Annotated in this window: 44 protein-coding genes, 2 tRNA genes and 18 pseudogenes (2 of these 64 cut by a window edge); 26 read left to right on the forward strand and 38 right to left on the reverse strand. The window is 36.2% G+C overall.

Features of this window, described 5'->3' with window-relative positions; translation table 11 throughout:
• On the reverse strand, positions 1-487 hold the 5' end (the start) of the coding sequence (locus tag HX13_RS14760) for a TolC family protein (RefSeq protein ID WP_238555376.1). 695 nt of this gene lie to the left of the window's left edge; 487 of the gene's 1,182 nt are visible here — the first part of the coding sequence; the start codon lies at positions 485-487; its stop codon lies off the left edge, out of view.
• Between the two features lie 96 nt (positions 488-583).
• Here HX13_RS14760 and HX13_RS14765 point away from each other — a divergent pair.
• From HX13_RS14765 to HX13_RS14780, 4 genes and pseudogenes are all read left to right on the forward strand, one after another.
• Positions 584-1,829 (forward strand): annotated as a pseudogene (locus HX13_RS14765) (bifunctional folylpolyglutamate synthase/dihydrofolate synthase).
• 42 nt (positions 1,830-1,871) lie between these two features.
• A tRNA-Val gene (locus HX13_RS14770) sits at positions 1,872-1,946 on the forward strand.
• Positions 1,947-1,978: 32 nt separating this feature from the next.
• A tRNA-Val gene (locus HX13_RS14775) sits at positions 1,979-2,053 on the forward strand.
• Positions 2,054-2,146: 93 nt separating this feature from the next.
• Positions 2,147-3,268 carry a glycosyltransferase gene (locus HX13_RS14780; protein WP_050021739.1) on the forward strand — a complete coding sequence of 374 codons (1,122 nt, stop codon included), beginning with the start codon at positions 2,147-2,149 and terminating at the stop codon, positions 3,266-3,268.
• Here the strand turns inward: HX13_RS14780 and HX13_RS14785 are convergent.
• The 4 genes and pseudogenes from HX13_RS14785 to HX13_RS22145 form a co-directional block, all read right to left on the reverse strand.
• Positions 3,258-4,182 (reverse strand): annotated as a pseudogene (locus tag HX13_RS14785) (glycosyltransferase family 9 protein). The gene HX13_RS14780 and the pseudogene HX13_RS14785 sit on opposite strands and share 11 nt — an antisense overlap.
• Positions 4,183-4,232: 50 nt before the next feature.
• A complete protein-coding gene (locus HX13_RS14790) occupies positions 4,233-4,652 on the reverse strand; it encodes a SufE family protein (RefSeq protein ID WP_050021740.1) in 420 nt (139 codons plus the stop codon).
• An 86-nt stretch (positions 4,653-4,738) separates the two neighbouring features.
• On the reverse strand, positions 4,739-5,848 hold the full coding sequence (locus tag HX13_RS14795) for a glycosyltransferase (protein WP_128572436.1): 1,110 nt from the start codon (positions 5,846-5,848) through the stop codon (positions 4,739-4,741).
• Positions 5,848-6,072, reverse strand: a complete 225-nt coding sequence (locus HX13_RS22145; RefSeq protein ID WP_053327646.1) for a hypothetical protein — start codon at positions 6,070-6,072, stop codon at positions 5,848-5,850. The genes HX13_RS14795 and HX13_RS22145 overlap by 1 nt, the downstream gene beginning before the upstream one ends.
• 151 nt (positions 6,073-6,223) lie before the next feature.
• On the opposite strand from HX13_RS22145, the pseudogene HX13_RS14800 reads away from it, so the two are divergent.
• Positions 6,224-8,762 (forward strand): annotated as a pseudogene (locus HX13_RS14800) (ATP-dependent Clp protease ATP-binding subunit).
• A 287-nt stretch (positions 8,763-9,049) separates the two neighbouring features.
• On the opposite strand, the gene HX13_RS14805 reads toward HX13_RS14800, so the two are convergent.
• The gene (locus tag HX13_RS14805) at positions 9,050-9,556 is read right to left on the reverse strand and encodes a hypothetical protein (RefSeq protein ID WP_238555377.1); all 507 of its coding nucleotides are present in this window, start codon (positions 9,554-9,556) and stop codon (positions 9,050-9,052) included.
• Positions 9,557-9,794: 238 nt separating this feature from the next.
• Here HX13_RS14805 and mnmA point away from each other — a divergent pair, with 238 nt between their 5' ends.
• Positions 9,795-10,982 carry a tRNA 2-thiouridine(34) synthase MnmA gene (mnmA, locus tag HX13_RS14810; protein WP_050021742.1) on the forward strand — a complete coding sequence of 396 codons (1,188 nt, stop codon included), beginning with the start codon at positions 9,795-9,797 and terminating at the stop codon, positions 10,980-10,982.
• Between the two features lie 85 nt (positions 10,983-11,067).
• Here mnmA and HX13_RS14815 read toward each other — a convergent pair whose 3' ends face one another.
• Together HX13_RS14815 and HX13_RS14820 are read right to left on the reverse strand one after the other, a co-directional pair.
• Positions 11,068-11,535 carry a hypothetical protein gene (locus HX13_RS14815; RefSeq protein ID WP_238555419.1) on the reverse strand — a complete coding sequence of 156 codons (468 nt, stop codon included), beginning with the start codon at positions 11,533-11,535 and terminating at the stop codon, positions 11,068-11,070.
• Complete coding sequence (locus HX13_RS14820) at positions 11,438-12,148, reverse strand: glycine-rich domain-containing protein (RefSeq protein WP_050021743.1); 711 nt, start codon at positions 12,146-12,148, stop codon at positions 11,438-11,440. The genes HX13_RS14815 and HX13_RS14820 overlap by 98 nt, the downstream gene beginning before the upstream one ends.
• Before the next feature lie 504 nt (positions 12,149-12,652).
• Between HX13_RS14820 and HX13_RS24495 the strand changes: the two genes are divergently transcribed.
• Positions 12,653-13,099 (forward strand): hypothetical protein, encoded by a 447-nt coding sequence (locus tag HX13_RS24495; RefSeq protein ID WP_238555378.1) that lies wholly within the window; start codon positions 12,653-12,655, stop codon positions 13,097-13,099.
• A gap of 222 nt (positions 13,100-13,321) precedes the next feature.
• Here HX13_RS24495 and HX13_RS14830 read toward each other — a convergent pair.
• The 14 genes and pseudogenes from HX13_RS14830 to HX13_RS14885 form a co-directional block, all read right to left on the reverse strand.
• Positions 13,322-14,066, reverse strand: a pseudogene (locus HX13_RS14830) (LytR/AlgR family response regulator transcription factor).
• Positions 14,067-14,125: 59 nt separating this feature from the next.
• Complete coding sequence (locus HX13_RS14835) at positions 14,126-14,398, reverse strand: 2TM domain-containing protein (protein ID WP_050021744.1); 273 nt, start codon at positions 14,396-14,398, stop codon at positions 14,126-14,128.
• A gap of 19 nt (positions 14,399-14,417) precedes the next feature.
• On the reverse strand, positions 14,418-14,705 hold the full coding sequence (locus HX13_RS14840; protein WP_238555379.1) for a 2TM domain-containing protein: 288 nt from the start codon (positions 14,703-14,705) through the stop codon (positions 14,418-14,420).
• 187 nt (positions 14,706-14,892) lie between these two features.
• Positions 14,893-15,513: pseudogene (locus HX13_RS24500) on the reverse strand (methyltransferase family protein).
• Positions 15,514-15,574: 61 nt separating this feature from the next.
• Positions 15,575-15,844 (reverse strand): methyltransferase family protein, encoded by a 270-nt coding sequence (locus HX13_RS24505; protein ID WP_238555380.1) that lies wholly within the window; start codon positions 15,842-15,844, stop codon positions 15,575-15,577.
• Positions 15,795-16,145, reverse strand: coding sequence for a hypothetical protein (locus HX13_RS24510; RefSeq protein WP_238555381.1), 351 nt, complete (start codon positions 16,143-16,145; stop codon positions 15,795-15,797). The genes HX13_RS24505 and HX13_RS24510 overlap by 50 nt, the downstream gene beginning before the upstream one ends.
• Before the next feature lie 85 nt (positions 16,146-16,230).
• Positions 16,231-16,506 (reverse strand): 2TM domain-containing protein, encoded by a 276-nt coding sequence (locus tag HX13_RS14860; protein WP_128572437.1) that lies wholly within the window; start codon positions 16,504-16,506, stop codon positions 16,231-16,233.
• A gap of 4 nt (positions 16,507-16,510) precedes the next feature.
• The gene (locus tag HX13_RS24515; RefSeq protein WP_238555382.1) at positions 16,511-16,912 is read right to left on the reverse strand and encodes a 2TM domain-containing protein; all 402 of its coding nucleotides are present in this window, start codon (positions 16,910-16,912) and stop codon (positions 16,511-16,513) included.
• Positions 16,851-17,246 (reverse strand): sensor histidine kinase, encoded by a 396-nt coding sequence (locus tag HX13_RS24520; RefSeq protein ID WP_316931328.1) that lies wholly within the window; start codon positions 17,244-17,246, stop codon positions 16,851-16,853. The genes HX13_RS24515 and HX13_RS24520 overlap by 62 nt, the downstream gene beginning before the upstream one ends.
• Entirely contained in the window at positions 17,186-17,830 is a 645-nt protein-coding gene (locus HX13_RS24525) for a histidine kinase (RefSeq protein WP_238555383.1), read from the reverse strand. Before HX13_RS24525 ends, HX13_RS24520 begins: the two co-directional genes overlap by 61 nt.
• Positions 17,831-17,955: 125 nt before the next feature.
• Positions 17,956-18,615 (reverse strand): hypothetical protein, encoded by a 660-nt coding sequence (locus HX13_RS14870; RefSeq protein WP_050021748.1) that lies wholly within the window; start codon positions 18,613-18,615, stop codon positions 17,956-17,958.
• A gap of 48 nt (positions 18,616-18,663) precedes the next feature.
• A complete protein-coding gene (locus HX13_RS14875; RefSeq protein WP_050021749.1) occupies positions 18,664-20,910 on the reverse strand; it encodes a TonB-dependent receptor in 2,247 nt (748 codons plus the stop codon).
• Between the two features lie 20 nt (positions 20,911-20,930).
• Positions 20,931-21,170 carry a hypothetical protein gene (locus tag HX13_RS14880; protein ID WP_050021750.1) on the reverse strand — a complete coding sequence of 80 codons (240 nt, stop codon included), beginning with the start codon at positions 21,168-21,170 and terminating at the stop codon, positions 20,931-20,933.
• A complete protein-coding gene (locus tag HX13_RS14885; protein WP_050021751.1) occupies positions 21,170-21,727 on the reverse strand; it encodes a 4'-phosphopantetheinyl transferase family protein in 558 nt (185 codons plus the stop codon). Before HX13_RS14885 ends, HX13_RS14880 begins: the two co-directional genes overlap by 1 nt.
• Before the next feature lie 223 nt (positions 21,728-21,950).
• On the opposite strand from HX13_RS14885, the gene HX13_RS14890 reads away from it, so the two are divergent.
• Positions 21,951-22,454 (forward strand): superoxide dismutase family protein, encoded by a 504-nt coding sequence (locus tag HX13_RS14890; protein WP_050021893.1) that lies wholly within the window; start codon positions 21,951-21,953, stop codon positions 22,452-22,454.
• A 52-nt stretch (positions 22,455-22,506) separates the two neighbouring features.
• On the opposite strand, the pseudogene HX13_RS14895 reads toward HX13_RS14890, so the two are convergent.
• A pseudogene (locus HX13_RS14895) lies at positions 22,507-24,637 on the reverse strand (carboxy terminal-processing peptidase).
• A gap of 333 nt (positions 24,638-24,970) precedes the next feature.
• Between HX13_RS14895 and HX13_RS14900 the strand changes: the two are divergent.
• Both HX13_RS14900 and surE read left to right on the forward strand, forming a co-directional pair.
• Positions 24,971-25,141, forward strand: coding sequence for a lmo0937 family membrane protein (locus HX13_RS14900; RefSeq protein WP_050021894.1), 171 nt, complete (start codon positions 24,971-24,973; stop codon positions 25,139-25,141).
• A gap of 315 nt (positions 25,142-25,456) precedes the next feature.
• Positions 25,457-26,246: pseudogene (surE, locus tag HX13_RS14905) on the forward strand (5'/3'-nucleotidase SurE).
• Positions 26,247-26,460: 214 nt separating this feature from the next.
• Here surE and HX13_RS14910 read toward each other — a convergent pair.
• From HX13_RS14910 to HX13_RS14920, 3 genes and pseudogenes are all read right to left on the reverse strand, one after another.
• Positions 26,461-27,865: pseudogene (locus HX13_RS14910) on the reverse strand (radical SAM protein).
• Between the two features lie 9 nt (positions 27,866-27,874).
• The gene (locus HX13_RS14915) at positions 27,875-28,111 is read right to left on the reverse strand and encodes a hypothetical protein (RefSeq protein WP_050021752.1); all 237 of its coding nucleotides are present in this window, start codon (positions 28,109-28,111) and stop codon (positions 27,875-27,877) included.
• Positions 28,108-28,863, reverse strand: coding sequence for a prolipoprotein diacylglyceryl transferase (locus HX13_RS14920; protein WP_050021753.1), 756 nt, complete (start codon positions 28,861-28,863; stop codon positions 28,108-28,110). Before HX13_RS14920 ends, HX13_RS14915 begins: the two co-directional genes overlap by 4 nt.
• 61 nt (positions 28,864-28,924) lie before the next feature.
• Between HX13_RS14920 and HX13_RS14925 the strand changes: the two genes are divergently transcribed.
• Entirely contained in the window at positions 28,925-29,962 is a 1,038-nt protein-coding gene (locus tag HX13_RS14925; protein WP_050021754.1) for a GMP reductase, read from the forward strand.
• Positions 29,963-30,044: 82 nt separating this feature from the next.
• Here HX13_RS14925 and fabG read toward each other — a convergent pair.
• From fabG to HX13_RS22820, 7 genes and pseudogenes are all read right to left on the reverse strand, one after another.
• A pseudogene (gene fabG / locus HX13_RS14930) lies at positions 30,045-30,789 on the reverse strand (3-oxoacyl-[acyl-carrier-protein] reductase).
• Between the two features lie 168 nt (positions 30,790-30,957).
• Positions 30,958-31,194, reverse strand: a complete 237-nt coding sequence (locus tag HX13_RS14935) for a hypothetical protein (protein ID WP_050021755.1) — start codon at positions 31,192-31,194, stop codon at positions 30,958-30,960.
• Positions 31,195-31,318: 124 nt separating this feature from the next.
• A complete protein-coding gene (locus tag HX13_RS14940) occupies positions 31,319-32,452 on the reverse strand; it encodes a WG repeat-containing protein (protein ID WP_157837455.1) in 1,134 nt (377 codons plus the stop codon).
• A 27-nt stretch (positions 32,453-32,479) separates the two neighbouring features.
• Positions 32,480-33,155 (reverse strand): annotated as a pseudogene (rsmI, locus tag HX13_RS14945) (16S rRNA (cytidine(1402)-2'-O)-methyltransferase).
• A 2-nt stretch (positions 33,156-33,157) separates the two neighbouring features.
• A complete protein-coding gene (locus HX13_RS14950; RefSeq protein ID WP_128572438.1) occupies positions 33,158-34,186 on the reverse strand; it encodes a hypothetical protein in 1,029 nt (342 codons plus the stop codon).
• Positions 34,119-34,406: a hypothetical protein gene (locus HX13_RS22815; RefSeq protein WP_185113610.1), complete on the reverse strand. Its 288-nt coding sequence runs from the start codon at positions 34,404-34,406 to the stop codon at positions 34,119-34,121. Before HX13_RS22815 ends, HX13_RS14950 begins: the two co-directional genes overlap by 68 nt.
• Positions 34,407-34,422: 16 nt before the next feature.
• Positions 34,423-34,605 carry a hypothetical protein gene (locus tag HX13_RS22820; protein WP_185113611.1) on the reverse strand — a complete coding sequence of 61 codons (183 nt, stop codon included), beginning with the start codon at positions 34,603-34,605 and terminating at the stop codon, positions 34,423-34,425.
• Positions 34,606-34,666: 61 nt separating this feature from the next.
• Between HX13_RS22820 and HX13_RS14955 the strand changes: the two are divergent.
• From HX13_RS14955 to HX13_RS14980, 8 genes and pseudogenes are all read left to right on the forward strand, one after another.
• Positions 34,667-35,255, forward strand: a pseudogene (locus HX13_RS14955) (thymidine kinase).
• Positions 35,256-35,430: 175 nt separating this feature from the next.
• A pseudogene (locus HX13_RS14960) lies at positions 35,431-37,882 on the forward strand (bifunctional UDP-N-acetylmuramoyl-tripeptide:D-alanyl-D-alanine ligase/alanine racemase).
• Between the two features lie 2 nt (positions 37,883-37,884).
• Entirely contained in the window at positions 37,885-38,424 is a 540-nt protein-coding gene (locus HX13_RS26400) for a patatin-like phospholipase family protein (RefSeq protein WP_410493138.1), read from the forward strand.
• Complete coding sequence (locus HX13_RS26405) at positions 38,411-38,812, forward strand: patatin-like phospholipase family protein (RefSeq protein ID WP_410493139.1); 402 nt, start codon at positions 38,411-38,413, stop codon at positions 38,810-38,812. The genes HX13_RS26400 and HX13_RS26405 overlap by 14 nt, the downstream gene beginning before the upstream one ends.
• Positions 38,813-38,990: 178 nt before the next feature.
• Positions 38,991-40,046 (forward strand): annotated as a pseudogene (locus tag HX13_RS26410) (hypothetical protein).
• Positions 40,047-40,050: 4 nt separating this feature from the next.
• A pseudogene (gene ybeY / locus HX13_RS14970) lies at positions 40,051-40,471 on the forward strand (rRNA maturation RNase YbeY).
• A 145-nt stretch (positions 40,472-40,616) separates the two neighbouring features.
• The gene (gene mnmG / locus HX13_RS14975) at positions 40,617-42,479 is read left to right on the forward strand and encodes a tRNA uridine-5-carboxymethylaminomethyl(34) synthesis enzyme MnmG (protein ID WP_050021757.1); all 1,863 of its coding nucleotides are present in this window, start codon (positions 40,617-40,619) and stop codon (positions 42,477-42,479) included.
• A 115-nt stretch (positions 42,480-42,594) separates the two neighbouring features.
• Positions 42,595-43,417: pseudogene (locus tag HX13_RS14980) on the forward strand (class I SAM-dependent methyltransferase).
• 1,200 nt (positions 43,418-44,617) lie between these two features.
• Here the strand turns inward: HX13_RS14980 and HX13_RS14985 are convergent.
• Entirely contained in the window at positions 44,618-45,808 is a 1,191-nt protein-coding gene (locus tag HX13_RS14985; RefSeq protein WP_050021758.1) for a phosphoglycerate kinase, read from the reverse strand.
• A 637-nt stretch (positions 45,809-46,445) separates the two neighbouring features.
• Between HX13_RS14985 and rpiB the strand changes: the two genes are divergently transcribed.
• From rpiB to tsaB, 7 genes and pseudogenes are all read left to right on the forward strand, one after another.
• Positions 46,446-46,880: a ribose 5-phosphate isomerase B gene (rpiB, locus tag HX13_RS14990; RefSeq protein ID WP_050021759.1), complete on the forward strand. Its 435-nt coding sequence runs from the start codon at positions 46,446-46,448 to the stop codon at positions 46,878-46,880.
• Between the two features lie 310 nt (positions 46,881-47,190).
• Positions 47,191-49,344, forward strand: coding sequence for a ribonuclease R (gene rnr / locus HX13_RS14995; protein WP_050021895.1), 2,154 nt, complete (start codon positions 47,191-47,193; stop codon positions 49,342-49,344).
• 261 nt (positions 49,345-49,605) lie between these two features.
• On the forward strand, positions 49,606-50,292 hold the full coding sequence (locus HX13_RS15000; RefSeq protein ID WP_050021760.1) for a LysE family translocator: 687 nt from the start codon (positions 49,606-49,608) through the stop codon (positions 50,290-50,292).
• Positions 50,289-51,219, forward strand: a pseudogene (locus tag HX13_RS15005) (LD-carboxypeptidase). Before HX13_RS15000 ends, HX13_RS15005 begins: the two are co-directional and overlap by 4 nt.
• A 22-nt stretch (positions 51,220-51,241) precedes the next feature.
• On the forward strand, positions 51,242-51,613 hold the full coding sequence (locus HX13_RS15010; protein ID WP_050021761.1) for a YraN family protein: 372 nt from the start codon (positions 51,242-51,244) through the stop codon (positions 51,611-51,613).
• A 70-nt stretch (positions 51,614-51,683) separates the two neighbouring features.
• Positions 51,684-52,434: pseudogene (locus HX13_RS15015) on the forward strand (SDR family NAD(P)-dependent oxidoreductase).
• Positions 52,435-52,519: 85 nt separating this feature from the next.
• Positions 52,520-53,191, forward strand: coding sequence for a tRNA (adenosine(37)-N6)-threonylcarbamoyltransferase complex dimerization subunit type 1 TsaB (tsaB, locus tag HX13_RS15020; protein ID WP_050021762.1), 672 nt, complete (start codon positions 52,520-52,522; stop codon positions 53,189-53,191).
• Between the two features lie 50 nt (positions 53,192-53,241).
• On the opposite strand, the gene HX13_RS15025 is transcribed toward tsaB, so the two are convergent.
• From HX13_RS15025 to HX13_RS15040, 4 genes and pseudogenes are all read right to left on the reverse strand, one after another.
• A complete protein-coding gene (locus tag HX13_RS15025) occupies positions 53,242-55,839 on the reverse strand; it encodes a tetratricopeptide repeat protein (RefSeq protein ID WP_050021763.1) in 2,598 nt (865 codons plus the stop codon).
• Positions 55,840-55,926: 87 nt separating this feature from the next.
• Positions 55,927-56,481: a Maf family protein gene (locus tag HX13_RS15030; protein ID WP_050021764.1), complete on the reverse strand. Its 555-nt coding sequence runs from the start codon at positions 56,479-56,481 to the stop codon at positions 55,927-55,929.
• Between the two features lie 9 nt (positions 56,482-56,490).
• Positions 56,491-57,009, reverse strand: coding sequence for a KdsC family phosphatase (locus HX13_RS15035; protein WP_050021765.1), 519 nt, complete (start codon positions 57,007-57,009; stop codon positions 56,491-56,493).
• Positions 56,999-57,671, reverse strand: a pseudogene (locus HX13_RS15040) (Rossmann-like and DUF2520 domain-containing protein) (it continues 78 nt past the right edge of the window). The gene HX13_RS15035 and the pseudogene HX13_RS15040 overlap by 11 nt, the downstream one beginning before the upstream one ends.

Here is a 57,671-nt window from a genome sequence, read left to right on the forward strand (position 1 = left end):
ATTGTTTTTGTGCGTTTTCTACAGCACTTTGAGAAATCTTAACAATTTCTTTATTTAAAAGAGCCGTAAGGTATTGCTGGGCAATCTGAAGGGAAATATCATTTTTAATGGTTTCAATATCATACTGACTTGCTTCAACATCAAACTGAACTTTTCTGATATTCTTGTCCAGTCTCCCATTGTTATAAATGACAATATCAGCCCCTAAATTGGTGCTGTTACTAAATCTGTCATTCCTTAAACTTCCGGTACCAAATGAAGTCTGTCCAAAACTTACTGTGTTTGTCATACTCGCTGATACTGAAGGCAGATATTCATTTCTGGCCATTTTAAGATTGAGATCCTGAGATTTTTTGGTATACTGATTTTGGATAACCTGAAGATTATGCTCCACTGCATAGCTTACACATTCTTTTAAGGACCATTTCTTTTGGGCGTTCAGTCCCAAACAACCTAATCCAAAAACGATAATCCAAACTTTTTTCATATTAAGATTTTTCCATATTAGACGAATTAAATATAAAAAAGTTACAGATTCAAAAATTATATTTTATTTTAAAAAAACTTTTGGGAATTTTGCATCATGACAAACGAACAATATCAGGAATCCATAGACTGGCTCTTTGTACAAATGCCCAATTATCAGATAGACGGGCAAAAAGCATACAAACCGGGACTTGATAATATTATCCGGCTTTGTGAGTTCTTTGGAAATCCCCAGGAAAAGATCAAATGCATCCACATCGGCGGGACTAATGGAAAAGGCTCTTCAAGCAATATGCTGGCGTCTGTACTTCAGGAAGCGGGCTATAAAGTAGGGCTATACAATTCTCCTCACCTTATTGACTTTACAGAACGGATCAAAGTCAATGGAAAAAACTGTAATAAAGAATTTGTTTTTGATTTTATTCAAAAGCTTAAAAAGCTGCCCGAAGATATCCGTCCGTCTTTTTTTGAATTTACCACTATCATGGCTTTTGAATACTTTATGCAACAGCAGGTAGACTTTGCCATTATTGAAGTAGGATTAGGAGGAAGACTGGATTCTACCAATATCATTAAACCTCTTATTTCGGCGATTACCAATGTTCAGCTGGATCATCAGAATATCCTGGGAAACACTATTGAAGAAATTGCATGGGAAAAAGCAGGAATTATTAAAAAGAACACCCCTGTTATCTCAGGCGATGAAAATAAACCGGTAAAAGACATTATCATAAAAAAAAGCTATAGAGGAAAATGCTCCGTTTATTGATGCAACCCTTATCCAGACAGATCTTACTTCCGATCTGAAGGGGAATTACCAGCAGAAAAATATTCGTGTTGTTCTGGCTATGGTAGAAGAACTCAGAAAGTTGAATGTTACTATTTCAGAACAGGACGTAGCTAATGGATTATTAAATGTTCATCACAATACAGGATTCATTGGCCGCTGGTTTGAGTTCTCAAAAAATCCGCTTACTATTTGTGATACGGGGCATAATCAGGCCGGATTGGAGCAGGTTTTTTCACAATTAAATTTTATAGATAAGCACAAACATATTATTTTAGGCTTCGTCAACGATAAGAAAATAGATGAAGTCATGGCTTTACTTCCTGGCAATTCCGAGTTTTATTTTGCTAAACCATCTATCAACAGGGGAAGGCATCCTGAAGATTATGAAAACCTTCTCCGTGAAGCTAAAATTTTTTATAAAATTTTTGATTCCGTACAGGAAGCGTATCTGGCTGCAAAAGAACGATGTACAGATAACGAAATGATTTTTATTGGCGGAAGTAACTTTGTAGTGGGAGAATTTTTAGAAAAAAATTTGGAGATTAATGAATAAGTCGTATATTTGCACCACTCTAAACAAGAGAACAAGTCTAGAGGGTTCTTAGCTCAGTTGGTTCAGAGCATCTGGTTTACACCCAGAGGGTCGGGGGTTCGAATCCCTCAGGACCCACAGAAAAGGAACGAAACCTTTCAAAAAAATTCGGGTTCTTAGCTCAGTTGGTTCAGAGCATCTGGTTTACACCCAGAGGGTCGGGGGTTCGAATCCCTCAGGACCCACAAAGATCTCTCAGATTTCTGGGAGATTTTTTTGTTTTTATTCCTCTCAATATTCATTACCTTTACAGCTCTTAACATCCATATTACCAGCTTTTGAAGGAGCTTCACATTATATCGTTCAATTATCCTTATCCGCCGTCTTATGGTGGCATTATTGATGTATATTATAAGATTAAGGCATTATCAGATCTGGGAGTAAAAATACATCTTCATTGTTTTGTGGATCATATCCCTGAAAAAATTGATCCGGAAGTTCGGGATAGTACAGAAAATATTTTCTTTTATAAAAAAAAGAGAAACCCTTTTCTTTATTTTTCACCCGTGCCCTTCGCTGCGGCGATAAGAAATTCAGAGACATTGCTCAAAAATCTTGAAAAATTCAAAGCACCTATCCTTTTTGAAGGACTGCAGACGACGAAAATTATCGACCAATTAAAGCAGAAAGAACATCAATTGTTCCTCCGGCTTCACAATAACGAAACTGAATATTATAAAGGCCTGTCTTCTTCCGAAAAAAACCTTTTAAAAAAGATCGTTTACAGAATTGAAGCTTTAAAATACAAAGGATACCAAAAGAAGCGTTTGAAAGAATTTAAAACGATATTCTGTCTTTCGGAAAAAGAATGCCGGGAGACTCTCGCTTATTCAAATAACGCAAGCCTTATCCATATTTTCCATGGTAACCGTATAGTAAAATTCCTGGATAAAAAGGGAGCGTATTTCCTTTTTCATGGGGATCTGAGTATATCAGACAACAAAAAGGCATTAAATGAAACGATCAGCCTGTTTGAAAGCCTACCTGAATACAACCTCATCGTGGCGTCCGACCGGGCTCCTGATGAAATTAAAAAGAAAATAAACCGTATTAAAAACATCGATCTGGTTCCTATAGAAACCGATGAATTCCTTCACCGGCTTTTTGAAAATGCACACGCCAATATTTTACTCTCATACCAGCAGTCCGGAACAAAAGTCAAGCTTTTCAATGCCCTTTATAACAGCAGATTTGTCATTATCAATCAGAATATTACTGACGACAGCTCTCTGATCCGGCTATGCCTTATGGGAACAACAACAGAGGAAATAAGGCAACATATTATAACTACCGCAACAAGCGATTACAATGAAAATGAAACCAGAAAGATGGTTTTAGAAAAGAATCATTCTGATCATGCTAAAGCAGAAGCAATGGTCAACAGTATTTTTAAAGATTAACAACTTTTATTATTTTACGGATATCAAGCTCTTCCAGACAGGCCCAATCTCCGCGATAACATTCTTTATCCCCAAAAACAGAACAGGGTCTGCAGGTAAGATCATTGACCTGAACCACATCATTTTCGCTCTGACCAAAGCCCAGAAACCCCGCATAAGGATGTGTAGCTCCCCATACAGATATACATCTTGTCCCCATCAGACTGGCAAGATGCATATTAGCAGAATCCATTGAAATCATCAGCTCCAGTTCTGAAATTTTATTCAGTTCTTCCGAAAGGCTCAGTTTCCCTGAGAGGCTTTTGGTGTTGGGAATCTGTTCTTCCCACTTTTCAAGAGTTTCGGTTTCCTTTTTTCCACCTCCGAAAAAATAAACAGTGTGTTTTTGTGCCAAAAGCCTGGCCAGCTCGTATGATTTTTCCAGAGGAAGCATTTTCCCTTTATGCTGGGCAAACGGAGCAAAGCCAATTCCGGATTTCGCTGTGGAAGCCGGCCTTAGCTGATGAGACAATTCTACTTTAAAGCCCATTTTCCGAAAAACATCAGCGTACCGCTCAACGGTTTTTTTTTAATTGAACCTTATTTAAGTTCCATACATCGGTAAGATGTTCCTTTTCTTCCTTTCCTTTATCAATTTTGAAGACCTTCAGTCCTTTCCTTTTATAAATCCTGTCCAATACCTTGGTACGGATTACATCATGAAGATTAGCGATAAAATCCGGGTTGAATTCTCGGATCAGTTCGTTACTCAACCTGTTTAATCCAAAAAGTCCTTTATAGTCATCTAAATTGATTCCTTTAAATATAAGATTCGGAATACCAGCAAATAAGGCTTCAAAATTTTTTCTGGAAACCATTACAATTTCTACATCTGGGTTTTGTTCCAGGAATTCTCTGAAAACCGGAGCTGTCATGGCAACGTCTCCAAAAGCAGAAAAACGATATGCTAAAATTCTGGTCACAATTACGATTTCAGCTGATAAGCGACTGCGTAAAATTTAATCTGCTTGGTCATGGCCATTAATCCGTTTGCCCTGGAAGGAGAAAGAAACTCCTGAAGACCTATTTCTGAAATAAACTCAAAATCTGAATCTAAAATTTCCTGTGTGGAATGCCCGCTGTAAATGCTCACCAAAAGAGAAACGATTCCCTTTGGAAGAATTCCGTCAGAATCTGCATTAAAGAAAAGCTTCCCATCTTTAAATTCAGCATCAATCCATACTTTGCTCTGGCAGCCTTTAATCAGGTTTTCTTCTGTCTTCTTATCATCCGAAAGTCCTTTTAATTCCTTGCCAAGATCTATGATATACTCATATTTCTGCTCCCAATCTTCAAGAAATGCGAATTCTTCGATTATTTCCTGCTGTTTTTCCTTAATGGTCATTTTAAATCAAATTTCTTTGTGCAAAGATAAGAAATTATGCTTTAGGCGATAAGATTCAGGCAGTAAGCTATTTCAGATCTTACCTGTTACCTGAAGCCTGTAGCCAAACCTGCTTTTTGAAAAACTTTTAATAATTGTATTTCTTCATTTTCCCAACACAGCACTTTGGATGCTTTTTCAAGCTCCAGCTGATAATTTTTTCTTCCTTTCTCCAAAACCTTTTTTATTGCTTCCGCAATATTTTCAGGATGATGATTTTTAATGATTTCTCCTATGTCAAACTGGTTTTTAATATTTCGCAATTCGGGAAGATCAGACAAAATTAAAGGAACCCTTGACTGGATACAGTCCAATACTTTATTGGGCAATGAATAAAGATAGCTATCTCCCCCATTCTCTTCTATGCTCATTCCGACATCTGCTGTCACGGTTATTTTTCTTAAGTCCTCGGGTTTTAGTTTTCCCAGAAACTGAACTTTATGCTGAAGCTTTTCCCTGTTGACCAGTTCTTCATATTCTTTTTTTCTTGGGCCGTCTCCGGCAATTTTAAAAATGACTCCTTCCAGATAATGCATCGCCATAATGGCTTTATCAATCCCCCGGAAAGGATTAAGAGCTCCCTGGTATAAAAATATTCTGGGTGAATTTTGAGGAATTTTTATTGTAAAATCCAGTTTTCTTGGAGCATTCTGAACCACCACAGCGTCTATTCCGTATTTTTTTCGGAACCATTTTGCATAACTTTCACTGGCTGTCACCATCCACTGTAGCTGGGGAATAATCTTTTCTTCTACATACCGCCACACCTTTTGTGACATTTTGCCCTGAATGGCAGGCATTTCTGAAAAAATCTCATGGCTGTCAAAAACCAGCGGGATATTCAGCTTTCTGGCGATAAGATAGTTTGATAACAAGGCATCCACATCATTAGCATGAAGAATGGTATTCCGGTCTGCTTTTCTTTTGAGTACATGGTAAAGCTTCCAATTAAACTCAAAATAGGCTGTCTTTAAGCTTTTTGAAGCCAGATGTATTCGTGAAAAAGGATAAGGCCGTTCCATTTCTTCGGCTCCTTTCCAATCATTTCCTATCAACTCCACCTCATAACCATTTTCATGAAGGGTCCTGCAAACCTTTTCAATGCGCTGATCCGTATACAGATTACTGAAAGCTGATGTAATGATTTTTTTCTTCATCAGGATTTTTTTCCGGTCAGTAAATGATACATCTGAATAAAGCAAATCAACCCGTTGGGTATGATAACCGGCCATAACGGACCACTAAAAAAACCATAAATGACAAAACAGATACAACCAATCATATTGACCACTCTGATTTTTCTTACATCTTTCAGGATGAAACTCAGTACGATAAAAACAGAAGCAGAGTATCCAATATAAGTAGTAATTTCAGGATTCATGGGGAAATTTTAAGGATAACAAACTTAATCATTTTCAATAAGATAATAAAATTTTTTCTGCCATAAAGTCATTAATTGATTTTTGGTAAAATATTTGTAATTTAGATAATGAATAAAAAGCAACGTTGCTTTTATTCTAATGAGATATATTATGGACTATAAGTTTTCACAAGGTTTGAGCCAGGTGTTCAAACAAAGCAAAAGCGAAGCTAAAAGGCTGAAAAGTGAATTTCTCAATACAGAACATCTACTTTTAGGTATTATAAAAACGGAAAACTCTGCAAAAGAAATCCTTCAAAACCTTAATGCGGATTTAACACAAATCAGAAGAAAAATTGAAACTCTAAATACAGCAAGTCTTAATCCTATTTCTGAGGAGGTTACTAATATTTCTTTCACCAAGATGGCAGATCATGCCATTAAACGTGCAGAGTTAGAATGCCGGCAATATAAAAGCAATGAAATTAATACCGTTCATTTGCTTTTGGGTATTCTTTATAAATATGAGGACCCTACTTCAAATATTTTAGGAGCTTATGACATCGACTATGAAGGTGTTTCAAGAGAGTATCAGACTATGCTCAAAAATTCAGGACAAGCACCTCAGATGAGTGCATACGATGATGATGATGAGAGAGAAGAATTTGAGCAAATGAGAAAGCCTACAGGAAATTTAGGTTCTGCAAAAAGTAAAAACGCCTACATTGGATAACTTTGGTAGAGACCTGACTTCTCTGGCAAGAGACGGAAAGCTGGACCCTGTAATCGGACGTGAAAAAGAAATTGAGAGGGTTTCCCAGATCCTATCACGAAGAAAGAAAAATAACCCTCTTCTCATTGGGGAACCGGGAGTTGGTAAATCTGCGATTGCAGAAGGACTGGCATTAAGGATTCAACAGAAAAAAGTCTCCAGGGTTCTTTACGGAAAACGTGTGATCACTTTAGATCTGGCCAGTTTAGTAGCCGGAACCAAATATCGTGGTCAGTTTGAAGAAAGAATGAAGGCCATTATGACTGAGCTGGAAAAGAACAGGGATGTCATCTTATTTATTGACGAGCTCCATACCATTGTAGGCGCCGGAAGTTCCACAGGAAGTTTGGATGCCTCCAACATGTTTAAGCCTGCCTTAGCAAGAGGGGAAATCCAATGCATCGGGGCTACGACGCTTGATGAATACCGTCAGTATATTGAAAAAGATGGAGCATTAGAAAGAAGATTCCAGAAAGTAATGGTGGAGCCTACTTCTATTGAGGAAACCATTCAGATTTTGAATCAGATCAAAGACAAGTATGAAGAACATCACAATGTAATTTATACGCCTGAAGCGATAGCCGCTTGTGTCAATTTGACATCAAGATATATAACAGACCGTTTTTTACCGGATAAAGCTATTGATGCGATGGATGAAGCAGGATCACGTGTTTACATTAAAAACATGAAAGTCCCTACGGAAATCATTGACTTCGAGAAAAAAATCGAAGACATCAAAGAATTAAAACAAAAAGCGGTAAAAGCCCAGGATTATCTGGAAGCCAGAAAGCTTAAAGATGAGGAAGAACGTCTTCAGATGGAACTTAACTCGGCTCAGGAAAAATGGGATAAAGACGTGAAGGAGAAAAAAGAAACCGTAACGGAAGAAAATGTAGCAGAAGTGGTTTCTATGATGAGCGGGGTGCCTGTAACAAAAGTAGGTAAAAACGAACTCGACAAACTTGCCCAAATGGACGGCAAACTGAACGGAAAAGTGATTGGTCAGGAAGATGCTGTAAAAAAAGTGGTAAAAGCCATTCAGAGAAACAGGGCCGGACTTAAAGATCCGAACCGTCCTATCGGTACCTTTATCTTCCTGGGGACAACCGGGGTAGGTAAAACCGAGCTGGCGAAAGTAATGGCAAGGGAATTATTTGATTCTGACGAAGCATTGATCAGAATTGATATGAGTGAATACATGGAAAAATTCGCTGTTTCAAGATTAGTAGGTGCGCCTCCGGGATATGTAGGATATGAAGAAGGTGGCCAGCTGACCGAAGCGGTAAGAAGAAAACCTTATGCTGTGGTTCTGTTGGATGAGATTGAAAAAGCTCACCCTGATGTATTCAATATTCTGTTGCAGATCCTGGATGAAGGACACGTTACAGATAGTTTAGGAAGAAAAATCGACTTTAGAAATACAATTATTATCCTTACTTCCAATATCGGAACAAGAGATCTCAAAGATTTCGGAGATGGTGTAGGATTCGGAACTTCAGCTAAGAAATCAAGTTCCGACAACAGAGCAAGAAGCACAATTGAAAATGCCCTTAAGAAAGCATTTGCTCCTGAATTCCTGAACAGAATTGATGATATTATTATCTTCAACTCTCTTGTACAGGATGATATCAAGAAAATTATTGATATTGAGCTTAATAAGCTGTACGGAAGACTTGAAAAATTAGGATATAAAGTAGAATTGACTGAAGAAGCCAAAGACTTTATTTCTGAAAAAGGATGGGATAAAGATTTCGGAGCAAGACCATTGAAACGGGCTATCCAGAAATATATTGAGGATTTATTGGCAGAAATGCTGGTGAATAAACAATTGAATGAAGGAGAAACCGTAGTTCTTGATCTTAATGAAGCCAAAGACGGTTTAGCCGGAAAAACACAGAAAGCTAAGAAATCTGCAGCTGAGAAGTCTTCTCAGTCTTAAATAAATAATTTAATTTTTGATTAAAGCATCGGGAATTCCCGATGCTTTTTTGTTTATGGTGTTCTTATGTTTGGGCTAAAGCCCATGGAATGGGGATATTTGATTTATGCGGGCTAAAGCCCGCCCCCTATTGATATTGATGGACCATAATATAAAATTTATTGTTTTTTATGGGGAATTTCTGATGAACCCTAAAGAATAAACATTCCTCTGTTTTATCTTCTTTACAATAAAATAAATTGTTGTTTACTGTCAGCATTATAACTGAAAGTAACTTCCGGCATCTATTAAAGTCCTACAACAAAGCCTATATTCGGGATCAGTCCACTTGAAAATACACTGGAGTTTTCCTTATAGAGAACATTGTACATTAATCCCAACTGCATAAAAGAATTATTTCCGATCCTTTGCATATATCCTCCACCAAGGTATAATGCTGTTTCTTCCTTGTTGTATTTATAATCGTAGTATTTATCTTTATAATTAATAAAATAATGCTGGAGATTGGCCCCGACATAGAATGATCTGGCAAAATAATAATTGATAAACGGGCCTATTCCAAACATCGTAGATCTGTAATAGTCTGAAGTCTGCCATGAAACACTTCCCACCACACCTCCTTCAAGATCATTGGTAAGCCTGTATCCTACCCTCGGTGATGCCTGCAGATAAAAAGCGCTGTTGCTTCCGAATCCCAAACCAATTCCTCCTCCGAAAGTCCAACGGTTATTTTCCTGGGCTGGTGCGCCTACTGAAATCTGGGAAAAAACTGTTCCTGAGAAGAACATTAACATCAGTGGAATAATAAACTTTTTTCATATTTAAATATTTTATTTTGTGTAAAGATTCTTCCTCAATCAGCACTTTTTTTATCTCTGTCTGGCTGTTGAAAAGTATCGTATATGGTGTTATTTAATTTAAAATTGTTTTTATCAATGTTTAAAAATATGGTTTTTTTTACGAATTTATTAGTTGTATTTTTGCCGCGTCAAACTAAGAACTCCCGTTAAGAGTTTCGTAAAATTGAAAATAATGAAAATAGTAGTAGGCCTCTCCGGAGGTGTAGACTCAAGTGTTGCAGCTTATTTGCTGCAGCAACAAGGCCATGACGTAGTGGCTTTATTTATGAGAAACTGGAATGATGCATCGGTCACTTTAGAGGATGAATGTCCCTGGATTGAAGACAGCAATGATGCACTGATGGTTGCCCAGAAGCTGGGTATTCCGTTTCAGGTGATTGATATGAGCGAGCTTTACAAAGAAAGAATCGTTGATTATATGTTCGCCGAATACGAGAAAGGAAGAACACCGAATCCTGATGTATTATGCAACAGAGAGGTAAAATTCGATGTTTTTATGAAGACAGCTATGTCTTTAGGTGCTGATAAAGTTGCCACAGGCCATTATGCAAGAGTCAATTCTACTTTTGATGAAAGCGGAAAAGAAATTTTTCATCTTTTGGCAGGAAAAGACAATAACAAAGACCAGTCTTATTTTCTTTGCCAGCTGAGTCAGGACCAGCTTTCAAAAGCATTATTTCCTATCGGAGAGCTTACAAAGCCTCAGGTAAGGGAGATTGCTAAAGAAATAGGATTGGTAACCGCCGATAAAAAAGATTCACAGGGGCTATGTTTTATCGGAAAGGTAAGCCTGCCTCAGTTTTTACAACAGCAATTGAAACCTAATGAGGGTGAAATTGTAGAAATTTTTAAAGATTCTCCATTATTTTCAGAAGAAAAACCGGGGTTTACATCTAAAGAAGAAGAGCTTAAGTTTTTATCTGCCAAAATCCAATATAAAAAGACTGATGGAAAAGTGATTGGCAAGCATCAGGGAGCCCAGTTTTTTACCATCGGACAAAGTAAAGGATTAGGTATCGGGGGGCATAAAGAAAGCTGCTTTATCATTTCCAGAGATATGGAAAACAATATTCTTTTTGTAGGAGAAGGGAGTCATTTTCCGGGGCTTTATAAAAAGGCCTTAAAAATTGACAATTCAGAGCTGCATTGGGTACGTGAAGATATGAGGCTTAAAAGCGGCGAGTCCATGGATGTGATGGCCAGATTCAGATACAGACAGCCTTTGCAAAAAGCTAAGCTTTATCAGTTTGAAGATGCTTTTTATGTGGAATTTGATGAGCCGCAGTCTGCTATAGCAGAAGGGCAGTTTGCGTCCTGGTATATCGGCGAAGAGCTTATCGGAAGTGGTGTCATTTCATAATATATTCTGATAAAACTTCAGAAAAACCTTAAATCAAATATGCAAATCCGGAATCTTGTATTCCGGGTTTTCTTTTTTGATTGCTTTATTTCATTTTATACTTGAAACAGGATCGAATAAATACCATTCCCACAATACATTCTAACAATAATATCATTGCTAAAAAGCCAATTGGTTTTCCCAGGATCAATCCCCTCACCAGCTTGATAATTCCCAAGATAAAAACCAGGCTTATACCATACAAAACTGTTTTTGAAACAGGTTCTTTCATCATTTTCAACAGGGGGATTACGGCATAAACACTCAATAAAAGAATTGAATAGAATTGTAAAAAGTCCGGGCCTTTCAAAGTAATCGGATTAAAAGTATGGTGTTTTGAAAAAAGCCAAATAAAGCTAATAACACCCGGCACTAAATGAATGATCAATTTTTTCATAGTTTTTATTTTTACTTGATTATCCACCACACCCCCCGCATCCGCCACATCCACCTCCGCAACCTCCTCCGCAGCTGCTTCCACCACTACAACTACTTCCGCCACAGCTTCCGCCATTTTTATCATCTTGTTTATTATTTCCCTGGTATATTCCAATCAGCCCACCAAAAATAAAAGCTGCCATAAGTGAAATAAACAAGGAGGTAATTGTACTTAAAATCTCTCCAAGACAGGATGACATCAACAAAAGAATGCCTAATAACGGAATTATCCTGAATTTTTTCCACCAGCTTCTTTTATAGGGTGTATTCTGAAGCCAGATTTCTTTTGGTGCTTCCATATAAAAAACTTGCTGATACGCTTTTAAGGTGTATATAAACCAGTTCCGATGTTTAGATTGACCTTCTACTCCTCCCTTTGAAGGATGATGGTGAAGATTTCTTTTTAAAATATTGGGACAAAAATCTTCCCAATAATTTTGGGTGTAGATCAGGTGCATATGCCATACTTTATCTACGATCTTGCTTGGAGAGGCTCCATTGGGAAGGATACAGCAGAGATAAACAAACTTTTTATACTCTTCTATCGCTTTTGCTGTGAAATCACGGCTCCAGTTTTCTTCTTTGGCCAGCTTCTTTGAAAAAGGAAAAGCAGCATCCGGAGCGTCTAAGGAGAACCCCTGAATCCGGTTCCAAAGAGATTCATCTTTTACAAATATTTTTGTTTCCATTGTGTTACCATTTATTTTCTACTCAAATATCTTTTGAAATCAGAATATAAAAACCTTACAAATATCTTATCCGGATGTATAAAAGCCTTAAATTCGTCTTACAATAAAAAATAAAGAAATGAGAAAAGAGGATATCCTTCATCTTGAGAAGCTTATGAACTTTCTAAGCAGGCAGTTTTTAAAGAAAAAATAGCTGGGAAGATGTCTCAAAAACCGAATGGTCATACATCTGCACGGAACTCAATGATCTGATTATTAATGATCATTCAGAAAAAGGAATAAAAAAAAGAACCCGAGCTCCTGGGCTCGAACTACCTTTATGAGCATCTTGTTATCAATAAACTAAAAAAGTACCGTAATAATGAATATTCTATAATAAGCAAACCTAATCTGGCCAAATTAAGCCTGATTGTAAAAGTCCTGGGCTATTCAGGATATATTGATTTTATAAATTCCAATACAGAATCCTTCAACTTCAACGATCTCAGAATTGATATGAATAACGTGAGCTCAAACACGGCTCTTTTAGATCATCTGGTGGGATGCTGGTATTCTTATAACAGAAATCTTCCTGAAAATCCTTTACAGGAAAAAGAAGACCGGATCTGGCGTTCTGCGATGGAAATTTATAAATCTGAAACTACAGGAGAGTTTTTTATAGAAAGAAGCGGCGGTGATCACCATAAATATTTTGGTAAAGTAACGGCTTATTCGGATTATATCTTTATCATTATGAACAGCAATACCTTCATCCGGCAGAGACATTTTATCTCTCGGATCAAAGATAGTAAAGAAAAGCTCAAAAATCCGGAATATAAGCTCCATGAGCTCCACTTTATAAGCACCTGCATCAGCTTTAACCAGGAACCTATAGCTTTATTTGAGATTTTTCAAAAAGCAGACAGAAAAAAATTTTATTTCAGATTCCATCAGCTTTCCGATAAACAGTGATGAAATTCCGGAGTCTATTGTAAAACAGCTCGAAGACACTGAGACTAATAGAATTGATTACAGGTAGCTGTAAACAGTATTTTCATATAAATCCGTTTGATTACGGGAAGGGGTGATGAAAAACAATTCGTTAATCTATCCGTCAGGAATAAAAAAGGGAAAGAAATAATCTTAAAATAAGAAGCATGAGGTCCATTGGTTATGTTTTATAATTGATGACAATTAACTTATCAACCAGTCTTTAAAGTCTTTAACGCGATCCCTGCTTACTGTAATTTCTTCCTGGGGCTGAAAACTGAGATCCACTTTATAATAAGGTGATGTATGAATGTTTTTTATATAGTCAGAATTGATAATAAACTGTCTGTTGACACGAAAAAATTTTTTTATCTTCCAGAATATCTTCAAGCTCTTCCAATGTGAAATCTGAAGGATATATCCGCTCTTCCGTCTGAAGATAAACAATCTTGTTTTCACTGAAAAAGCAGCTTACTTCGTGTGTCTGAACAATTTTCAGATTGTATCCGATTTTTACCAGGATTCTTGAAAGGATGGATTTTTCTTTTCTGATCAGCTGCTTGATATCCCGGGATCCGATATCATGATTAGCCGGAATAAAGGATTTAAATTTTTCAACAGCACCGGCAAGATCCTCTTCAAGAATTGGTTTCAGAAGATAGTCGATACTGTTTAATTTAAATGCTTTTAAGGTATACTGATCAAACGCTGTCGTATAGATAATGAAGCCTTTGGTGGGAACTTTTTCAAAGATATCAAATGAAAGCCCGTCTCCCAGAACAATGTCTGAAAAGATAAGCTGGGGATGTTCATTTTCAGAAAACCAGGTTACCCCTTCTTCCACTGATTCTATTTTAGCAACCACCTCTATTTCAGGAAAGTTACTTAACATCCTCTCTAATTTCCTTGAAGCTGGCTTCTCGTCTTCAATAATCACTGTTTTGATCATTCTCTATGGCTTTGGTTTTCAGATTTTAAGAAAATAAAGGTAACTAAAAGACTCCGGGTTTAAAAATCTACAGGCTCTTTTGTTTTTTTAAGTTCCTTTTCTAAGATTTCCTTTTCCCATTTGTCATCTAAAACAAAAAGAGAAAATGCTTTAATGATAAGAATAATCGCCCAAATGGCAAGCAAAAGACGTCCCCCGAAAAACCTGTGATGAAACCCGTTATCTAGCCAATTATTACCAATGATAATTGCTGTGACAATGCCGAACCATACAAGGTTTTTATAGAATTTTTTCAATTGCTGAACTTTGCCGTATGCAGTATCGTAATCCATGATCTAAGGTTTTTTAAAGTTATAATAAGGTTTTTCTTTTTCTTCTTCCATCAGTTCCCTGATCTTTTTTTTCTTCCCAGCTTTTTCCAATTCCGAAAACACTGACAGCATGAAATGCTATCCCGATACCCCAGCCCAACATCGGCCATAGGAACCATAAATATCCGGTTGTAGTCATAAGATTCAGAAAGGCCAGAAAGGGAATAACAATACAAAAAGAAGTAAGGTTTTCGTAGAACTTCTTCAATTCTTTTACTTTTTTTGCTGCTCTTTCATAGGAAGCAGTTTCTTTATTTGATATTTCCATAATGTAATGTTTTAAAGGTTATTGCTGTTTTTTCCTGATTCAAAGGTAGGCTGTATAATAGCCTTACATCAACTTTATGTTACCGAACGGTAGATTTTTTTTCCCGAATGGTAAAAATCTGGAATTACTGAAACAATTCTTAAAAAAAAATAACCCATTATCCTGTTCCTGGTATCTCTTATGTTAACTAATATATAAAAGAAATCCATTTTTTAGTCCTTTTCTGATATTGGATATACTCATTTCCAAACCTTCCTATCAAACCTCTCTCTTCATCTGCGATCCTCCTTTCAAAGGCCAGAAAAAATACAAGAGGGCCTATTAAGAGTGATAACCAATTATTTAAAGCCAGACCAATTCCTATAAGACCGATAAGCATTGCCGTATAAGAAGGGTGCCTGACTTATCTGTATACTCCGTTTGTTATCAGCAGATGATCCTTTTTAATGGTAAGATCCATCGTGAAAAAGTTTCCAAGATTTCTTATAGCCAATGCTCTTAGTAAAACTCCACCTATAAACACTGCCAGCCCGAAATATCTGAATTCAATGATGTCACTAATAGGAAGTTTTATAAGTATTGAAATCAATACCGGATTTATTCGTGTGAAACAGGCAATAATCCAAAGCCTTTGAAGACCTATTTTATCTGTTACTTTTTGATCTCCGTTTCCGGAACGCCGGAACCTGAGGTAATAATATTCGATCAGGGACCAGACAATAATCCCTGTGTAGATAACGATGTCTAAGGTTTTCATTATTTGCAGTTTTTGGTTTTTTAAAATTAACCAATCAATACAAATAATCATTTATATTTAAAAATTCATTTATTTCAAAATCGTAATATATCAACAGAAGACAGGATCTAAACTAATAGATAAACGGAATCAGTTTCTTTGTATTCTTTCTGTATTGAATATATTCATCTCCAAATTGTTCTATCAGAGCCTGTTCTTCAATGTTGATCCTGTGTGTAAAAGCAAGGAACGGGGGAATAACCGCGAAAGCCATTGACAGCCAATTATTCAGATATAAGCCAAGCCCAAGAGATGTCAGCAGGGAAAAAGTATAAGAAGGATGCCGTATGTATTTATAAAATCCTCCTTTTTTTAATTTTATGGCCCTGTTTAATGGTAACATCCACTGTAAAATATTTCCCAAGGGACCTGATAATGATAAATCTGAAAATAATACCGATAAGAACAAACCCTTCTCCTGCATAATAAATCCAGCTTCCACCGGCAATCGGCAGTGTGGTCAGGTGGGAAACCAGCACGGCTCCCAGGATGGAAAAAGGAATAGCAAACCATAAAATATTAAGAGTGGATTTGTCTTTATCTTTTTTATCTTCCTTGCCGGACTTCAGTATATTTTTGTATAAAAATTCACTGACAAACCAAACGGCCATAGAAACTGCAAATAAAACCTGGAGCACATTCATTGGATTATATTTATTATTAATGGTGTATTACCTTGTATGCTTTCCTTCTTATTTCACCCTATCTTCATATTTATCAATCAACTCATTAATTTTTTTTATCTTCCCAGTTCTTTCCCAGAAAGAATCCCGGAAAAAAAACGGTAAATCCGTAGAAGATCTGGATAGCTCCCCAAACAACCGGAACAATAAAATACTCTATATGCCAAATGCTTTCCCCGGGTTTCAAGCCTTCATAATTAAGAAACAGGAGGAATATATTTACTGCTACATAAATAAAAGCAGACATATAAAACCCTTTGATTCTTTTCACCATTCTTTTTGCTTCCTGGTAGCGGATATCGTTTTCACTTAAATTTCTCATAGTTTTATCGTTTACTTTGTTTTTCAAGAATTTCTCTGATCTTCCTGTCCTCCCAATTTTTTCCTATAGCAAAGACACTGACTCCGTGAGCGATCACTCCTATTCCCCAGCCGAACATCGGAAAATAGAACCAGATATGTTTTGGGTTGGTAAGAAGGTTAATAATAATCAGAAAAGGAATAACAATACAATAAGACGTAAGGTTTCCATAAAAGCTTTTAAGTTCTTTCACACGCTTTTTTGCTCTTTCATACGCCAGGTCTTCATTTTCAGGTTTAATGCTGACTATATTAGGTTTATTGGAAAGCACCGGAAGTTTTACTTTAAAATAGTCTTCAGACTTTTCAATGAATACATTTTTTTTTGGTAAGCAGGGAATAACGCTGTACAATATTGGCAAGTCCAATGCCCGAACTTTCTTTGATCTGCTCTCTTACCTGAAGGTTGTTTTCTATACAAAGCGTATCATTTTCCGAAAAGATTCTAATGATCAGGGGTTTTGAAGATGTTGCAAAGTTATGTTTAATACAGTTTTCCAGCAGCAATTGCAGAGACAGGGGCACTACGTACCTCCGGAGGTCTTCCTGGCGTATCTCAAAAACAAAATCTACACTGTCTTCAAATCTTGTTTTTAAGAGGTCACAATAAGTTTTTGCAAATTCGATTTCATCCTCTACGGTTACCAGCTCTTTATCTTTTTGTTCAAGTACATACCGGTAAATTTTTTGACATCGAAGCAGTAAACTTTTTGTGCTTTTCCCGGGTTCTCATCAATCAGAGCGCTCAGAACATTCAGAGAATTAAAAAGGAAATGGGGATCCAGCTGATTTTTTAAGCTTTCAAACTGAGCATTCGCGGATTTGGCAATAAGCTTCTGTTCCACTACTTCTTTCCTTGAGGTTTTTCTTAGTTCTTCCATAAAGCCTTTAGCATGAAGGAACGCTGTGATCAAAAGAGCAATATTGATCATAAACCAATTGGTAAAACCATATTTCGGTGAGAAAAATTCTTCTGCAGTGGCAGTTTTCTGAATGACAACATAATTCATATAATTACAGAAATACACCAGAATAAAATTCCCGATTATGATGGAAACAATACTTAAAACGGCTCTTGTCCGGGTTGCTTCAGACCATGGGAATCTTTTGTTGAGAAACTCATTAATCACTCCGTTTCCCACTCCCAATACAAAGGTGTACATCACTGAAAGCAACATGGTTATCATAAAGGCCCTGAAAGTCTTTTCGTGATTAAAAAACAAAAAGAAAAACAATGTTGTTCCCAGCGATATCCAAAGTAAAATGATGATATTTTTACGTCTCATGATCTGTTCTCTTAACTCAAAATTAGCTTTTATTAAAGGTATCAAAAATTATTTTCTTACCGAAAGGCGGGTTTTTATAACCGAACCGCATAAAAAAAGCCTTCACTGGATGAAGGCTGGTTTTTTTATTTAGTTTTTTCTGCAGGAAGGCTTATAAAATATTCCGCTTCGGATTTACCCCAATTGGGATCTAAAGCTGTTTTGGGTTTATAGGAATTAAACCTGGCTAATGCCGTTTTAAATTGCTCTATTCCTTTTGTTTTACTTCCACCATACTGTTCCGGAGTAAAGTAGGTATCTTCTGCTTTAATCAGGGCAATCCTTGGATTAGCCGGATCCAGTTTTTCAGCTACATTGAGTTCTTCCGCCGCTCTCACCCCATCAGTCATATACCGTTGTTGTGGGTTCACCATCATTCTTAAGGAAAAAGCCATTTTACGCAACAAATGAATTTCCGCATTATCTGCTCCGGCAAGGTTTTGTGCTGTAGCCAGATACTTTTCCGCCTGACCAGCTATGGCATCCAGTTCCTGCATATTTCCGTTTCTCATCAGTACCCTTCCTTTTTGAATGGAGGCAAAAGCTGCATAATAAGCAGGAAGCCATTGTGAGCTTTCCTTACTTCCTATTCTCTGAAAATCATTGGCAAGGGCCTGAAAATCTTCCGGGGTTTTGCACGTCTCGATTTTAGCAATTTTTTCAGTCATTATTTTTTCATAATCTGCCTGTGCAAAAGCTGTTAAGCTTACCAGAACTAAAGCAAAGCTTAAAATGTATTTTTTCATTATATAATTTTTTAAAAGTTAGTTATAATAAATATCGAAGTTATGCTTTTATAAATTATTATTGATAGCATCCTGTGTTTTATCTACTCCAAAACTGATAAAGGCTCCTACAAACACAAACGTATTTACCGGAGGAACTACGGCTGAACTACGGGATCCGTCTACAGAAAAATTATATCCATATACATTCTTTGATCCTAAAATATTGGAAATACTTAATACAAATACAGTAAACGCTTTAGCACCCTTTTTACCAAGATTCGGGAGATAATTGATACTGAAATTGAGAGCATTATAATCCTTTAAACGTCCTTCATTCCTGATATAATTAACCGGGGTTGCATTGTCAACCGTAGTAACGATATCGTAATAAGGACGTCCTTTGGCATAGGTGTAGGATAGATTTACTCCCATTTTCCATTCGGGAATGAATCTCTTTAGTACGGCTGAAAGAGTATGCTCAGCAGCAAAACCGGGTTTTAAGCTTACCGGATAATTCAGAAAATCCCTTTTCGAATCCAGGAAGGAGTATGTAATCCAGTAATCTATATTTTCAAATGTTTTTTTATTATCCCTCCAAAACAATTCAAGGCCTTTGGCATAACCATATCCATCATTGCTGAATGCTTTCAGGATCTGCTGATTCTGTTCTTTTCCAGGGGTTATCGTAAAAGTTTTAATCAGATCATCATATTTTTTGTAAAAGGCCTCAAAACGCAGGCTCCGGCCTTCTGAGCTCCTTTGGATCTGGAAAATATAGTGCTGAGATTTTTGAAATCCAAGATAGGCAGGTCCATTAATGTATCTGCTCTCGGGGTTTTGATAGAAAAGACCATAAGCAAAACTGGTTGTCCAATCCTTGGCAAAACGGTAAGCCAGAGCAAAACGTGGAGCAATATTACTTTTATCCAAAAAAAATGAATTCTCTGCCCTTATTCCTATTTTTGCGGATAGGGCATTGCTGAAACCCAGGTCAGTTTCTATAAAAGCAGAAGAAATCAAATCTTTATAATGCTTGTTCACTGCTTCAAAACTTAACTTCTCATCGGCATTATTCAGTTCAAAACCTCCCCTTACCGCACTTATTTTATTAATTCTTCTTTCCAGCACGGCCTTGAAATTGATATAATTTCCGTCTGTTAAAAGTCTTGTCTGCCCCGATTCAACATTGTCGGTTTCAGTAGAAAATTTAAGGTCTGACCTGTTATAGGCATAGGATGTGCCCGCATTGAACAGGTATTTTCCAAATTTTTGTCTGAAAGATAGATTGTGATAAGTATTCTGTCCTTTTAATCTCACTAAAGCGAAATCATATCCGGATTCCAGACTCTCCGTTTTCACTCCCATTGTATTGGAGTTGTACATCCCGTAATATTTAAAAAAGCCTCCGGATTTGGTTTTTATTCTAAAATTAAAATCACTGTTCAGGCCTTGCGGAGCACTGATAAAATTAGTATTGAAATTAAATACTTTTTGCATCAGGCTTAAAAGAGAATAGCCCGCAGAAGCTCCATAAGAGTAGTTTTTATTGTTCCCTAGCTTTTGAAACCCCGCACTTAAAAAAATAGGAGAAACCCCGAAATTGTATGAGCTTTGATCCGGAAGGTCTACACTTTCCAGCATCAGTGCTCCCGATAAGGCTTGCCCGTATAATGCAGAATATCCGCCACTTGAGAATATATTCCCTTTAAAAAGAGAGGTATTAAACTGGTCTCTACCCGCAATTCCCGGTATTGAATTGGAAAAATAATTATTGATGAGACTCCCGTCCATAAAAATCTTAGATTCCGTAGCCGTGCCCCCTCTTATAAACAGCCCTTCCGATTCTCCAACCTTTTGTACACCGGGAAGATAATTTAAAGCTGAAGAAATCTGTCCGTCTGCGCCTGCGGTTGTATAAATATCAATGGGAGTAAGCAACGCGGTTGCCCTTTTCCTGTCACTGGCTTCAATAGAGCCTGCAGAAACCACTACTGCATCAATTTCGCTGATCTGTTCTTTAAGCTGGACACTCACTATAATCTCCTGGCTATCAATATTTATACTTTTTTCAACTTCTTCATATTTAGGATGGGTAAATGTCAGGATATGGGTCCCCTTTTCCGCAGTTTCGAAAGAAAAATTTCCCTGGGCATCCGTAGTAGCTCCATCGTAGGTATTTTTCAAGGTAACATTTACTTCATTGATTCCTTTGTTTTTAAAGATCACCTTACCGGATATCTTTATCTGGGCATATCCCATCATAAAAGCCAGAAAAAAAATCAGAAGCAGTATTTTTTGCCCTAGTGTTTTCATAGGTGTTATTGTTTTCCGGATCAAAAATAATCTGAAAAACTACTCCTGTAAAAAAAAATATTACTGAAAGGCATTCTTTTGTTCCCGAGTGGGAAATCACTGGATACAGCTACAACTTCTTTTTTCTGAACAGTTCCCGGAAGGATCGTTTGTTCAGTTGGGAGGGACTGAAACCTTTTACATTGAAAACTTATCCAGAATAATTTCTTTAGTTTTAATGACCGGGTCATTTGAGGCAATACAGCTAAGATATTGTTCATCAATAAAAACTTTTTTTTGTAAAAAATTTTTTACCATCAATACTGCACTCATTATGTAAAATTTCAAAAGAGTCCAAAGGAATCATCATGCCGTCACCATGCGCTTTTATCACCGCCTCTTTTTCTGTCCAATAGGTAAAGAAAGTATTGATTTTGTCAGCAGAACCATCAACGTTCTCAAATTCTGCCGGTGTCATTTGAAATTTAAAATCCTGATAGTTAATCGAAGGGTCAGAAAATTCAACATCGATTCCAACAGGAAAATCCGAGATAGCACAGGCAACCAGGTTTTTGGAATGTGATATATTAAAGTAAATATTATGCTCTTTCAGGAATGGTTTATGACCGGATAAAAAGCCAATTTCAGCATCCTCAATATTGTAATAGCTTTTCAATCCGTGTCGTAACAGGACTCTTCCCAGGAGTGAAAGTTGAGCATCCTGCCATCTCCTGTATTTCAGGATTTTATTTTTAAAGGCTTCGGAAAAAGTATTTAAATACCGGCATACAAGATCCTGATGCTTGTCTTCGCTGATAAAAGTATATAAAATGACCATATGTTTACCGGGGAATGAAATCCTACAACTGGAGCTATTCTATTTTTTACTAAAATTAAAAAAATATCGTGAAGGAAATAAAAAATTCTTTTTTAACCTTCATCTTTATCCTTTTGAAACGAAGCTTATTCCGGCTTTACTCATGAAAAAAGCATCAAATCATAAAGCCCTTTGGAAAATCTTTTATAAATTTATCATAAAAATCACTTTAAATCATTTAAAAATGAAAGTACAAACATTAGCATTATTGGCAGGCTGCGCATTTTTAGCCGCTTCATGCGGTACAACAAAAACGTATGCCGTAAACGCCAAGAGCGGAACACAAACCGGAGGAACAGCAAAGTTTACCCAACAGGGAAATGAAGTGATCATGAAGTTGGATATCACCAATCTTACTCCTGGAATCCATGCAGTACACATTCATGAAAAAGGAGACTGTTCTGCAGCAGACGGCACTTCTACAGGAGGACACTGGAATCCTTCTAAAAACGACCATGGAAAATGGGGAGCTGAACACTTCCATATGGGAGACATCGGAAATTTAGTTGCTGACCAGAACGGAAATGCAACATTAACTTTCAAGACCGATAAATGGTGTATAGGCTGTACCGATGAGTCTAAAAACATTATCGGGAAAGGCCTTATTGTACATGCCGCAGCGGATGATTTCCATACCCAGCCTACAGGAAATGCAGGCGGACGTGTGGGATGTGTAGAAATTAAGTAATCTTTCTGTTACAATAAAAAATCCGCTAATTTTCATTAGCGGATTTTTTATGTTATGATTTTGCTCCCATATCTGATACAATATTCATTGCTTCCTGGAGATAAAGATCTTTTTTAAGATTTTTAATCCACATCTCAGATTTTTTCTTGAAAGCTTCATCTTTTTTCTCTCTTTCTATTTCACTTGGATACATCACAAACTGAAGCCCATTCTCAAATTTGGTTAAAGCCTTGAATTTTTCAATCTGAGATTTTCTGTGTTTCATCAGCTCATTGAATTTATTGATATTCAGCGTAATTGTTTCTTCTTTATCCAGTTTTTCCCTCCACTGGGCAGATTCCAGTAACAACTGATAATTACTGTTTTTAGCCATTCTGTCTGCACTTGCCTTTTCCAGTGCCTGAATATTGAAATAATTCAGTTTCTGGAATTTTGTAGCCGGAATTTTGTCCCATGCTAATGCAAAATCATCATAGCGCTCTCCTACCTCAGCATAGGTAAAGAAGTCTTTCATCTGTATATCGGAAACTATCCCTTTTCTCTGTGTAGATTCTCCAGTCACTCTATAGAACTTCTGTATAGTAAGCTTTAAAGAACCAAAATCATCTTCCGTATTCAGGAATCTGTTCAGGTCAACAAATGTCTGTACGGTACCTTTTCCGAAAGATTGTGGGGATCCAATGACCATAGCCCTGCCATAATCCTGCATTACACCTGCTAAAATTTCTGACGCTGATGCTGAAAGCTCATTTTGCATGATCACAAGAGGACCTGCCCAGATCGGAGCTTCATATTTGTTCTTTAAGGTCTGTATTTTCCCGTTTCCGTCTTTTACCTGAACATAAGGGCCGGCATCCATGAAAAGCCCCATAATATCCCCTACTTCCGTTAAAGAGCCTCCCCCGTTATTTCTAAGGTCAAGAACAATTCCTTCAATATTCTGGGCTTTAAGTTTAATGATCTCATTTTTAATATCATCTGAAGCATTCCTTCCTTTAGAGTTTTCAAAATCTGCATTGAAGCTTGGTAAATTGATAAAGCCATACTTTTTCCCGTTCGGGGCATTTACTACAATACTTCTTGCAAAAGTATCTTCAATAGCTACTTCTTCACGGATCATAGTTACATCCTTTATCGAACCGTCTTTTTTCTGAACGGTAAGGGTAACCGGGGTTCCTTTTTCTCCTCTGATCAGGCGCACAGCTTCATCAGACAGCATTCCCACTACATTCACAGCATCATCTTTAGGCTTGGATTTTACCTTTAAGATCTTATCTCCTTCTGAAAGCTGTTTGGATTTCCATGCCGGTGCACCAATGGTAAGGGCACCCAAGTAAAGATTTCCTTTTTTCTCCTGAATAATGGCCCCGATTCCAATTACTTTTCCTGTAAACTGAGTATCAAAATCTTCTTTATCTTTTGGAGAGTAATAGTTGGTATGAGGATCAAATACTTCAGTATATGCATTCATATACACAGTAAACCAATCCATTTTCTTTCTTTTCTTAAATCTGGTAAAGGTATCTTTTACAAGATCTTTCACTTCATCAGTTGCTTTTTTTATTTTCTCATCAGGCGTTTAAAATTTTCAGCTTGATGGTATCTTTAAGCTTATATTTCTGAATGGAATCTTTTTTCTCTTTCTGAGCTTCTTCCTTACTGTTCATTGATTCAATTTCCTGAAGAATATTGTATTTAATAAACTTCTTCCATTCATTATACTGTTCCTGCTTATTGGCTGGAGTCTTTTTAAGTTTCGGCTCAAGAGTAAGGGTTTCATCTTCCTGTAAATTGATCGGCTTGCTGAAAATATCCTGTGTGATTTTATCAATCTCATCCACCCTTTGATATAATCTGTCGATAGTGAGCTTATAGAAGCTAAGATCTCCCTGGCTGATGTAATCATCAAGTTTTGTTTCATGCTTGCTGAATTCATCCATATCAGATTGCAGGAAATATCTTTTAGCAGGGTCTACCAACTCGAAATAATGCTTATAAACGTCTTTCGAATAGGCATCATTAATCGTTTTCGGGCTATAATGCAGATAAGAAAGTGTATTTTTTACGCTCACCATTATTGTTTGCATCTTTTCATCGTCATTCTTTGGCGAGTTGAAACAAAACATTAGACTGGTTAATGGAATTAGGAGTAAAAATTTATTCAGTTTGAAATTTTTCCACATAAACTGTCTTGTATTTATTATTTTTTAATCTAAGTATTGTAATTAGTAGCAATATTGCTGGTGCTGTTACAAACGATCAAATTTAATACCTTATTTATAAATACCGAATAGTTTTGGCTATTTTTATTAAAATAATAAGCACTATTTCAAACATATCCTATGATCAGGAGCTTTTATCTGGATAACAAGGCTGTAAATTGCCGCCTGTTTTACTTTACAACGAGTTAATTTTTATTTAAAAATCAAAAATAAGATGTAAGAAAAATATAATTTATACTATAAAAGGCATAAAATATGCTGGTAATTAATCATATAACTTTAAATTGTATTGTCATGAGAAGTCTATTATGGTTAGTCGCAGTAATCTGCATCGTTGTTTGGCTTTTAGGAATTGCAGGAGTAATTCCGGGAATCAGTACAGGATATTTAATACACATTCTGCTGATAATCGCCATTGTTGTGATTCTTTATAATATCATTACAGGCAGGAAGCCACTTGATTAATTCAGTTTATCATCAAAAAATTCATCCGATTTTAATATCAGGCTTTAACAGATGTTTTATTTCAGCTGTAGTATATCGATATTATCCAGAAAATAAAGCATCTGTGGAGTACTGATGTTTTTTTTACCTTATATCCGTTATTCCATCTCCTGTCTTTTACTTTCCCGACTCATTTTTTTAGATAACACACCTGTTTATAATACATTGAATATTTTATAACAGGTTATTTTTAACTACATTTGTAGGTAGGTTTCTTTTGTTCTATTCAAAAAAATGAACAAACAATCCTGTAATATTAAAAAATTTAAATACTATATGGAAAGACCACTTATTCTGGTTACTAATGATGATGGAATTACAGCGCCCGGCATCAGGAATCTAATTAATTTTATGAATGAAATCGGAGAAGTTGTTGTAGTAGCTCCAAATTCTCCTCAAAGCGGAAAAGGTCATGCCATCACCATTAATTCTACCTTAAGCTATGAAGAGGTCACTCTTGATGGCCCCCAGACTGACTATTCCTGTAGCGGAACACCCGTGGATTGTGTAAAGATGGCTCTTGATAAGATCCTGAAAAGAAGACCTGATATTGTCGTTTCGGGAATTAATCATGGAGCCAACTCGTCAATTAATGTCATTTACTCAGGAACCATGTCTGCGGCTGTAGAAGCAGGAGTAGAAGGCATTCCTGCCATTGGATTTTCATTACTTGATTTCAGCTGGGAAGCAGATTTTACCCAGGCTAAAGAATATATTCAGAATATTGTAAGAAGAACATTGGAAAATCCAATGCCTAGAGGAATAGTTCTTAATGTTAATATCCCTAAGCTTCCTGCAGAAGAAATCAAGGGAGTAAAAAGTCTGTAAACAGGCTCATGCGAAATGGGAAGAAAGCTTTGATGAAAGAATAAATCCGCATGGTAAAAAATATTACTGGCTTACAGGGTATTTCAACAATATGGATGAATCTGAAGATGCAGATGAAACGGCTTTGGCAAACGGATATATTTCTATCGTACCCGTGAAGTTTGATCTTACTGCGTATGAATATATGAAAACCTTGGAAGAAGTAATGGTTTTTGACACTGTAAAAGAGTCTAAATAATACTGTTATTTAAAATAGAAAAGCGTGAAATTTGATTTCACGCTTTTTTTTATCTCACGCAGATTATACAGATAACACAGATTTCATTTATGTGCAATCATCTGTGAAGTGGGAAAATTAAATTCTTTGATTAATCACAGATTTTTGCAGATAATCACAGATGTTTACGCGTAAAAATATAGAAATTCAATAGAAAGACCAATTTACTTCTATGTTAGAATAATACCTTATCTTCTTTTCTCAGTTCTTCTAAATAACTTTTTTTATCATCCCTGTAGAAAAGGTTCATGGTTTCAAACGGAATTAGCTTCAAATCCTTGTTGACGATATGAACACATGATTTTTTTACGGCACGAACATCAAAATCATGGGCGTCCATAAAATTCATAATAATAATTCTGAATAGATTATCATAATCCAAATCAGGGGCACATACTTCAGGAAGACAGCACAATAACTGGTTCACTTTAGGCTTTACTTTATCTACAGAAATCCCTGTACTGAATATATCAAGCAACTGCATGTGAAGTCCTGTATCCTGTTCATAGACAATCGTATTTCTGGATTCATTGTTCAATAGGTCTGCAGGATTAATATACCGTGTCAAGGGAATAACTTCACCTCCAAGTTTTAATATATAGCCCATTGCCAGCGCATCAGGGTTGCATGGAACCGGAATGATATCATCTGAATTTAAAAGTGGAAACTGATTAAGGATTTCTTGCCGGACCTCCGTTAATGTAATTTTCTCCCGCGCAGAATCATCCCTGTTTCTTCCTGCTATTTCCACCGGTTGGAACGTAATTCCTCTTACACATTTCTGCTTCAGCGCAAATTCAATAATTTTCCCGATTTCATCAATATTTTTTCCTTTTTGCAGAACAATAACTAATGTCGTGGAAAGATTAAGTTCATTCAGCTTTTCAAGAGCTTTCATACGGACAGAGGTAAGGTCTTTTCCCCTGAAATCCTCCAGTACTTCCGGCTTAAAAGAATCAAACTGAAGATATACCTCAAATTCGGGAGCATAAGTAGCCAGTTTTTCTGCAAAACCAGGATCATTGGCAATCCTTATCCCATTGGTATTAAGCATCAGGTGTTTAATGGGTTTGGATTTTGCGATATCCATAATTTTGAAGAACTCCGGATGAATGGTTGGTTCTCCTCCACTGATCTGAACAACATCAGGCTCGCCTTCATTCTTTACAATGACATCAAACATGGCTTCTATTTCCTCCAGGCTTCTGTGACTGCCATAATGCGGAGAAGACATGGCATAGCAGGTAGGACAGGTCAGATTACACCGGTCTGTAACTTCCACAATCGAAAGACAGCTGTGTTGCTCATGATCTACGCAAAGCCCACAATCATAGGGACACCCGTATTCTACATCCGTTCCAAACTGAAGGGGCATCTCTGAAGCTTTATTATAATTCCGGATGTTTTTGTAGTAATGAACATCTGAAGCTATTTTGGTTTTAAAAAAAACCATGCTCCGGACATCTTTTAGTCATAAAAACAGCTTCATCTTCTATGATGATTTTTGCTCCCACCCTTTTAAGACATTCCGGGCACAAGCTGATTGTATAATCGTAATAAGTATAATTTCTTATGGGCATAATTAAGTTTTAAAATCCTCCACCACAGATATATCCGCTGATCAGGCCACAGACCAGCAGGCATATTAACATGGTTTGTATAAATTGTTTTTTACTGAATTTCCTGTCTCCCTTCCACTCATAAATGAGTTTCACTACGAAGGTAGCAATCACCGAAATAAATAAGGCACCTAAAATGATTATTCCAATGATCATAATGACAACTCCGGCAAGGTTGCCAGCTTCTAAAATGGTTAAAGTTTTCATCTTGAATATTTTAAATATAAAGACCGGGTGTTTTTAATCTGATAAATGTAGTAAATAATAACACATAAACATACCAGCTGAATGGTGCCGAGATTTCCTATGATTTCTATCCGGGGTTTGATAAAATCCAGAAAGAATCTAAAGATAAAATAGCTCAGCATAAACAGCTGAAAGATAAAACCGGAACGGTGTTTCTTCTGATTCTGAATATATTGCAGTACAATCCAAAGCATCATTAAAAACCCGATTTCGTAAAGGGCAACCGGATGTCTCAGGTACTGATCACCCAGGTGCATCCCAAAGACCGATCTGGTGGGAATGCCATAGGTTTCTTCATAGATTCCTGTAAGAAAACAGCCTATTCTTCCTATTATCATCGCAAACATTAAGGGAAAAACAATCAGATCTCCTGTACTTTCCTTGTGGTGTACTATTTTTTTCGCCAGCTCTACCCCGATTAGCCCAAAGGCAAGGCCTCCAACAATCGTATTATTAGACCAGAATTTCCGAATACTGAAGTTTTCAAACAGGACATAAGGATTTTCCAGGTTTCCGATTAATTTGGAGCCTATTAAAGCGCCTGCTGTAGCTCCGATTAAAACTGCAGCAGAAGTGTTGAAAGACAATTTCTCTTTGGATTTCCGCTTAAGATAGAAATAATAGCGCATTCCCAAAAACATTCCAACCGCTTCAAATAGAGGATGAGCAAGAACCGTTTTACCGAAAATATGAAAAGTTACAGGAAAATCCATTGCCTCAAAAATAATCCATTTCAGAATATTTACTACCTTTATTCTGATAAATAATTATAAAATGCGCATAGAATATGACATAAAACTGGGGTTTAAGGATGTAATGTTCCGTCCGAAACGGTCTACATTAAAATCCCGTTCTGAAGTAAATCTTGAAAGAGAATTTACATTCCGACATACCAAGAAAAAATGGAAAGGTATTCCGGTGATTGCTGCCAATATGGATACGGTAGGAACTTTTGAAATGGCCGCTGAACTTGCTAAAGAACAGATTATCACTGCCATTCATAAGCATTATACTCCTGAGGAATGGAGCCGTTTCCTGGAAAGCCAGCCGGAAAGTATCCATCAATATATTGCCCTAAGCACCGGAACGGGAAAAGCTGATGAAGAAAAAATCAGGCACATCCTTGAAAAGCATCCGAAAATCGAGTTTCTCTGTATAGATGTGGCAAATGGTTATTCTGAGCATTTCGTTGACTTTGTGAAGCGGGCAAGGGCCAATTTTCCGGATAAAATCATTATTGCCGGCAATGTGGTTACAGGAGAAATGGTAGAAGAGCTTCTGCTGGTAGGGGCAGATATTATTAAAGTAGGAATAGGGCCAGGCTCAGTGTGTACTACCCGTGTAAAAACAGGAGTGGGATATCCTCAGCTTTCTGCTATTATTGAGTGTGCTGATGCTGCTCATGGATTAGGCGGCCATATCATCGCGGATGGAGGCTGTAAAGTTCCCGGAGACGTAGCGAAAGCCTTTGGTGGTGGCGCAGATTTTGTGATGCTGGGCGGAATGTTTGCCGGCCATGATGAAAGCGGCGGAGAAATGATTGAAGAAAATGGTAAAAAATACCGTTTATTTTATGGGATGAGCTCTAAAACAGCTATGGATAAACATTCCGGAGGCGTAGCAGAATACCGTGCTTCTGAAGGAAAAACTGTAAAAGTAGCCTATAAGGGTCCTGTTTCGGAAACCGTGAAAGATATTTTAGGTGGGGTACGTTCTACGTGTACGTATGTGGGAGCTTCCCAATTGAAGGAACTTTCTAAACGAACTACATTTATCAGGGTCCAGGAGCAGGAAAACCAGGTTTTTAATTGATCCCCTCAAAGATTTTGCTGATAAAGCAGATTCCGGAAAATAATAACAGAGGCCTTACAAATTGTAAGGCCTCTTTATATTTTTAAGTTAACATTCCTCCGTCTACGTTAAGCGTCTGTCCGGTAATGTAAGATGACATTTCACTTCCTAAGAAAACGCAGGCATTGGCTACGTCAACTGGTTTTCCTCCTTTCTTCATCGGAATCCCTTCTCTCCATTCCTGAACTATTTTTTCATCTAAAACAGCAGTCATTTCCGTTTCAATAAATCCCGGAGCAATAGCATTACATCTGATATTTCTGGATCCTAATTCTAAGGCCACAGATTTTGTAAATCCGATAACACCGGCTTTAGATGCGGCATAATTGGCTTGTCCTGCATGTCCCTGTATACCAACTACTGAAGTCATATTAATGATAGAACCTGCTCTTGCCTTCATCATCGGCTTGATCACCGCTTTTGTAAGGTTGAAAACTGAATCAAGGTTTACTTTAATCACCTGATCCCAATCTTCTTTAGACATTCTCAATAATAGATTATCTTTTGTAATCCCTGCATTATTTACCAGAATATCAATCTGTCCAAACTCTGCCATTACTTCTTCTACCAATTTTTTGAGCAGCATCATAATCTGATGCGTCAGACTGATATCCTTTGATTTGGGTTACAGAACTTAAAGCTGCTTCTAATTCTTTAGCTTTGTCTACAGAACCGGCATAAGTAAATGCTACTTTTGCCCCTTGTTGAGCATACAATTCAGCAATACCCTTCCCGATTCCTCTTGTAGCTCCGGTAATTAGTGCTACTTTTCCTTCTAATAATTTCATATCTCTTGACGATTATTTTTTTTATAACTCATTCAGCCAGTGACAGCTGACTTACTTAGTATCATAATTCCTTTTCAGAATTAAACGGTTTGCAAAGATATTATAAATTGTCATTCAATACCTTTAAATCATTAAAATACTGTATTATTTTATTTATTTTTTGCTGTTTTATTGAAGCTGTTCTGATCTGTCTCTAAATCTTGTGAAATAAATGAAGTCTGATTTTTTATCTTTTTCCAATCTTAAGACTTCCTTCATCCAAAAATACTTATCATAAACAATCTCTCTCAATGGTTCATTCTGGAAGTTTGAAACACCATACTTTTCCTCTTTTTTTACAACAATTTCGTTTTCAGAATTTTCAAAAGCAATAATATCTTCATACACAAAAGGTACAATTTCCATTCCTTTCCCATTCAGGACCCCAAAAAGGTTGTCACTGTTTTTGCATACAAGAGGCTTTGAATACAGGTTAAGCGGATTAAAATATTCAAAGTCCTGGTTCTTAATGTACCGGATATTTTTTAATTCAATTACAGACTGGTCGGATACTGAAAATGTATAGTACGTATTTTCTTTTTTTTATGACCAGATTATCCGGATAAAATCCAAGGATTTCAGTTCCTTCACCTATAATATTTTTGAGTGTCTTGTCCAGAAGCTGTTCTTCTCTTCCTTTTTTAAGATAAATAAACTCCCTTCCTGAAACTGTAAATGCTTTAATAAAATCATATTCCTGAGGGAAAATTATACTTCCCTGCAGGTCTACAATTCCTGTCTTTTTAGACTTTTCATTATACACTGCGAACAGATTATTCAGCAAAGGGTTTAAATAGGTAAAACTGCTGGGATAAAGTTTCTGGTCTTTTTTGTTAAAAACCGTTGTTTTATTATTTTTGGTCAGGTAGATATACTCTTTTTTACCAAAATATTCCGGGGTAATATCTTTAAAGATTTCATCCGCTAAAGTATTTCCCTGTATATCAATCAGCCCATACTTTCCGGTCACATTATTTTTAGTAATCAGATATGGATAAGCACTGATATCCTGAACCTTTTTTGAAAATGTATGCAGCGTTTCCCCATTCAGCCCGATAATCTCACTTTGCCCCTCTTCATTGATGATTAATGCTTTTCCGTTTTCAAAACTGTAGGCATCTTTAAATTCCCTCCCGCTAAGCTGCTTACCCTTATTATCATATAACAGCCATTTTTTATCTTTCAAAACAAAAAACCTGTCCTTCCCCGAAAGTCTTATTTTTTCTGAATAGGGAATAATTTCCTTTCCATTATAATCATACACAGCCTCCTTCCGTTCTTTGGAAACAATAATCCATTTTTCACTCTGCCAGGGGGTATCGAAATCCTGATTGCCCAATGGAATAATCTCATTTCCTTTTTCATCAATAATTGCTGATTTTACTTTGTTATTATCTTCAGATTTTAAAATAAACCTGTTTTTGAAAATATGAGATATGCTTCCTTTATAAGGGGATTCAAAGGTAATGGCCCCCAAAGAGTCTACAATACTTCCTTTTTTTGAATCAGGATCATACACTGTACCATATCCTTCAGAATATGAGGTTACTGTCTTTCCTGTTTTTTTGGATAAAAGAATCCTGGTGTATTGATTAGTCTGTGCTGTACAAACTATAGAACACAAAACAAATACTAATTTTTTCAAGAATAATTAAATAGAATTATTGACAATAAGAACAATTTCTCCTTTTAAAGTTTTACTCTTGGAGAATTCAATTAACTCATTGATAGTCCCTCGTTTAGTTTCTTCAAATTTTTTAGAGATTTCCCTGCTTAGACTCACTTTTGTTTCTTCTCCAAAGAACTCTTTAATCTGCTCCAAAGTTGTATTAATCTTATGAGGACTTTCATAGAGAACAATCGTCTTTTTTTTCTTCAGCAAGCTGTTTCAGCCTGGTTTGCCGCCCTTTTTTCTGGGGTAAAAATCCGGCAAACAGGAACTCATTATTAGGCAGTCCTGAAACTACCAAAGCCGGAATCAGGGCTGTAGCTCCCGGAAGGCATATCATTTCAATATTATGATCTGCTCCCGCTTTAGCCAAAAGGTATCCCGGATCTGAAATTCCGGGTGTTCCGGCGTCAGTAATGATGGCAATATTCTGACCGTTTTTAAGGTCTGTGATTACTTTCTCTGTTACCTGATGTTCATTATGCAAATGATATGATTTCAAAGGTTTGGAGATTTCAAAATGTTTTAAAAGTATTCCCGAAGTTCTGGTATCTTCACATAAAATATAGTCTACTTCTTTAAGGACATTCACTGCCCTGAAAGTCATATCTTCAAGGTTCCCTACGGGTGTGGGAACAAAATAAAGGATTCCGCTCAAATTTATAAGAATTTATTTTCTACCAATATCCAAAGTCTCTGTGCATATTCATCCACTTTATTCCATTTTCTTTCATAATAAAGATCACTCAGATACTCTTTGGCTTCCTCCAGTGTTTTAAAATGGTTGAGCTGGGCCACTGTATCATTCAGGTCAGCCTGGCTTCCTTCAAACAACATTTTTGAAAAGGCAATTCTGTCATTCAGATCCAGTTTAAATTCAGGTTTCGGCTTTTCCGATTCCATGTATTGGGTAGGAACATTAGTTTTCAGAATACTTCCTGTGTCTTCTTTGGCTAAAGGATTTTGTTTTTCTTCAGGAATTTTCCTTTCCAAATGATCATCATCAAAAAGACTCTGAACGATTTTCAGTCCTTTGATATTGGCTAATTTTATTTTTTTCTCCTGATTATATTCTTCTAAGTTTTCAAAACTTTTATCAGAAGCATGTTTATCTGTTTCTTCCGGAACAGGTTTGTCTATTTCTATAATTTTTCTTCTGTCATACACTTCGGCAAGAATGCTTTCTTCTTTTACCTCTTCCGTTGCATGATCATTCTTTATTTCGCTCAGGATATTGTCTACATTGGAGGTTTCAGTAGCCATTTCTCCCTGCTCTATAGAGATATTGGCAGTAACAAACTGCTCTTCACTTTCTTCAATGAGGATTTCATCTTCCAGCATTTCAGTATCAAAAATACTTGGAATAGTCTCAGTAAGTTTAGATTCAGGAATGGTTTCCTCTTTTGCCTTTACTTCCGATTCAGCCGCATCGTCATCTATTTCATTCAGTTCATTATTGAATATTGCTTCTTCCTCGGTTACGTTTTCATTAAACATATCCTCATTGATATCTTCGTCCGAATCAGGCGTTGAGTCAGCCAGAATCTTTTCCTCATCTATAAAGCTGAAAACTGCTCCTGAATGAACAACCCGTTCGCTTTCATCAATCTCATTCAACTGATTATTGAATATCGCTTCTTCCTCGGTAGTTTCCTGATAAGACTTTTTTTTGCTGGTTGCTTTCCTCATGGTTTTCTTCTACGAAGTTGACAATATTTTCGTGGAGTTCGTTTTCCACAATTTCATTCAGTTGATGATTGAAAACCTCTTCTTCTTCAATTTCATTTGTGAAATTTTCATGTTCATGCTCATCTATTTCGTTTAGCTCATTATTAAAAATGGCTTCCTCTTCGGTCACTTCATGATGATCGGTATCTGTGGAAGTAAAAGATACATTATGGTTTTCCAAATGCTGAAAAGAATCTTCAGTTATGAAATATTCTATATTTTTTTTCCAGCAGTTTCAAAAAAGAAATCCTGTTAGCAAGCTCATCCACAAGATCTTGCCTGGAAAGTAATTCGTCTACATTGTTTATTTTGTCCAGATTATCAATGATATTCTTGGCTTCAAAAAAAATCTTTTCCTTTAAATCTTGGATATTTTGCATAATAAGATTCTTATTAAAATTCCTTACTTTTGATGTTAAAAATATACGGCTAATTTAACAAATGTTTTTAGAAAATACAATTAATCATTCCAAACAAAGCGGTTGGATGGAAGTTATCTGTGGCTCTATGTTTTCGGGGAAAACAGAAGAATTGATCCGGAGATTAAGAAGAGCAGAAATGGCGGGGCAAAATGTGGAAATTTTCAAACCAAAGCTGGATACACGGTATTCTGTAGAGGATGTGGTTTCCCATAACCAGAATAAAATACGCAGTACCGCAGTAGAAAATCCCAATGAAATTCTCCTGCTGGCTTCCCATTGTGATGTGGTAGGAATAGATGAAGCACAGTTTTTTTGATGAAAGCATTGTTGATATTGCCAATCAGCTTGCCAATAGCGGCGTAAGAGTAGTTGTTGCAGGGTTAGACATGGATTTTTTAGGACGTCCGTTCGGTCCCATGCCCAATCTCATGGCTACAGCAGAATATGTGACAAAAGTGCATGCTATTTGTAAGAGAACAGGGAATCTCGCCAATTATTCCATGAGAACCTCAAAAGGAGATGATCTTGTGGAATTGGGTGAAACGGAAAGCTATGAAGCTGTAAGCCGCCGGGTTTTTATTGACGAAGTGCTTTCGAAAAGGAAGTAGCAAAAATAGCTAACGGCAAAAAGGCTGAATGTAACAAAACATAACATTATATTTACTATAAAAATGAAAGGGAAAAGCAGCCATAAAATTTCAAAAAGAGTTGTCTTATAATAAGTCATTTCTTAACAGTTTTACGGTTTTGCAATTTCGCTTAAAATAAGGAGAAAGGGTACCAATGAACTATACCGTACAACATATTGCAGAAATCACCAACGCACAGGTAATGGGTGATAAAAATTTAACGATTAAAAATATAGCTTTCGACAGCAGGATTATTTATTCCACAAAAAATACTGCTTTTATTGCTATCAACACCCATAAAAATTCCGGTGAAAAATTTGTTGAAGCTGCCATTCACAGAGGTATCAGTATCATTATTTCCGAACATTATGATCCCCAATTCGAAAATATTACATGGATCATTGTTGAAAATTCCATAGAATTTCTTCAAAAATTAGCCAAATATCATTTTGAAAATGCCCAATTACAATCTATCGGAATTACGGGAAGTAATGGAAAAACCATTTTAAAAGAATGGCTTTATCAATGTCTGTGGAATGAATTTCCAACAGTAAAAAGCCCCAAAAGTTTTAATTCACAAATCGGTCTGCCTCTTTCCCTGCTTCAAATCAACAATACCCATAAGCTTGGAATTTTTGAGGTCGGAATCTCTCAGCCTGATGAGATGGATAAACTGGAAAATATTTTTCATCCGCAAATCGGTTTATTAACTCATATAGGAACTGCCCATGCGGCCAACTTTTCCTCGGAGGAGGAACTTGTGGATGAAAAGATCAAGCTCTTTAAAAATTCCGAAGTCATTATTTATAACGGAGACAACCTCCTGGTATGTCAAAAAAATAAAAAAATTATATTCAGATAAAAAAATTAATTTCCTACGGACTTAAAAAAGAAAATCAGGTTTTCATCAAAAACAATATTTCCAGGGATGAGCAAATTATTGTTCAATATTTTGGTGAAGAAATAAGTTTTCCGGCCCATCAGAGAGACGAAGCTACATTAACCAATGCTCTGGCGCTTATTACCGTCTTAAAGGAGTTACATATCGAAAATAAAAAGATCGTCGAAAAAATCAACCTTTTAAAAGCCGATTGAAATGAGGCTTGAAGCGATTGAAGGAATTAAGAATAATATTGTTATTAACGATTCTTTTAATCTTGACCTTGATTCTCTCAAGACTGCCCTGCAATTTCTGAATGAATACAATAAACCAAAGAAATCATTAGTCTTAACGGATATTGTAGGAGTGAGTGCCAATTCCAGAGAATTGTATGAAGAGGTTTCTGAACTGGTGAATGAACAAAATTTTTGATTCTGTTTTTCTGATCGGTGATGAAATATCAAAATTTAGTGAATTATTTAAATCTAAAACCTATACTTTTATTGATACCAGAGAACTCATTGAAAGTAAACACCTTTCTGAAATAGAAAACCAGATTATTCTTCTGAAAGGAGCAAGAAAATTCGAAATCGAAAGGCTGAAAGATATTCTTGAACTCAGAAAGCATGACACCGTTTTAGAAGTTAATCTAAATGCCATTCTGCACAATATCAATTATCACAAATCATTGCTCAAGCCGGAAACCAAGATGATGGCTATGGTAAAAGCCAATGCGTATGGATTAGGAAGTTATGAAGTCTCTGAGTTTTTACAGCATCATCATATCGACTATCTTGGAGTAGCATATGTTGACGAAGGTGTTGAGCTTCGTAAAAAAGGGATAACCACTCCTATTATAGTAATGAACCCTGAGCAGCACAGTTATCAGACCATTATTGAATACAACCTTGAGCCGGAAATCTATAGTTTCAGGGTATTGGATTTATTTTATGAAGCAGTGCAGAAATCAGGGTATGATAAAAAATACCCTATCCATATAAAACTGGAAACGGGAATGCACCGTCTTGGTTTTAAAGATTTTGAATTAGATCTGTTGAGTGAAACTTTAAGTGGAAGAAATCTTAAAGTACAAAGCCTGTTCAGTCATTTATCTTCATCCGATATGCCTGAAGAAAAGGAATTTACCTTGAAGCAGCTGGACATTTTTGAAAAGAACTCCACTTATCTGATAGAAAAGCTGAGCTACACTCCTATCCGTCATATTCTAAATTCATCAGGCATTACCAGCTATACCGCACATCAATATGATATGGTGAGAATCGGTATCGGAATGCTTGGAGAATCTCCTGACGGTGAAGTACAGAAACAATTACAATCTGTAGTGAGTTTTAAAACTGTAATTTCTCAGATATCTATGGTTGAAAACGGAGAATCTGTAGGGTACAGCAGAAAATTTAAAACAGATCATCCTACTAAAATTGCCACCGTTCCCGTTGGCTATGCAGATGGTATCCCAAGATTAATAGGAAACCAGGTAGGAAACTTAGGCGTTAATAAAATGCTTGCTCCTATTGTTGGAAATATCTGCATGGATATGATGATGATCAATATTGAAAACATTCCTAATGTAAAGGAGGGTGACACTGTTACCGTCTTTAACGCAAAACCAAGTTTAAAAGAATTCGCAGGCTACTGCAAAACGATAACCTATGAAGTATTAACCTCCATTTCACCCCGGGTGAAACGGATTTATATAAAAGATTAACTATGAGAAAACTCCTGACTCTTCTCTTCGTATTCCAATTGCTTTTGATCCATTCCCAGGTAAAAAAGAATTTAGTGATCCCGAAAAACCCTAGAATTGGGCTATCGCTTGCCGGTGGTGGGGCTAAAGGTTTTTCTCATGTCGGAGTACTTAAGGTGTTAGACTCATTAGGAGTAAAAATAGATTATATCGGAGGAACAAGTATGGGTGCCATTGTAGGTGGACTATACGCTTCAGGGTATTCCGGGAAAGAAATAGAAAAAATCGTTATGGATACCGATTTTTATTCTCTGATTATGGATCCTAAATCCCGGCAGGAAGCCAGCTTTTTTAATAAATCCGTAGATAAGTACCTTTTATCCATTCCGCTAAAGAATGGCAAGATAACCCTTCCCTCTTCCATCAGTACCGGACAGCGAAATGTATACTTACTGAAAGAGCTTTTTAAAAAATGTTTCCAATATAGAAGATTTTTCCAAATTACCGATTCCCTTTTTTTGTGTAGCTACCAATCTGGAAAGCGGGAATATGCAGATTTTTGAAAAAGGGGATCTTGTACAATCCATTATGGCAAGTTCTGCATTTCCATCATTAATGGATCCGGTTAAAATCGGAGACAGTATTTATATTGATGGAGCTATGACGGTCAATTATCCGTCAAAGCCATTAAAGGACAAAGGAATCGATATTGTTATTGGAGTGGACCTGAACCAGGATCTTTCAAAAAGAGAGGATTTAAACAATATTATTGCCATCCTGAACCAGGTTATTGATTTTGGGATAAAAAAGGATACAAGAAAACAATATAAGTATACAGACATCAATATCAAACCCAATCTGAAAGGGATGTCTGCTACAAGCTATGACGATAAGAAAAAAAATTCTGGACAGCGGCTATGTGGAAGGTTTGAAATATACCCAAATACTTGATCAATTGCCTAAACGTTCATTTGATCGCCTCAGGCAACGTGTAAATCCCATATATTCCAATGTTTATAAGATAGATAGTATTTCTATAGAAGGAAGCAAGATCTATGGTAAAAACTATACTTTAGGTAAAATGGGACTACGTCTTCCTTCCCTCCAGACTTATGGAAGCATCAACAAAATGATTGATAAGCTTGTTGCAACGAATAACTACCGGTTTATTAATTATGATATCGTACAGGAGAATGACGCCAATTATCTAAAGCTATATGTCACCGAGGATGATACCCGTCATTTTTTAAAGTTCGGGTTACATTACGATGAAGTTTTCAAAACCGGGCTTCTTCTGAATTATTCTGCAAAGAGACTTTTATTTAAAAATTCAAATCTTTCCGTAGATGTTATTGTTGGAGACAGGCTCAGATATTATCTGAATTATTTTATTGACAACGGATATATACCGGGGTTCGGTATTTACTCTTCCGGAATGAGTTTTGATCTGAAAAACGTAGACAATAATGTCATAGACAAATGGGAATGGTCCAGAAATGAAGCTTATATACAGTCTGTCTGGAAAGATAAGTATGCAATTGGTGGTGGTATAAGCCATGATTATTTCAGAGCGGAAATTAACGGCGAAAATATACGATACGGGCGTTTTTTCTGAATCCCTACATATTTTTAAAAAAGCGATACTCAGGATGATAAGGAATTCCCTACAAAAGGTGTCTATTTTTCTGCTGAGGGAAAAGTAATTGATCTTTTAAAGTCTGAGCTAGATAAAAGAATCGTCCAGGTAAAGGCAGATCTTAGGGTAAATATTCCTTTAGGAAAACAATTTACTTATCGTCTTAATTTATTTGGAGGAATCACAATCGGGGAACATTTGCCTCAATATTACCAGTATAGACTAGGTGGAATTTTTGAGCAAAATATTATTAATTTCAAAAGTTTCGGAGGATTTTATTTTGCACAGCTACATACCAATAATGTGATACTCGCTTCTAATGATATTCAATTCAGATTCAATAAAAATTATTTCATCAGTGGGAATTTCAGCTTTGCAAACCTTTCCAATGATATTAAATTTGAAGATGCAGTTAAAGTAAATTATAGCTCTCTTGGAATTACGGCAGGATACAAATCTCCTTTCGGGCAGATTAAAGTAAATTTCAGCCACTCACTTAAAAACAATCAAAAAGGCATATTCAGTGTTATTTTAGGACACTGGTTTTAATACAATGATACAATTTTTTTACGAAAACTTACCCGAGTCGGTAAGTAATGATTACAAAAAATGGCTGGAAGACCTTATTCTTTCAGAAGGAAAAAAGCTTGGAGAAATCAATTACATTTTCTGTGATGACGAATATCTTTTGAAGATTAACCAGGATTATTTACAGCATGATTACTATACGGATATCATCACTTTTTGATTATGTAAAAGGTAAAACAATAAGCGCAGAGATTTTCGTATCTTTGCAGCGCATTTCTGACAATGCCTCTACTCTTTCCAAAGATTATGAAGAAGAATTAAGAAGAGTATTAGCCCATGGAATTTTGCATCTTGCAGGCTATAAAGACAAGACAGAAGAGGAAGAGAAAGAAATGCGGAGAATGGAAGATCTGTACTTAGCCAAATACAGGGATTTAAAGATTTAAAATTAAATTATCACTTAAAGTCCGATATCTAAAGTACTCAATTATAGCAGTAATATAAGTTTATCTGCAGTACATTCTTCAAAAATGTTTCACGTGAAACATTAATAAAAAAGATAAAGTATAAAGCTTAAATAAGCGCGATAAAATGATTTCAGAAATATATGACGTAATCGTAGTAGGTGCAGGACACGCAGGTTGTGAAGCAGCAGCAGCAGCAGCTAATCTGGGTTCAAAAACACTATTGATTACAATGAATATGCAGACCATCGGACAGATGAGTTGCAACCCCGCAATGGGTGGAATCGCAAAAGGTCAAATCGTAAGAGAGATTGATGCCATGGGAGGATACTCCGGAATTGTAGCAGACAAATCAGCTATTCAGTTCAAAATGCTCAACCTCTCAAAGGGTCCCGCAATGTGGTCTCCAAGAACCCAGAATGACAGAATGCTTTTTGCAGAAGAATGGCGATTAGCATTAGAAAATACCCCCAATCTTGATTTTTTTCAGGATATGGTAAAACAGCTTATTGTTGAAAATAATAAAGTAACCGGAGTTATAACTTCCCTGGGAATTGAAGTCAAAGGAAGATCAGTTGTACTCACAAACGGAACATTCCTTAACGGATTAATTCACGTTGGAGATAAACAACTAGGTGGAGGAAGAATGGGTGAACCGAGAGCATTCGGAATTACCGAACAATTGGTAAGCTTAGGTTTCGAAGCCGGAAGAATGAAAACCGGGACCCCACCAAGAGTAGACGGAAGAAGCCTGGATTATTCAAAAATGGAAGAACAAAAAGGAGATGAAAATCCTCAAAAGTTCAGCTATCTTGACACTCCTAAACTCACAAAACAATTAAGCTGTCATATCGTGTATACAAACGAAACCGTGCACGATATTTTAAGAGAAGGCTTTGACAGAAGTCCCATGTTCAATGGAACAATTCAGAGCTTAGGCCCGAGATACTGCCCGAGTATTGAAGATAAAATCAATCGTTTTGCAGAAAGAAACAGACATCAGCTTTTTGTGGAACCGGAAGGATGGAAAACGGTAGAAATCTATGTAAACGGTTTCAGCTCTTCTCTTCCTGAAGATGTACAGATCAAAGCAATGAAACATATTCCAGGATTTGAAAATGTAAAAGTTTTCAGACCAGGTTACGCTATTGAGTATGACTACTTCCCTCCTACTCAGCTAAAGCATACCTTAGAAACAAAATTGATAGACAATTTATACTTTGCCGGTCAGATCAACGGAACTACAGGGTATGAAGAAGCAGCAGGACAAGGACTAATCGCAGGTATCAATGCCCACAATAAAGTTCATGAAAAAGAAGAATTCATTCTTAATAGAGATGAAGCCTATATTGGGGTTCTTATCGATGATCTTATTACAAAAGGAACAGAGGAACCTTACAGAATGTTCACATCACGTGCTGAATACAGACTTCTTTTAAGACAGGATAACGCAGACATCAGGTTAACAGAAAAAGCATTTCAGCTGGGACTGGCAAAAGAAGAAAGATTAAGAAAAGTAGAAACAAAACTATCTGAAAGTCAACAACTTGAAGAGTTTCTTCGGGAAACTTCTTTAAAACCAGGAATTATCAACCCTATCCTGGAATCTATAGAAAGCAGCCCGGTAGATCAGGCATACAGAGCCGCTCAGATCCTTACCAGACCTAACATGACTTTAGCAAAACTGGATGAAATTGAAGCCATTAAAGAATTTTCTACCCAATATAGTGATGAAGTAAGAGAGCAAGCAGAAATTAATATCAAATATAAGGGGTATATTGAAAAAGAAAAGGAAAATGTAGCTAAACTGAACCGTTTGGAAAATATTAAAATACCAGATGATTTCGACTACTCTAAATTATCCAGTCTTTCGGCGGAGGCAAAACAGAAGATGTCTAACGTACGTCCCAAAACTATTGCACAGGCGGGAAGGATAAGTGGTGTTTCTCCGGCCGATATAAACGTTTTACTAGTGTATTTAGGCCGTTAAAAAATTAATGTTTCACGTGAAACATTTTAAAATTTAAAATAAAAATTAAGGTATTTATGAAGCGATATCAGCTTTTTGAATATCTTAATTTTTAATATAATAGCAAACAACTTCAATGAAAATAAAGGATCATTTTCTTTCACAGGAAATATTTGAAATCAAAGAAACAGAAACAAAAGGCGTTTTTTAAAACTTCTCCTGTTCCATCTGATATTTCAAGGTACTATGAGAGCGAAGATTACATCTCCCACCATCAGGATTCAGGAAGTCTCAAAGAAAAGCTTTATAAATTCCTTCAATCTTTCAATCTGCAATACAAAAAAAATATTCTGATAGATAGAATAAAAAAAGGATCCAGAGTTCTGGACTATGGATGTGGAGCCGGGGAATTTGTAAAATATATTGAAACTGATTTTGAAACTTTTGGTTTTGAGCCGGACTCAGATGCCAGGAAAGCCGCAGAAGGAAAAATAGCAAAAGCTATTATTCTGAATGATATTCACAAAATTGAAAATCAGAGTCTGGATGCCATTACTCTTTGGCATGTATTTGAACATATTGAGAATCAGGATGAAATGCTCAATATTTTTCATACGAAATTAAAAGAAAAAGGATTGCTTATTATTGCTGTTCCCAACCCTACTTCTTATGATGCTCAACATTATAAAGAATATTGGGCTGCTTATGATGTACCCAGACACATCTACCATTTCTCTAAAAACGGAATGGAAAATTTAATTTCAAAGAAACCAAACTGGAAAATGAGAAAAATCAAACCTTTAGTCCTAGATGCCTATTACATCTCCATGCTAAGCGAAAAATATAAAAAATCACCGCTTTTTTGGCTAAAAGCAATGATCTACGGAACAATTTCGAACATAAAGGCTCTTTTTTCAAACGAATTTTCAAGTTTGATATATATTATCGAAAAAAAATAGAAAATCGATTTTTAAGCCATTTCTGAAGGTCAATTTTCGACATTTCTAACTAAAAATTCTAAAAACTCAGGAAATTTACTCCTGAGTTTTATTTTTATCCGGATATACCAAATGGGTGAATTGAATAAAATTTAAAATTGAAATACAAAACTTGCACTTTATACTCCCCTACCCTGTTTAGCCTAATTAAAAATAATTTCTACCCTTTAAAAAAAGATTGATCAGGATTAAAAGACAATTAATAGAAATAGGAATAACTGCTCAATCACATTGTTGTAAAACATGTTCATAAGTTATCTGAAAAATCTTTAACAGTAAAAGATTATTTGTTTGTATTAAAATAAAAGCTATTATTTGAAATAACTAACCATCCCCCTACTCTATAATTTATAAATTTTAAAAAAAGTTTAGAGACTTGTTAAATTCTAATAAAATAATAAGAACAAAAATAACTAGGCAGAAAAAATAATTTTTAAAATTTTCTGAAATAAAATCTCAGAAAAATAAAATGCCTTAAACTCACACTTCAATAGAAAAAATATAAAATTTATCCTTAACCAAAAAACAAGCTTTGAAAATTTTTCATAAGTTGACTATTCAATAAAAAGGCATGAAAAAAAATTAAATTCCAAGAACAAAAATCTAATAAATAAAATGAATAAAGAATAGTAGAAAACAATAGCACTATAGAATATTATATAATCCAAAAAACAGAAATATTGAGCAATACTCACAAAAAATAAAATAAAATTATTTTACTTTTTGTAAAAATGAGCTTCTTAATCATTATAACTTATAATTATAACATATTAGAAAATGAAATACATTCATTGTAAGTAAACAGCTTTGCACAGAGATTTTTCACAGGGAAAGTAATCAAAAATAACAGAAACAGGAGAAAACATTTCCTTAAAAAATTTTATTATATTGACTAGAGAAATAGGAAAAATATAAATAATTAATACAGGATGTATTTCGTTACAAGCTATCAAAATGACACTATATTTGTAATAAAATTATGAATATAAGAATAAAAACAGATAGAACAGAAAGAAATAAAATGGTAAAAGAAGTGAGAATGAGGCCCATTTTTGCCTTTTTTCTCCGTAAAATAAGAATACTGAAACAGCAGGTTTGGGTTTCAAAACAATAAAAAACCTGCTAATAAAATTAGCAGGCTATACTGTTGATGGTTCTTCATTAATTGTTTATTGCAGCTACTCCCGGAAGCTCCAATCCTTCAAGACTTTCAAGCATTGCTCCACCTCCGGTAGAAACATAACTTACTTTGTCAGAATATCCGAATTGCTTAACGAAAGCAACACTATCCCCTCCCCCTACCAGAGAGAAAGCTCCTAACCTTGTTGCCTCAGCAATACTATCTCCAAGAGCTATTGTTCCACCCGCAAAGTTTGACATTTCAAAAACCCCGATCGGACCGTTCCAAAGAATTGTTCTGGAATTTAAAAGTACATCATTGAACTGATCTCTGGATTTGTGGCCTGCATCCAATCCCATCCATCCTTCAGGAATTGCATAGATGTCAGCTTCTTTTTTTTCTGCATCATTACTAAAGCTTTCAGCAATAATAGCATCAGAAGGAAGATATACTTTTACTTTGTGTTCTTTTGCTTTTCCTAAAATCTCCAGCGCTAAAGGAAGCTTATCTTCTTCTACCAATGAATTTCCGATCTTGCCTCCAAGTGCTTTAATAAATGTAAATGCCATCCCACCTCCGATAATTAAATTGTCTACTGCAGGAAGGATATTTTCTATAATGGTAATTTTAGTTGAAACCTTAGACCCTCCCAGAATAGCTGTAACAGGTCTTTCTCCTTTTTTTAGTACTTTGTCAATAGCTTCAAGTTCCTTAGCCATTAATAAACCGAAATATTTAGTTGAAGGAAAGAATTGAGCAATAACAGCTGTTGAAGCATGAGCCCTGTGTGCAGTTCCGAAAGCATCATTTACATAAGCATCTCCAAGTTTTGAAAGTTTTTCAGCAAACCCTTCATCACCTTTCTCTTCTTCATTATGAAAACGAACATTCTCCAGTAATAAAATTTCACCGGGCTTCAGTTCAGAAGCAGCTTTTTCTGCCTTCTCTCCTACACATTCATCAACAAATTTCACTTCATGCCCAAGAACGGCAGAAACTTCCCCTACTATATGTTTAAGAGAAAATTCATCTTTTACCTCCCCTTTTGGTCTTCCAAGGTGGGTCATTAAAATGACAGAACCGCCATCATTAAGAATTTTCTCTACCGTAGGTTTCACTGCTACGATTCTTGTATTATCTGTTACTTTAAGCTGATCATCTTGCGGAACATTAAAGTCCACTCTTACCAAAGCTTTCCGATCTCTGAAATTGAAATCATTGATTGTTTTCATATGTAGATTTATTTTTTTGGTTTCATGAAATCTTGCTTATCCGTTTTGTCTGCCTTTGGCAAACCCGGGCAAGCCCGATTCCACAAATTCATTGAATTTTCGTTTCACAAATGTAAGGTTTTAAACTTTTTCAACAGATCCATTGAAATAAAAGTTTTCAAAAACTTTCCCCAACCCCATTCACCCATTAATCAACAATTTTTTCTCTTAAAAAAAAAAGAATAATGTAGTTGTTGTTATGTATTGTTAGTTTCGGGGATAAGTTTTAGCTTAAAAGTTTATCACAAATAGTTTTTACTCAATTCATATTTAACTCACATTATAAATCTCTGTAAACCTGCTGTTTTATTGACTTATTAACAACTGTGGATAACTTTGATCTAAAGCAGTTATTAGTTATTTTACTATGGAAAAATCTGGGGATAGCTGAAGAAAACCTCCGGAAAGTTGTGATAAAATATTTCAGGAAGATTTTCTATTACGAAATAAATTCATCTTTAAAAATAGAAAGTTGAGAAAAGTTTTCCACACTTATTAACATACCTTTTCACAATTAACTCCCGGTTTACTAACACGAATTGTTATTATTCTTACCTTTGTAAGGAAATAAAATCTAAAAAGGCTTAATTCAAGTATTATGAAAAGAAAAATTGCTATTGCAGCGGACCATGCAGGCTATGAATATAAGGAGATTGTTAAAAACTATCTTTCAGAACGATTTGAAGTTCAGGATTTTGGAACGTTTTCCACAGACAGTGTGGATTATCCGGACTTTGTACACCCTGCCGCAACCTCTGTGGAAAACGGGGAAAATGAACTCGGAATTTTAATCTGCGGAAGCGGAAACGGTGTTCAGATCACAGCGAATAAACATCAGAAAATAAGATGTGCATTATGCTGGATGCCGGAAATTGCTACACTGGCAAGACAACATAACGACGCCAATATGATATCTATGCCGGCAAGATTTATCTCAAAAGAGCTGGCGATTGAAATCGCTGATAAATTCCTTTCAACAGAATTTGAAGGTGGAAGACACCAGAACAGAGTTGATAAAATTGCTGTTTGCTAAATATACAAGGCTTGTACATTATATGGCAAGCCTTATTTATTTTTTATTCGTACATTTGGTGTCCGATAGAAATTATATTCTATTTTTCTTCAGAACCTTTTCATATTGTAATAAAAGGTTTTTTCTCTTTTCTTCCCCAGATTTGTAGTAAATTTATACAAACTAAAGCTCCTGTTCTAAGTAAATGGAAAAGGATTTGCATGTAATTTATACATATTAAGTAACAAAAAATTGAATTACCTTTATAGATATATAGAGAAACTTGGAATATGGGATGTTTATTAGACCCAAACAATTTAAAAGAATTAAAATGCCAAAAAAAAGAAAATATATAAGTCATAAAAATGATTTAAAACTAATGGAGATCGGGAGACTGATCCTCCGTTTTATGAACGCCAATGCCTCCAAAATTTATAATTATAAACAGATTGCCGACGGGATAGATTATAAGAACCCAAGGCAGCGTGAACTTGTCATCCAGGCCCTGCACAAATTGCAGGCTTCCGAAAAAATCAAGGAAGTGGAAAAAGGCAAATATATTGTGAATTTGAAAATTGCCGGAACACTAACCGGGATTATCGATTTCAATCAAACCGGTAATGCTTATGTAAATGTAGAAGGTGTGGAAGATGACATCTTCATACATTCAAGAAATGTGAAAGATGCTCTTCAGGGAGATAAAGTTCTTATTATAACTTATCATTATAAAGGAAAAAAACTTGAAGGTTCCGTTCTGGAAGTTTTAGAAAGAAACAGAACGGAGTTTGTAGGAACTTTCCAAAAAGTAGCTCACAAGGATTTCGGTTTTGTTGTTTGTGATAAAAAAACAATCAATACGGATATTTTTATTCCGAAAACCAAATTCAATAGCGCGGAAGATGGAGACAAAGTCATTGTAAAAATGACCGAATGGAAACCCGGAGATAAAAACCCTGAAGGCGAAATTATTCAGGTGCTGGGAGCCCCTGGAGAACATGAGACGGAAATCCACTCTATTCTTGCTGAATATGGCCTACCCTATGAATTCCCTAAAGAAGTGGAATTGGATGCAGATAGGATTGACAGGAGAATTACCGATGAGGAAGTAGCCAAGCGTTGGGATATGCGTGATATCTGTACATTTACAATAGACCCTAAAGATGCCAAGGATTTTGATGATGCCTTATCCATCAGAAAATTAGAGAATGGTAACTGGGAAATCGGGGTCCATATTGCGGATGTTTCCCATTATGTGGTTCCGGGAACCATTCTGGATGATGAAGCTTATCAGAGAGCCACTTCAGTTTATCTGGTAGACAGAGTAGTTCCGATGCTGCCTGAAGTGTTGAGTAATGACGTTTGTTCACTCCGTCCGAACGAGGATAAATATACATTTTCAGCGGTTTTTGAATTGAATGACCAGGCAGAAATCCAGAAACAATGGTTTGGAAGAACAGTAATTCATTCCGATAGAAGATTTACGTATGAAGAGGCGCAGGAGCGTATAGAAACCGGAGAAGGAGATTTAGCCGAAGAAATTAATACATTAGATAAACTGGCTAAAATCATGCGCCAGGAGCGTATCAGAAAAGGAGCTATTACTTTTGACCGGAGTGAGGTAAGATTCAATCTGGATGAAAATAATGAGCCGATCGGGGTATATTTCAAGATCAGTAAAGATTCTAACCATTTGATTGAAGAATTTATGCTTCTGGCCAATAAAAAAGTATCCGAATTTGTCTCTTTAACAAGAAAAGGAGAAATTACTAATAACACCTTTATTTATAGAATCCATGATGATCCGGACCCTGCAAAACTGGAAGCATTGAGAGACTTTGTTTCCACATTCGGTTATAAAATGAATCTTGCCAATACCAAAAAAGTAGCGGAATCCCTGAATAAACTTCTTCACGATGTAAAAGGAAAAGGAGAAGAAAACATGATTGAAACTTTGGCGATGAGAAGCATGAGTAAAGCGGTATATTCTACAGAACCTATTGGCCATTATGGTCTTGGCTTCGAATATTATACCCATTTTACCTCTCCTATCCGTCGTTATCCGGATTTGATTGCCCACCGTTTGCTTCAGCATTATCTGGACGGAGGAAAGTCTCCAAGCAAGCCTGAACTTGAAGAAAAAGCAAAACACTGTAGTGCAATGGAAAGGCTGGCAGCAGATGCTGAGAGAGATTCCATTAAATTTATGCAGGTGAAGTTCATGGAAAAACACATTGGTGAAACTTTCACAGGAGTGATCTCAGGAGTAGCTGAATTCGGTTTCTGGGTAGAAATCCCGGAAAATGGTGCAGAAGGTTTGATTAAATTGAGAGATCTGGTAGACGATTCTTATATGTATGAAGCAAAAACCCATGCAGTTTACGGAGTCAGACATGGAAAAAAATACCAATTAGGTGATGAAGTGCAGATCAAAGTTGTAAAAGCTAATCTGATCCAAAAGCAATTGGATTTCAAAATTGTTGATTAGTAATCCGATGATATCATACAAAGAGGTTGTTCTTATTCAGAACGGCCTCTTTATTTTTATAAAAATTCTGAAAAAGTGGCTGTGTTATTCATTTGGAATCAGGTACTTCCCTTTTCCCATTCTCAGCTTCCTTTCTGAAATCCCTTTCTAAAATTGCCATGAAAATAAAGTTGATAAGTAACAACTTTATTGAATAATTAAATCATAAAGTCTAACTTTGTATTAAACGGAATGAAATTTATTTCATTTAAATTATATTAAATGCTAGAACTTGTATTATCTGCCATCATATTAGGATTCATGCTGAGTCTCGTTTTCATAGGGCCTATTTTTTTCCTGCTTATTGAAACCAGCTTTTCCAGGGGACCCAGACATGCTTTGGCATTGGATCTTGGTGTTATCAGTGCAGATTTGCTGTGCATTGTAGCAGCTTATTATGCCAGTTCAGATATTGTGACATTAATTGATAAACATCCCGGATTTTACAGAATTACATCTATTCTTATTTTTGTGTATGGAATTGTCATGCTGGTCACCAAAACCAAAATGCATATGCCAGGGGAAGAAAGGATTATTGGTCAAAATTATTTTAAGACCTTTTTTAACGGGTTTTTCTTCAACCTTTTAAATGTAGGAGTTATCCTTTTCTGGCTGGTAACGGTGATTTCCGTAAGGAATCAATATCCGGATACCAGCAGTTTTATTTTATACATCAGCATTGTATTGGCCACTTACCTATCGATTGATCTTGCTAAAATATTCCTCGCAAAACAATTCCACGATAAACTTACCCAGAAGCTGGCTAACCAGATTCGGAGAGTCGTTGGAGTTATCCTTATAATTTTCAGTTTCTTTATCTTTTTACAGAGTTTTAAAAAATTCAACCAGTTTGAAAGACAATTGGAAGAAGCAGAAAAGAAAGAAGTAAAATACCAAAAGACAAAATGAGAAAAAATATCTTTCCGAAATCCCTTAAAAAAGGAGATAAAATTGCAGTTATTTCCCCCGCGGGAGCCGTTGATGCCCTTCAATTGGAAAAAGGAATCAAAATGATTAAAGATAAAGGTTTTGAACCTGTTCTCGGGGAACACCTTTATGCTAAATATTCAAACGGATATAATTACGCCGGCACAGAAAAAGAGAGAATAAAAGATATCAACTGGGCTTTAAATGATAAAGAAATCGGAGCTATATGGGCATCCAGAGGCGGATATGGTTGTCAGCATCTTATCCAGCATTTAAAGCTAAAAGGATTCACGGAAAATCCCAAATGGTATATCGGTTACTCTGATAATACAGTAATACAAAGCTATCTTTTGAAAAAAGGTTTTGTATCTGTTCATGGACAGACTATCAAAAACGTCGAGTTTCGGAGTCACAGAAGAGAGCTATGATTTAATTTTTGATATCTTAAAAGGCAAAAGTCCAAAATACAGCTTAAAACCACATCATTTTAATAAAGAAGGCAATATCGAAGGTGAATTGATTGGAGGGAATTTAGCCCTCATTTATGCTCTTCTGGGAACGAAATATTCTTTTGATTTTAAAGGTAAAATTTTATTTATCGAAGATATAGGTGAAAACTTCTATGCACTGGATCGTATGATCATGAGCCTCGAACTTGCAGGAGTTTTTAATACGATCAAAGGGCTCATTGTAGGTGGAATGACGAATATGGGAGATGAAAAGGATAATAAAAACTATGAAGAAAGCTTTGATGAGTTTGCCTATAAGTTGATCTCTGAAAGAATTTCAAAATATAAATTTCCAGTCGTATTTGGCTTTCCGAATGGTCATATTAAAGACAACAGACCTCTCTTAATAGGTGGGAAAGCTAAGATAAAAATGGATAGTAAGGTAAAAATAGAATTTTGATACTTCTCCCACTCTACTCTATATGGCTGATCATAATGACTTTGGAAAAATAGCAGAAGATCTGGCTGCAGATTATCTTCAAAAAAACGGCTATAGGATTCTTCTCAGAAATTTCCGTTTTCAAAAAGCGGAAATTGACATTATTGCTGAAAAAGATGGATTACTCATCATTGTAGAAGTGAAGGCCAGATCTTCAGATGCCTTCCTGCTACCACAGGAGGCTGTGACCAGGACTAAAATAAAGTCTATAGTATCGGCAGCCAATCATTACCTGGAAGAATTGAACAATGATAAAGAAGTAAGATTTGATATCATTTCCGTTCTTCCGGATGAACAAAGAAATTTAACTATTGACCATATAATAGATGCCTTTCAGGCATTTGATGCCAACTGATTAATCAGTGTAACAGTATTCGGTATTGGAAGATTTGATTACTGGTGCATTGCTATATTAAATAACATTTATGAAAACAATATTGATCACCGGAGCCACTTCCGGAATAGGAAAATCCACGGCAGAACTGCTGGCAAAACAAGGAAACAGAATTATCATTTGCGGCAGAAGAATTGAAGTTCTTGAATCTGTAAAAACTGAACTTTCCCAATATACCGAAATATTTAGTTTGAATTTTGACGTAAGAAGCAGGGAAGAAGTAGAAACAGCTATTAATTCTCTTCCTGAAAACTGGAAAGATATTGATGTCCTGATTAATAATGCAGGAAATGCACATGGACTAGACCCTCTTTCCGCAGGCAAGACAGACGATTGGGATTCTATGATAGACGGAAACGTAAAAGGTCTTCTGTATGTTTCCAAAATGATCATTCCTGTTATGAAAACTAAAAAATTTAGGTCATATTATAAACATCAGTTCTGTAGCAGCCAGACAAACCTATGCCAATGGAGTAGTGTATTGTGCTACCAAAAAAGCTGTAGATGTGATTTCCGAAGGAATGAGACTGGAACTTACCGAATTCGGAATAAAAGTAACTAATATTCAGCCCGGTGCGGTAGAAACAGATTTCTCCTTGATAAGATTCAAAGGGGACAGCGAAAAGGCCGCCACTGTTTATGCAGGTTATGAAGCACTAAAAGCTGAAGATATTGCAGATGCCATTGCCTATTGTGTGAATGCACCAAAGCACGTTACGATTTCAGATATGACCATCTATCCGAGTGCTCAGGCAGAACCGAGAACAATCTATAGAAAGTAGTCTGAAAATAAAGAATTAAATTTGTAGAAAATTCAAAAAGCGATGTTGATCTTTGCAATGTTGCTGTTTAGCTTAAAATAAAAAAATGAAAATTCTATATCTTGAAACCTCTTCTAAAAACTGCTCTGTAGCTGTATCAGATCATGATAAATTACTCTGTATCTGTGAGGAAGTTTCCGAAAATTATAAACAGTCAGAAAGCCTTCATACTTATGTAGAATGGGCCCTGGAAGGAGCAGGGATTCCGCTCAGTGAAATTGAAGCTGTTTCCTTGGGAAAAGGACCAGGGTCTTATACCGGATTGAGAATTGGAGCCGCTTCCGCAAAAGGATTTTGCTATGGACTCAAGGTACCTTTAGTAGCAGTAAACTCCCTTGAAAGCATGATAGATCCCTTTTTAGGGCAAAATTATGATTTGATAGTACCTTTGATAGACGCAAGGAGAATGGAAGTATATACGGCCGTTTATGACGGTCAGACGGGAAAAGAAATTTCAGTGACTGAAGCCAAAATTTTAAATGAAACTTCTTTTGAAGAATTGAAGGATAAGAAAGTACTATTTGTAGGAGATGGTGCCAGGAAAGCAAAAGAAGTTATACATCTTCCGCTTGCAACATTTAAAGACGATGTTTTCCCTTCTGCACAATATCTGATCAAAAAGACTTTAGAAAAGTTAGAAAACAAGGAATTTGAAGATATAGCTTATTTCGAACCCTTTTATCTGAAAGACTTTCACGGTGTAAAGAAGAAACAATAAATAATATAGGCATAAAAATAAAAGCGAAGTTTCACACTTCGCTTTTATTTTTATTGAGGTCTTGGAGGAACCCCTGTATTAGGTTTGCCTTCGTTAACTTTTTTTACTTTTTCTTTGGGCTGAGGATTGGTTCCCGGTTTTTGCGGGGAGCCGTTTATAGTATTCAATGGCTGCTGAGCCGGATTAATACTTCCAGGTTGTTGTGGAGCTCCGTTTGGCATTTGTGGAGCATTGTTATACCCGGGCTGGGGCGGAGCACTTGCTGGCTGGTTAGGAATCATATTTCCTTTATTATCCGTAGCCTGGAAGCTAAGATCGCTTTTCAGATAATTCAGCATTTCTTTGGCCCTTACACCTTCAGGTGTTTTGGAATAATTCAGGGCAATCTGTTCAAGCTGCAGAATCATTACCTCTTTTCCACTGGATTTTCCTGCGTTAAATGCATTCAGAAGATATAGTTTAGGAACCAGGGCATCTTTAGGATACTTCTGAATAGTTTGGTCTATAATATCCCTGCTTTCCCCGAATTTTTCAGATTCAAACAATGCGTAGGCCTTTTTGTATTCATTTTCAACTTCTTCAGTTGATTTTACAAATGTTTTATTTTTAGGATTTCTAACAAACTCAGCATACGAAGTATAAGGATAATCTGTGAGAAGAATTTGTTTAGCCCTGTCCGAAGCCTGAGGATTTTTCTCATAGTTCATTGCAAATATTTCATACAATGCCTGCAGCATTACTTTTTCTTCAGGTTTTACATCAATAAGATCATACAGGGTTTTGGTAGCAAGGGGAGTATTGGTAAAATAGTTCTGGTACATAATACCAAGTCCTAACGAAGCAGTATCCCTGTCTTTCTTCAATTGGGAAAGCTTACCCTGATCGGTAGGAATCTGCTCGATATAATAAGCCGGTTCAAATCGTCTTGGATTAGGAGTAGAAGTCACACCTAATGCATCATTTTTCATATCTTCAAGAGAAGAGGTCATTTTCTTTGAAAAACGCCAGTTATCAGCAAGCGCTCTGTCTCCCCAGATTTGTTTAAAAGAAGAAGTTCCTTTATTTACTGTCCCTGTGTTACTGAAATAAAACCCCTTAGTGGTAACGCCAAAATCCTCAAAAGAATTTCCGGTATTGGCAAAAATTGAATTGGCGTTATAATCTCCTGTATCGAAGCCCTTACTTCTTTCAGCGCGTCTTCGTTCCTGCTCGGCTTTTTCTTCTTTAGCTTTTAATTTGGCAATATATTTTGAAAAAAAGTCAGTTCTCTGAGCATCATTCATTTTAGCTAAGGAAAGAATACTGTCGTTCTTTTTGATCAGATAATAATTTCTTGAGATTTTTTTAATGTACTCAGATTGATCTTTTAACAGGATTTTAGAAGGTTCGTAGGTCATTACAGCCAGTGCCGAATCATAATAGGCTCCCGCCCCGATATAGTCGTTCTTATCAAGATAGCCTTTTCCGATTTCGTAATAAGCCAAGCCACGGACCTGCGGATCGGAAACCTTTTCAAATAAAGATTTTCGGAAGAAATCCTGTGCTTCTTCTTTTTTTCCGGCTTTATTGGCCATTAATCCTAAAGCGTAATAAAATTCATTTTTTCTGGAGCCGTAAGTCCCTTTTTTACTGATGCTTTCCAGGTAATTTTTGGCTCCATTATAATCCCCTTTACCATTAAAAGTTTTCGCAATGGCAATTTGTGATTTTACTTCAAATTCAAAATCATTAGCATATTTATAGGCTGATGTAAAGCTTTCTCTTGCTTTGTCATTTTGCCCTAGATTTTCAAGAACCTGCCCTCTTAAGTAAGCAATTCTGCTTTTTAATTTTCTGTTGGAATTTAGCTCAAAAGCCTGATCAAGCTCTTTGGCAGCCTCTTCTTTTTTTCCTGCATCCAAAAGAGATTCAGAATAATAAATACTTAGAAGTTTTGCATAATTATTATTAATCTTTTCACCCTTGAGTTTGGCAAAGGTTTCATGAGCCTTGTGATAATCCTTAATTTTATCATATGCCAATCCCTGATATATCCTGGCTAACGGGATTCTCTTATCGTCTTTCATATGGGTAAAGACATAATTGAGGGCGTCCAATGCTTCCAAGGGCTTATTCTGATAAATTCTTGACTGGGCAAGAATCATATAGGCATCAAAAATCTGCTTGTTTTTCTCTTCTCCATTTCTGGTAACCGAATACTTATTAATTGCTTTTAAAGCTTTGGCTTCGGCAATTTCCAGTGTGGTAGCTCCTTTACTTGCATTATCTTCAGGTCTATCGGGAGGATTTCCATCTCCCGGGCCACCCGGAATATTGGGAGCACCAGGGTTATTTCTTCCGGAAGGCTTATTGGCTACTTCGGCCATTTTCATGGAGTTCTCAGCAAAAGCTGTAGACTGGCCAAGATCACTTCCCAAAGGTTGCTCTTCGTAGGTGAGAATCGGAATATAGGGCGCGTAGAAATTATCTTTATGGCTTTTATCCCTGCTCGTAAACTCGCTATTTAATGCGTCTTTTGCATTAAACAGGGTATTGTAATATGTGGAAAATCCTTTTAACAGCTTTGAACGCTGCTCCGGCTTTTTTGTTTTGGTAGCACAGGAAGCAACAATGCACATCACTAAAAGGAATAAAATATTCTTTTTCATTATTCAATTATAACTTGCTAATCCGCTTTTTATTATCAGCAGTTTGATGATTTTGTAAAAATAATAAAATTTTATAATGAATAATATTTATATTTCTTTCAAAATTTTGTAAACCAGATGAGTAGGAAGTCCCATAATCGTATAAAAGCTTCCGGTCATTTTTTTGATTTTTGCCATTCCCAGCCACTCCTGGATTCCATAACTTCCGGCTTTATCAAAAGGGTTGTATTTTTGAATGTAATAATCTATTTCATCATCTGAAATTTTGTCAAAGGTTACATCAGCAACATCAGTCTCTGTAATGGTTGTATCAGCAGTTTTGATTGTAATTCCCGTATAGACCTGATGGGTAGCTTCTGAAAGACTTCGGAGCATATTGCGGGCATCGGTCTCATCTTTTGGTTTTCCCAGAATCCGGTTGTTAATGGTAACTACTGTATCTGCCGTTAATAATGTTTCGCCCTGAACCAGACTCCTGAAGGCATCTGCTTTTAGTTCGGATAAATAGGCCGCGGCATCTTCTATTTTTATAGATTCAGGGAGGATTTCTTCACAATGTATGGCAACGACTTCAAATTCAAATCCAAGGCTGGAAAGCAGTTCTTTTCTTCTTGGAGATTGAGAGGCTAAAAGTAATTTCATGAGGGATTGTTATACAGATTGGGTATTATCATCATGCCAGTTTCCCTGGACTTTCATCACCTGTTCAATGACATCACGCACAGCTCCGCTCCCTCCTTTTTTAGGCGAAATATAATGGGAAATTCCCTTTATTTCGGGAACTGCATTTTCCGGACAGGCAGCAATCGCTGAATTTTCCATGATATGAATATCCGGTAAATCATCTCCCATGGTTAAAATTTCTTCATTTCTAAGATTGTATTTCTTTTTAAAATCTTCAAAATCCACCAGCTTATTATGCGATTTTGGATAATAATCCTGTATGCCAAGATAATTGATTCTATGTTTTACCATTTCATCATTTCCCCCGGTAATAACTCCTATTAAATAATTGTTTTTAAGCGCTTTAACAACGGCGTAGCCATCCAGGACATTCATTACCCGGCACATATTTCCTCCCGGAAGCAGGTAGACGCTCCCATCTGTAAAAACTCCGTCTACATCGAACACAAATGCCTTAATATCTTTTAATTTCTCTTTATAGCTCATACATTTTTTGAATAGAATGATTCATTGTTTTATAAATTTCAAGACTTTCACCTTGTAACAGCTCCTCGTGTAATTGTAATACTCTCTTATCATTTCTTACGGCCGGGCCGGTCTGCGCCATTTTAGGCTCAATTTTATAAATTTTTTTCACCGTTTCATCAATAAGCGGTAGAAAATATTCAAACGGAATTGTCTGGGAATCTGAAATTTCTTTAGCTCTTGAGAAAAGATGATTCACAAAATTGCAGGCAAATACAGCAGTAAGATGGATGTATTTTCTTTTTTCATGATTACTTTCCATTACATTTTCTGAAATTTTAGAAGCCACTTCAAAAAGTGTTTTTTTGTCCTCTTCATTTTCAGCCTTCAATAAAAAACGGAATTTTTTCGTATTCCAGTTCTTTTGATTTTGAAAAAGTCTGTAAAGGATAAAAACTTGATTTTCTGTAATCCCCAATCAGAATTTCTTTAGGAAGGGATCCGGAAGTGTGGGCTACCAGACAATCTTTTTTACGGATAATTTTAGAAACTTCCTCTACTGAGTTATCACTTACACAGATGATATACAGATCGGCATCTTCCAATTGTTCTGCAGAATACGGAATATGTAATTCTTCAGAGATCTTATTCAATTCTTTTTCATTCCTGCCAAAAATCTGGGC

This window comes from Chryseobacterium sp. P1-3 (assembly GCF_000738495.1).
GTDB classification, from domain to species: Bacteria; Bacteroidota; Bacteroidia; order Flavobacteriales; family Weeksellaceae; genus Chryseobacterium; species Chryseobacterium gallinarum.

Coding starts and splice junctions, on each gene's coding strand:
- HX13_RS14790 (WP_050021740.1), bottom strand. CDS start 4,652: ATGACCATTAAGGAAAAACAGCAGGAAATAATCGAAGAATTCGCATTT.
- HX13_RS14795 (WP_128572436.1), bottom strand. CDS start 5,848: ATGAAGAAAAAAATCATTACATCAGCTTTCAGTAATCTGTATACGGAT.
- HX13_RS22145 (WP_053327646.1), bottom strand. CDS start 6,072: ATGAATCCTGAAATTACTACTTATATTGGATACTCTGCTTCTGTTTTT.
- HX13_RS14805 (WP_238555377.1), bottom strand. CDS start 9,556: ATGTTAATGTTCTTCTCAGGAACAGTTTTTTCCCAGATTTCAGTAGGC.
- mnmA (WP_050021742.1), top strand. CDS start 9,795: ATGAAAATAGTAGTAGGCCTCTCCGGAGGTGTAGACTCAAGTGTTGCA.
- HX13_RS14815 (WP_238555419.1), bottom strand. CDS start 11,535: ATGGCGGAAGCTGTGGCGGAAGTAGTTGTAGTGGTGGAAGCAGCTGCG.
- HX13_RS14820 (WP_050021743.1), bottom strand. CDS start 12,148: ATGGAAACAAAAATATTTGTAAAAGATGAATCTCTTTGGAACCGGATT.
- HX13_RS14835 (WP_050021744.1), bottom strand. CDS start 14,398: ATGGATTACGATACTGCATACGGCAAAGTTCAGCAATTGAAAAAATTC.
- HX13_RS14840 (WP_238555379.1), bottom strand. CDS start 14,705: ATGGAAATATCAAATAAAGAAACTGCTTCCTATGAAAGAGCAGCAAAA.
- HX13_RS24505 (WP_238555380.1), bottom strand. CDS start 15,844: ATGTTACCATTAAACAGGGCCATAAAATTAAAAAAAGGAGGATTTTAT.
- HX13_RS24510 (WP_238555381.1), bottom strand. CDS start 16,145: ATGAATGTGCTCCAGGTTTTATTTGCAGTTTCTATGGCCGTTTGGTTT.
- HX13_RS14860 (WP_128572437.1), bottom strand. CDS start 16,506: ATGAGAAATTTAAGTGAAAACGATATCCGCTACCAGGAAGCAAAAAGA.
- HX13_RS24525 (WP_238555383.1), bottom strand. CDS start 17,830: ATGAGACGTAAAAATATCATCATTTTACTTTGGATATCGCTGGGAACA.
- HX13_RS14870 (WP_050021748.1), bottom strand. CDS start 18,615: ATGAAAAAATACATTTTAAGCTTTGCTTTAGTTCTGGTAAGCTTAACA.
- HX13_RS14875 (WP_050021749.1), bottom strand. CDS start 20,910: ATGAAAACACTAGGGCAAAAAATACTGCTTCTGATTTTTTTTCTGGCT.
- HX13_RS14880 (WP_050021750.1), bottom strand. CDS start 21,170: ATGAACAATATCTTAGCTGTATTGCCTCAAATGACCCGGTCATTAAAA.
- HX13_RS14885 (WP_050021751.1), bottom strand. CDS start 21,727: ATGGTCATTTTATATACTTTTATCAGCGAAGACAAGCATCAGGATCTT.
- HX13_RS14890 (WP_050021893.1), top strand. CDS start 21,951: ATGAAAGTACAAACATTAGCATTATTGGCAGGCTGCGCATTTTTAGCC.
- HX13_RS14900 (WP_050021894.1), top strand. CDS start 24,971: ATGAGAAGTCTATTATGGTTAGTCGCAGTAATCTGCATCGTTGTTTGG.
- HX13_RS14915 (WP_050021752.1), bottom strand. CDS start 28,111: ATGAAAACTTTAACCATTTTAGAAGCTGGCAACCTTGCCGGAGTTGTC.
- HX13_RS14920 (WP_050021753.1), bottom strand. CDS start 28,863: ATGGATTTTCCTGTAACTTTTCATATTTTCGGTAAAACGGTTCTTGCT.
- HX13_RS14925 (WP_050021754.1), top strand. CDS start 28,925: ATGCGCATAGAATATGACATAAAACTGGGGTTTAAGGATGTAATGTTC.
- HX13_RS14935 (WP_050021755.1), bottom strand. CDS start 31,194: ATGGAAATTGTACCTTTTGTGTATGAAGATATTATTGCTTTTGAAAAT.
- HX13_RS14950 (WP_128572438.1), bottom strand. CDS start 34,186: ATGAGGAAAGCAACCAGCAAAAAAAAGTCTTATCAGGAAACTACCGAG.
- HX13_RS22820 (WP_185113611.1), bottom strand. CDS start 34,605: ATGCAAAATATCCAAGATTTAAAGGAAAAGATTTTTTTTGAAGCCAAG.
- HX13_RS26400 (WP_410493138.1), top strand. CDS start 37,885: ATGAGAAAACTCCTGACTCTTCTCTTCGTATTCCAATTGCTTTTGATC.
- HX13_RS26405 (WP_410493139.1), top strand. CDS start 38,411: ATGCAGATTTTTGAAAAAGGGGATCTTGTACAATCCATTATGGCAAGT.
- mnmG (WP_050021757.1), top strand. CDS start 40,617: ATGATTTCAGAAATATATGACGTAATCGTAGTAGGTGCAGGACACGCA.
- HX13_RS14985 (WP_050021758.1), bottom strand. CDS start 45,808: ATGAAAACAATCAATGATTTCAATTTCAGAGATCGGAAAGCTTTGGTA.
- rpiB (WP_050021759.1), top strand. CDS start 46,446: ATGAAAAGAAAAATTGCTATTGCAGCGGACCATGCAGGCTATGAATAT.
- rnr (WP_050021895.1), top strand. CDS start 47,191: ATGCCAAAAAAAAGAAAATATATAAGTCATAAAAATGATTTAAAACTA.
- HX13_RS15000 (WP_050021760.1), top strand. CDS start 49,606: ATGCTAGAACTTGTATTATCTGCCATCATATTAGGATTCATGCTGAGT.
- HX13_RS15010 (WP_050021761.1), top strand. CDS start 51,242: ATGGCTGATCATAATGACTTTGGAAAAATAGCAGAAGATCTGGCTGCA.
- tsaB (WP_050021762.1), top strand. CDS start 52,520: ATGAAAATTCTATATCTTGAAACCTCTTCTAAAAACTGCTCTGTAGCT.
- HX13_RS15025 (WP_050021763.1), bottom strand. CDS start 55,839: ATGAAAAAGAATATTTTATTCCTTTTAGTGATGTGCATTGTTGCTTCC.
- HX13_RS15030 (WP_050021764.1), bottom strand. CDS start 56,481: ATGAAATTACTTTTAGCCTCTCAATCTCCAAGAAGAAAAGAACTGCTT.
- HX13_RS15035 (WP_050021765.1), bottom strand. CDS start 57,009: ATGAGCTATAAAGAGAAATTAAAAGATATTAAGGCATTTGTGTTCGAT.